Annotated in this window: 46 protein-coding genes and 1 pseudogene (2 of these 47 cut by a window edge); 28 read left to right on the forward strand and 19 right to left on the reverse strand. The window is 46.4% G+C overall.

Annotated elements, in window-relative coordinates:
• From QUB68_RS06330 to rfbF, 5 genes are all read right to left on the reverse strand, one after another.
• Window positions 1-271 carry the start of a metallophosphoesterase family protein gene (locus tag QUB68_RS06330; protein WP_332990456.1) on the reverse strand. Its footprint begins 500 nt before the window's first position, so the window shows 271 of its 771 coding nt (coding positions 1-271); it begins with the start codon at window positions 269-271; its stop codon lies off the left edge, out of view.
• Between the two features lie 207 nt (window positions 272-478).
• The gene (locus tag QUB68_RS06335; protein ID WP_332990459.1) at window positions 479-1,225 is read right to left on the reverse strand and encodes a DUF1995 family protein; all 747 of its coding nucleotides are present in this window, start codon (window positions 1,223-1,225) and stop codon (window positions 479-481) included.
• Window positions 1,226-1,403: 178 nt separating this feature from the next.
• Window positions 1,404-2,135: a cyclase family protein gene (locus QUB68_RS06340; RefSeq protein ID WP_332990463.1), complete on the reverse strand. Its 732-nt coding sequence runs from the start codon at window positions 2,133-2,135 to the stop codon at window positions 1,404-1,406.
• 197 nt (window positions 2,136-2,332) lie between these two features.
• Window positions 2,333-3,394, reverse strand: a complete 1,062-nt coding sequence (locus QUB68_RS06345) for an acyl-CoA dehydrogenase family protein (RefSeq protein ID WP_332990466.1) — start codon at window positions 3,392-3,394, stop codon at window positions 2,333-2,335.
• A 153-nt stretch (window positions 3,395-3,547) separates the two neighbouring features.
• On the reverse strand, window positions 3,548-4,324 hold the full coding sequence (gene rfbF / locus QUB68_RS06350) for a glucose-1-phosphate cytidylyltransferase (protein ID WP_332990467.1): 777 nt from the start codon (window positions 4,322-4,324) through the stop codon (window positions 3,548-3,550).
• A gap of 252 nt (window positions 4,325-4,576) precedes the next feature.
• Between rfbF and QUB68_RS06355 the strand changes: the two genes are divergently transcribed.
• Together QUB68_RS06355 and QUB68_RS06360 are read left to right on the forward strand one after the other, a co-directional pair.
• Window positions 4,577-5,116: an RNase A-like domain-containing protein gene (locus tag QUB68_RS06355; RefSeq protein ID WP_332990469.1), complete on the forward strand. Its 540-nt coding sequence runs from the start codon at window positions 4,577-4,579 to the stop codon at window positions 5,114-5,116.
• Entirely contained in the window at window positions 5,113-5,412 is a 300-nt protein-coding gene (locus QUB68_RS06360; protein WP_332990470.1) for a contact-dependent growth inhibition system immunity protein, read from the forward strand. The genes QUB68_RS06355 and QUB68_RS06360 overlap by 4 nt, the downstream gene beginning before the upstream one ends.
• 134 nt (window positions 5,413-5,546) lie before the next feature.
• Here QUB68_RS06360 and QUB68_RS06365 read toward each other — a convergent pair whose 3' ends face one another.
• Together QUB68_RS06365 and QUB68_RS06370 are read right to left on the reverse strand one after the other, a co-directional pair.
• Complete coding sequence (locus QUB68_RS06365; protein WP_332990472.1) at window positions 5,547-6,875, reverse strand: GH39 family glycosyl hydrolase; 1,329 nt, start codon at window positions 6,873-6,875, stop codon at window positions 5,547-5,549.
• A 137-nt stretch (window positions 6,876-7,012) separates the two neighbouring features.
• On the reverse strand, window positions 7,013-10,519 hold the full coding sequence (locus tag QUB68_RS06370; protein WP_332990474.1) for a glycosyltransferase: 3,507 nt from the start codon (window positions 10,517-10,519) through the stop codon (window positions 7,013-7,015).
• A gap of 310 nt (window positions 10,520-10,829) precedes the next feature.
• Here QUB68_RS06370 and QUB68_RS06375 point away from each other — a divergent pair, with 310 nt between their 5' ends.
• From QUB68_RS06375 to QUB68_RS06385, 3 genes are all read left to right on the forward strand, one after another.
• Window positions 10,830-13,148 carry a tetratricopeptide repeat protein gene (locus QUB68_RS06375; RefSeq protein ID WP_332990475.1) on the forward strand — a complete coding sequence of 773 codons (2,319 nt, stop codon included), beginning with the start codon at window positions 10,830-10,832 and terminating at the stop codon, window positions 13,146-13,148.
• Between the two features lie 432 nt (window positions 13,149-13,580).
• Window positions 13,581-14,873, forward strand: a complete 1,293-nt coding sequence (locus tag QUB68_RS06380; protein ID WP_332990477.1) for an ATP-binding protein — start codon at window positions 13,581-13,583, stop codon at window positions 14,871-14,873.
• Window positions 14,874-15,295: 422 nt separating this feature from the next.
• A complete protein-coding gene (locus tag QUB68_RS06385; protein WP_332990479.1) occupies window positions 15,296-20,491 on the forward strand; it encodes a PAS domain S-box protein in 5,196 nt (1,731 codons plus the stop codon).
• Window positions 20,492-20,605: 114 nt separating this feature from the next.
• Here QUB68_RS06385 and QUB68_RS06390 read toward each other — a convergent pair whose 3' ends face one another.
• Window positions 20,606-21,391 (reverse strand): GUN4 domain-containing protein, encoded by a 786-nt coding sequence (locus tag QUB68_RS06390; protein ID WP_332990480.1) that lies wholly within the window; start codon window positions 21,389-21,391, stop codon window positions 20,606-20,608.
• A 390-nt stretch (window positions 21,392-21,781) separates the two neighbouring features.
• Between QUB68_RS06390 and QUB68_RS06395 the strand changes: the two genes are divergently transcribed.
• A complete protein-coding gene (locus tag QUB68_RS06395; protein ID WP_332990481.1) occupies window positions 21,782-23,149 on the forward strand; it encodes a lipid-A-disaccharide synthase-related protein in 1,368 nt (455 codons plus the stop codon).
• Window positions 23,150-23,390: 241 nt separating this feature from the next.
• On the opposite strand, the gene QUB68_RS06400 is transcribed toward QUB68_RS06395, so the two are convergent.
• Entirely contained in the window at window positions 23,391-24,182 is a 792-nt protein-coding gene (locus tag QUB68_RS06400) for a 2-phosphosulfolactate phosphatase family protein (RefSeq protein WP_332990482.1), read from the reverse strand.
• A gap of 68 nt (window positions 24,183-24,250) precedes the next feature.
• Between QUB68_RS06400 and QUB68_RS06405 the strand changes: the two genes are divergently transcribed.
• On the forward strand, window positions 24,251-25,144 hold the full coding sequence (locus QUB68_RS06405; protein ID WP_332990484.1) for an EI24 domain-containing protein: 894 nt from the start codon (window positions 24,251-24,253) through the stop codon (window positions 25,142-25,144).
• 3 nt (window positions 25,145-25,147) lie between these two features.
• Here QUB68_RS06405 and QUB68_RS06410 read toward each other — a convergent pair whose 3' ends face one another.
• Entirely contained in the window at window positions 25,148-25,423 is a 276-nt protein-coding gene (locus QUB68_RS06410) for a hypothetical protein (RefSeq protein WP_332990485.1), read from the reverse strand.
• 392 nt (window positions 25,424-25,815) lie between these two features.
• Between QUB68_RS06410 and QUB68_RS06420 the strand changes: the two are divergent.
• Window positions 25,816-26,546: pseudogene (locus QUB68_RS06420) on the forward strand (DUF7873 family protein).
• Between the two features lie 462 nt (window positions 26,547-27,008).
• Window positions 27,009-27,926 carry a serine/threonine protein kinase gene (locus tag QUB68_RS06425; RefSeq protein ID WP_332990488.1) on the forward strand — a complete coding sequence of 306 codons (918 nt, stop codon included), beginning with the start codon at window positions 27,009-27,011 and terminating at the stop codon, window positions 27,924-27,926.
• Between the two features lie 59 nt (window positions 27,927-27,985).
• Here QUB68_RS06425 and QUB68_RS06430 read toward each other — a convergent pair whose 3' ends face one another.
• The 3 genes from QUB68_RS06430 to QUB68_RS06440 all read right to left on the reverse strand — a co-directional run bounded on the left by QUB68_RS06430 (window position 27,986) and on the right by QUB68_RS06440 (window position 30,240).
• Window positions 27,986-28,612: a J domain-containing protein gene (locus QUB68_RS06430; RefSeq protein WP_332990490.1), complete on the reverse strand. Its 627-nt coding sequence runs from the start codon at window positions 28,610-28,612 to the stop codon at window positions 27,986-27,988.
• Window positions 28,613-28,742: 130 nt separating this feature from the next.
• Window positions 28,743-29,336 carry an ATP-dependent Clp protease proteolytic subunit gene (locus QUB68_RS06435; RefSeq protein ID WP_332990493.1) on the reverse strand — a complete coding sequence of 198 codons (594 nt, stop codon included), beginning with the start codon at window positions 29,334-29,336 and terminating at the stop codon, window positions 28,743-28,745.
• A 244-nt stretch (window positions 29,337-29,580) separates the two neighbouring features.
• The gene (locus tag QUB68_RS06440) at window positions 29,581-30,240 is read right to left on the reverse strand and encodes an ATP-dependent Clp protease proteolytic subunit (protein WP_332990495.1); all 660 of its coding nucleotides are present in this window, start codon (window positions 30,238-30,240) and stop codon (window positions 29,581-29,583) included.
• Window positions 30,241-30,312: 72 nt separating this feature from the next.
• Between QUB68_RS06440 and QUB68_RS06445 the strand changes: the two genes are divergently transcribed.
• From QUB68_RS06445 to thrB, 4 genes are all read left to right on the forward strand, one after another.
• The gene (locus QUB68_RS06445; protein ID WP_332990497.1) at window positions 30,313-31,548 is read left to right on the forward strand and encodes a vWA domain-containing protein; all 1,236 of its coding nucleotides are present in this window, start codon (window positions 30,313-30,315) and stop codon (window positions 31,546-31,548) included.
• A 141-nt stretch (window positions 31,549-31,689) separates the two neighbouring features.
• A complete protein-coding gene (locus tag QUB68_RS06450) occupies window positions 31,690-32,256 on the forward strand; it encodes a Uma2 family endonuclease (RefSeq protein ID WP_332990499.1) in 567 nt (188 codons plus the stop codon).
• A 4-nt stretch (window positions 32,257-32,260) separates the two neighbouring features.
• Window positions 32,261-32,737: a tetratricopeptide repeat protein gene (locus QUB68_RS06455; protein ID WP_332990500.1), complete on the forward strand. Its 477-nt coding sequence runs from the start codon at window positions 32,261-32,263 to the stop codon at window positions 32,735-32,737.
• Between the two features lie 95 nt (window positions 32,738-32,832).
• A complete protein-coding gene (gene thrB, locus QUB68_RS06460; RefSeq protein WP_332990502.1) occupies window positions 32,833-33,840 on the forward strand; it encodes a homoserine kinase in 1,008 nt (335 codons plus the stop codon).
• On the opposite strand, the gene QUB68_RS06465 is transcribed toward thrB, so the two are convergent.
• Window positions 33,832-35,223: a serine/threonine protein kinase gene (locus tag QUB68_RS06465; RefSeq protein WP_332990504.1), complete on the reverse strand. Its 1,392-nt coding sequence runs from the start codon at window positions 35,221-35,223 to the stop codon at window positions 33,832-33,834. The genes thrB and QUB68_RS06465 overlap by 9 nt on opposite strands.
• 29 nt (window positions 35,224-35,252) lie before the next feature.
• Window positions 35,253-37,841: an ankyrin repeat domain-containing protein gene (locus QUB68_RS06470; protein ID WP_332990506.1), complete on the reverse strand. Its 2,589-nt coding sequence runs from the start codon at window positions 37,839-37,841 to the stop codon at window positions 35,253-35,255.
• 161 nt (window positions 37,842-38,002) lie between these two features.
• On the opposite strand from QUB68_RS06470, the gene QUB68_RS06475 reads away from it, so the two are divergent.
• The 14 genes from QUB68_RS06475 (at window position 38,003) to QUB68_RS06540 (ending at window position 52,249) form a co-directional block, all read left to right on the forward strand.
• On the forward strand, window positions 38,003-38,176 hold the full coding sequence (locus tag QUB68_RS06475) for a hypothetical protein (protein ID WP_332990508.1): 174 nt from the start codon (window positions 38,003-38,005) through the stop codon (window positions 38,174-38,176).
• A gap of 323 nt (window positions 38,177-38,499) precedes the next feature.
• The gene (fbp, locus tag QUB68_RS06480) at window positions 38,500-39,573 is read left to right on the forward strand and encodes a class 1 fructose-bisphosphatase (protein WP_332990510.1); all 1,074 of its coding nucleotides are present in this window, start codon (window positions 38,500-38,502) and stop codon (window positions 39,571-39,573) included.
• Between the two features lie 165 nt (window positions 39,574-39,738).
• Window positions 39,739-40,893 (forward strand): transaldolase, encoded by a 1,155-nt coding sequence (gene tal, locus QUB68_RS06485; protein ID WP_332990512.1) that lies wholly within the window; start codon window positions 39,739-39,741, stop codon window positions 40,891-40,893.
• A 510-nt stretch (window positions 40,894-41,403) separates the two neighbouring features.
• Window positions 41,404-42,213 (forward strand): hypothetical protein, encoded by an 810-nt coding sequence (locus QUB68_RS06490; RefSeq protein WP_332990513.1) that lies wholly within the window; start codon window positions 41,404-41,406, stop codon window positions 42,211-42,213.
• Entirely contained in the window at window positions 42,214-43,743 is a 1,530-nt protein-coding gene (gene zwf / locus QUB68_RS06495; protein ID WP_332990514.1) for a glucose-6-phosphate dehydrogenase, read from the forward strand.
• A gap of 216 nt (window positions 43,744-43,959) precedes the next feature.
• Complete coding sequence (gene opcA / locus QUB68_RS06500) at window positions 43,960-45,324, forward strand: glucose-6-phosphate dehydrogenase assembly protein OpcA (RefSeq protein WP_332990515.1); 1,365 nt, start codon at window positions 43,960-43,962, stop codon at window positions 45,322-45,324.
• Window positions 45,325-45,576: 252 nt separating this feature from the next.
• The gene (locus QUB68_RS06505) at window positions 45,577-47,067 is read left to right on the forward strand and encodes a cobyrinate a,c-diamide synthase (protein WP_332990517.1); all 1,491 of its coding nucleotides are present in this window, start codon (window positions 45,577-45,579) and stop codon (window positions 47,065-47,067) included.
• A gap of 257 nt (window positions 47,068-47,324) precedes the next feature.
• Complete coding sequence (locus QUB68_RS06510; RefSeq protein ID WP_332990518.1) at window positions 47,325-47,816, forward strand: ureidoglycolate lyase; 492 nt, start codon at window positions 47,325-47,327, stop codon at window positions 47,814-47,816.
• 68 nt (window positions 47,817-47,884) lie between these two features.
• Window positions 47,885-49,150 (forward strand): cytosine deaminase, encoded by a 1,266-nt coding sequence (codA, locus tag QUB68_RS06515; protein WP_332990520.1) that lies wholly within the window; start codon window positions 47,885-47,887, stop codon window positions 49,148-49,150.
• 26 nt (window positions 49,151-49,176) lie between these two features.
• Window positions 49,177-49,485, forward strand: coding sequence for a hypothetical protein (locus QUB68_RS06520; protein ID WP_332990521.1), 309 nt, complete (start codon window positions 49,177-49,179; stop codon window positions 49,483-49,485).
• A gap of 11 nt (window positions 49,486-49,496) precedes the next feature.
• Window positions 49,497-49,949 (forward strand): hypothetical protein, encoded by a 453-nt coding sequence (locus tag QUB68_RS06525; RefSeq protein ID WP_332990523.1) that lies wholly within the window; start codon window positions 49,497-49,499, stop codon window positions 49,947-49,949.
• A gap of 99 nt (window positions 49,950-50,048) precedes the next feature.
• A complete protein-coding gene (locus QUB68_RS06530) occupies window positions 50,049-50,513 on the forward strand; it encodes a KGK domain-containing protein (protein WP_332990526.1) in 465 nt (154 codons plus the stop codon).
• A 62-nt stretch (window positions 50,514-50,575) separates the two neighbouring features.
• Entirely contained in the window at window positions 50,576-50,752 is a 177-nt protein-coding gene (locus QUB68_RS06535) for a DUF4089 domain-containing protein (protein ID WP_332990528.1), read from the forward strand.
• Window positions 50,753-50,785: 33 nt separating this feature from the next.
• Window positions 50,786-52,249 (forward strand): AtzE family amidohydrolase, encoded by a 1,464-nt coding sequence (locus tag QUB68_RS06540; RefSeq protein ID WP_332990530.1) that lies wholly within the window; start codon window positions 50,786-50,788, stop codon window positions 52,247-52,249.
• 8 nt (window positions 52,250-52,257) lie between these two features.
• On the opposite strand, the gene rpsU is transcribed toward QUB68_RS06540, so the two are convergent.
• The 3 genes from rpsU to QUB68_RS06555 form a co-directional block, all read right to left on the reverse strand.
• On the reverse strand, window positions 52,258-52,452 hold the full coding sequence (gene rpsU, locus QUB68_RS06545; protein ID WP_006632476.1) for a 30S ribosomal protein S21: 195 nt from the start codon (window positions 52,450-52,452) through the stop codon (window positions 52,258-52,260).
• Between the two features lie 222 nt (window positions 52,453-52,674).
• Window positions 52,675-53,785 (reverse strand): peptide chain release factor 2 gene (gene prfB, locus QUB68_RS06550; protein ID WP_332990532.1). Its coding sequence is split into 2 segments (ribosomal slippage): window positions 52,675-53,712 and window positions 53,714-53,785, totalling 1,110 coding nucleotides; the frame shifts between segments, so codons are not numbered across the junction.
• A gap of 219 nt (window positions 53,786-54,004) precedes the next feature.
• A complete protein-coding gene (locus QUB68_RS06555; protein ID WP_332990534.1) occupies window positions 54,005-54,733 on the reverse strand; it encodes a Bax inhibitor-1/YccA family protein in 729 nt (242 codons plus the stop codon).
• A 441-nt stretch (window positions 54,734-55,174) separates the two neighbouring features.
• On the opposite strand from QUB68_RS06555, the gene QUB68_RS06560 reads away from it, so the two are divergent.
• Window positions 55,175-55,498: a PEP-CTERM sorting domain-containing protein gene (locus QUB68_RS06560; protein ID WP_332990536.1), complete on the forward strand. Its 324-nt coding sequence runs from the start codon at window positions 55,175-55,177 to the stop codon at window positions 55,496-55,498.
• Window positions 55,499-55,710: 212 nt separating this feature from the next.
• On the opposite strand, the gene bchD is transcribed toward QUB68_RS06560, so the two are convergent.
• Window positions 55,711-57,671, reverse strand: partial view of a magnesium chelatase ATPase subunit D gene (gene bchD, locus QUB68_RS06565; RefSeq protein ID WP_332990537.1) — the 3' portion only. It continues 193 nt past the right edge of the window; only the last 1,961 of its 2,154 coding nucleotides appear in the window; its start codon lies beyond the right edge, outside the window — the gene reads right to left on this strand; it ends in the stop codon at window positions 55,711-55,713.

Genomic DNA, 57,671 nt, shown 5'->3' on the forward strand with positions numbered 1-57,671 from the left:
CGCCGCTGTACAGCCAAGATTGCCACGCCCGCATATCCACCTGCGGCCCCGACAAAGCCTCTAACATCAGTTGTTCGTGGTTTCCCAGCAGGGTTTGGTAGGGGCTGTGCTGGACAAAATCTAATACCTGAGCGCTTTTCGGCCCGCGATCGATTAAATCTCCCAAAAAATAGACGCGATCGTCCGAACTGGGGGCAATTGCCTCTAGCAAGAGCATTAAACCATCGTAATGCCCGTGTACGTCCCCGATAACAATGCGCCGGTGATCCACTGTGTTTATCCGCTTCCCTGACTCAAAACTTGAATTACTCGCTTATAGCATCTGATTTCCCTGCTATTTCCTCCCTTCTTTTGCGGAGGAGGGGTGTCACCCATTATACTCCTTTGTATAATGATTCAGTAAAACTCGCCAGTATCTGTTTGCGCAGCTACTGATAGCAACACTGGCAAGCTGTTAATTGTGCTTTTGCAACTGCTATTACTGAGTCAAAGCTTTCAGGAAAGTCTGAAGTTCTGCCAAAAAACCTTTCTTTTTTAGCGGTTTTGCAGGTGCGGTGGAATTGGGATCGGCGGTTCCCATAGCCTTTGCTAAAATCCGCTCTAAATCGTCTCCCACAGGTTTTTGTGCAGTTTCCGAAATTAATTCGTATTCGTCGTTTGTTTCCAGCCAGACTTGCCAGGGTTGCGGGTAGCAGCGGAATAGGGCGGCACTGTCTAGGGGTCTGATGTAGTAACAGGATTCGATTTTGTTGAGGAAGCGATCGCGCAATTGACGGCCTGCATAGCCTATACCTATAGTAGCAACATCTTCGAGCCGCGGGTTAAGTAGAATTACAGGGCGATCGCCCGCAGCTATGTAAAGTTTTTCGACTTGTGCGACTTCTACAGCCGCCGGATTCACCAGCAAAAACAGTTCGTCTTCCGGTGCTATTTTATCTTCAACAGCCGTGCGGCTGCTGCCCAAATCAGTTATTTTAAAAGGTGTTTGTCCCCAGTCGCGGCGGGCGAGGGCGGCTGAACCAGCATCGGGAAAGAAGACTTTCACCCCTGCGTGGATGTCCTCAAATTCTGGGAGGAATTGTTGGGTGATAGACTGTGCTTGCAGGGCGATTTCGGGAAATACTAATTCGACTTGCAGCAGAGTTTTGCCATCCGAGAGGGCGGCGGCGGTTGCAATGCGCGATTGGGCGATCGCATCATTGAGATCTTTGGGCAGTTCTGTCATTAATCTTATTATTTTTACTCGACTTCTCTCAATCCAATTTTACCAGAAAGAATTGGTTTAAAGCCGGAACCCTTGTAGGGAGAAATTAAAAGAAGGCTATTCATTACTCCAATGCTCTTCCTTCTTTTGTCAAGTGCTGTCAACTGTCGAGCGGTCAACTGTCAACTGAATGAACGCATTAAGCCACAAAAGCTAACACCGATACGGGCGAGCCGGAACCTCCCAAAAGAGGTAATATTCCGATCGCTAAAGTGAAGTTAGCCGCAGGTAACAAGTGGAGATTTGCCAGATTTTCCAGCACTATTCGCTGCTGTTCCAATACCAGTTTATTAACAGCAAAACTTTCATCTTGTCCCGGATCGACTCCGTGGGTGTCAGTGCCAATTCCGGCAATCGAGCGCTCTTCTAGCAAAAATTGAGTTGCTGCTTTGCCAAATCCGGGAAAGTGGCAAACTCCGCCCTCGCCAGGATTAAAAAATGCTCGCTCGTCCTCCCATTTTGCTTGCCAGCCAGTATACAATAAAACTAGATTTCCCGGTTCTATAAATTTGTGTTTATGTTCCCAATTCAATATATCATCTATAGTTAAACTGTAGTCGGGATTAGCAAGACTTTGCTCACGAATGTCGATGGCAATTCCCGGCAAAACTAGCGACTGCGGCGCATAACTATCAACACTCGCGCCTGCTGGATCGAAGCTGTTGGGTGCGTTGATATGAGTGCCGCTGTGTTCTCCCATTGAGAATTTTCGCAGGAAATAGCCGTTTTTTTCTATTTGAGATACAGTTTCAAATTCGGGCGCTGGATCGCCCGGCCAGATGGGAATATTTGGATGAATTGTATGGCTTAAGTCTATAATGTCACGGTAGGCGATCGTTTTTAAATTGTTTGAGTTAAAGTTGTTTGTCATCTGCAAAAACGAAGTTTTGAATCGCACGAAATATCGTAGATCGGACGTACGGTTGAAACCGCGCCTATACAAACAATGTCCGAGCTCAGAGGGACTGAAGAAAATAACATAATTTTAACTGCCCGGTATTTCTTCAACCCTTGGCAATGCGCGTGAGAGTTTGTGTAGACGCGGTTTCAACCGCCCGGTCTTCAGAATCATCCTACAATGCGATCGAGCTCCGCGACCATCACATCCTTTGTTTGCCCGGAAACAGTATACACCAAAGCCTCTCGATAAACTCTCCCCGCCGGGTGCAGCGTACCGTTAGCCGCACCGCTGGAAACCACAACCGCAGCGTGCCCGCACCGCACCGCTAAATCAATAGCTTCGGCTCGGAGCGCTAATTGTTCTGCTTTTGAGCTATGTTGAGATTGTAGGAAATGCTGTTTGAGCCGATCGAGCTTCTGCTCCAATTTTCGGCAAGCCACCGCGATCACAGGCGAATCTTTAGCAGTCGCCGCTGTTGCAATTACATCCAATCCCGCTCGAATACAGCCCAAAGTCCCCGGAACAAAATTTAGGATATTTTTGCTGTCGTTTTCCGCAATCCACCCGACAGGTTTAACCGCAATTATTTCCGATTCGTGCAACAACCAATTATCGAGAGTTGCTGTCACAGTATTAGTCGAGTTCATAGCGATTAACTGCATGATTTCGCTCACAGCTATTTTACCATATTCACGGTCAATATTAGCAAAAGGTAGCACACCAAAAACCGCGCGATTGTCTGGAAGTACCGCAGCTACAATAAACTTTTGAAACAAGCCAAAACCCGTAATCCAAGGAACATTCCCCGATAGTAAATAGCCATTTGGTGCGGGAGTTGCGGTGACTGCCGGATTGCCCGATCGCCTTAAATGCGAAAACCCTACACCCAAGCGTAACTCTTTTTGGGCGATCGCCCGCAAGTATCTGCTTTTTAGCATTTGATTGTCGCTACTGGCAAGCATCGCAGTTGCACTGTGGTGCTGAGTTTGCAGAAAAGACAAAGCCCCGGAATATCGAGCCGTCAATTCCTGATATTGGTAAAAAATCCCCGGTGGAATGTCCGCGCCGCCCCATTTTTGGGGAACACGCAGCGCTAAGAGCGATCGATTTTCCAATCCTACAAGTGCTATTTTCAGCGCTTCCGAGTCGCTGTCGATAATTTCTGCGTGGGGTAAAATGCACTCTATCAGGTAAGTTTCTGTGCTGTTAAGAATATCTTGAAAATCCATTTTTTATAACTTATTTTTGATTACAATTATTGGCTTATAATCATTATGGGACGGCATCTTGCCCGCCCCACCACCAACTTATTCTCATTTTTGATTATAATTATTGACTTATAATGATTGTGGGACGGGCATCTTGCCCGCCCCAAAACCAACTTATTCCCAAACTTTCCAAGGAGCCTTCCCTTCATCCCAAAGCTCGTTTAAATACTTATATTCTCGATAAGTATCCATCGCAAAAAAGAAGCCATCGTGACGGTAAGCCATCAACTGTCCATCTGCTGCCAAACGCTGCATCGGCTCCTGTTCTAAAATACAATCATCTCCCCCCAAATACTCAAAAACCCGGCGATTAAATATCATATATCCAACACTAATCCAGCCATCTATTTGAGGTTTTTCAGCGAATTCTACTACGCGGCTATCCCTGTCTACATCCAAAATCCCAAAGCGCGAAATCGGGCGAAATGTAGTAACAGTTGCTAGCTTACCATGAGACTTGTGAAATTCCATCAATTTCTCAATATCGACATCAGCAACTCCATCGCCGTATGTCACCATAAAATTCTCGCTATCGATATATTTTTCGATCCGTTTTACCCGCCCTCCCGTCAAGCTTTCCGCGCCAGTTTCAGCCAGCGTTACATTAAAATCTTGTTCGCGATGTTCCTCCTGATAGGTAATGCTGTTTCTGCGTCCCAGACAGATAGTAAAGTCATTATTCATGGCTTCATAATTCAGGAAATATTCTTTAATCATGTTGCCGCGATAGCCCAAGCACACAATAAAGTTTTGAAAGCCGTAGTGGGCGTAGATTTTCATGATGTGCCAAATAATCGGACGCCCACCGACATCGACTAAAGGTTTGGGGCGAAATTCTGTTTCTTCTCTCAGACGAGTACCGAGACCACCAGCCAGGATAACTACTTGCATTGTTTCACCTTTTGAAAGCTCATCAATTAATCTATCATCAATCATCTGTGATTTTTTCAAAGAATTATTAACATTTTCTCACAGTGAAGCTTTGTCAACCACAGACCTCACGAACTATTCTAAATTATCCTAGGGTGCGCCGAAGAGCACCACCTACTTAAATGCTGCGCGCAATTCCTAACTCACCAATGGTAAAGTAGGAAACAGACAAACAACAGTAGACAACTATTATACTGAAGATCGGAAACCGCAATGAAAACTCAACTCGATCGCCTCAAACAGTTTTTAGGTATAATATGCGCGATTGCCTCAATAATTATCTTATTCCAATCAGCAATACCTAGTGTTTACGCCACGGTTTTGACACCGGGACTCTCAACTATACCACAAACCACCATAGCCTTTGTACCGAACATACCGGGCGGCGGATTAGACTTTCACGAAGCAGCAGGAGGACACACTTTAGAGAGGCACGTTGGTAAAACAGAAGCAGAACTAGGACAGCGACTCGCAGAGGACAAGAGAATTTCTGGTGCATCTTCCTTTACTTACCGTTCCGTCGCCGAAAGGGCGATTGCTGAAGCAATGGACAGAAATAAAAGTGCGATCGACTCCTGGATGAAAAAAAGAGGAAATAGTTATACAATCAAATACGACACCCACAGAATAATTGGCATTACTCTGCGCCGCCGCGCATCCAAAGCAACTTCAACATCTCGCTTGAGAATCGTCCTCCAGCGCAGCACCAAATTGTCTCCCGGATACTTTATTCTTACAGCTTATCCCGAATGATCAATCAATTTCCTAATTTAACCCAATTTTTCAGTTCCTACTTTCACCAAGACTGGCCGCTAGAAGCTGAAACTGCCAGCGATGTAGTGAACAACTACCTGAGCAGCGAACCGCCCGAAAGTATTGAAGCGACATCGGAAGAACTTAGCAAATTGCTCGAAATGCCGATCGCCCCAGCCGACTTAGAAACATTCATCCTCGATGAATTAGGCTGTTACTATGACCCAAAATCAGAAGATCAAACCATCAGAGAATGGTTGGAATCCGTGCAAAAATCTTTAAATAATCCCAGCTAAACTCTGTATGTTTTTAGGGATTTGAGAAATCTCGCTTTTCCCCGAGGCCAGATCCCCCTAAATCCCCCTTAAGAAGGGGGACTTTGAGAAGAAAGGCTCTTGTCCCCCCCTTTTTAAGGGGGGTTAGGGGGGATCTAGGGCCTAATAGTCAACAAATAACCTTCATGTACATTGAAGTTAGGAACAACATAACTCAAGTTATTTCCACCAACAGAAACACTTTCTTCTTTAACAGTGACCAGCTTTTGCACAGCGCCCTCTAGATTATTAGGAATCTTCTCTAATTTCAGACTAACTTTTTGACCGCTTTGAATACCTAGAGCTTGCAAATTCGCCAGATTCAAAGTAACAGTTGTGGCTGAGGAATAATTGCGATCGAAATAACCCAACAGCACCTGTGCTTTACCTTCAGGATTTGACTTGCTGGCCAAAGCGACAAGGCGATCGTTATCCGATCGGCTCAGCACCCGCGAATTCACTCCGTCAGCATAAGCTTTGTATGTCCACCAAGCAGCCCTCGGCTCAAAAGTATTCGGCACAACCATCCCACTCAGCGTATTGTTGAAGCAATTGCTAACTTTTTTACCTACTGTTGTATCCCAACAAGCTCTGCAAGCACCATCAGCTTTTGCATACTCTAAGTTATACAAATAACCTAAAATTTCCCCAGGCTGATACTGTGCCAATTCCCCAACAATCTCGTTGACATAAATCTTTTGCAATTTCAGTTCCTTATAAAAGGGACTTTGTTGAAAATTGCGCTTGGCATCGAATACGTGGTCGTCCACAAATAAAATTATGGTATCATTGAGTTCGTGCCAAGCTAGAAAATTTACTTCTAGTTTGTTCGCTTTGCAGTAATCCAAAAAAGCAGCGAGATATTCTTTGCTGTAAGTGCTGATACTCGGCCCGCCAATCATCGCTGACGGCCCCAATTCTTGCCGCAAGATTTTGTAAGCCCTTTTGTAAGTTTCAAAGAATTGTTCTCTGCTTCCCTTCCAAAACGGATTTGCTAAATCTGGTTCATTCCAGATATCCCAAATAATTTTTTTGCCCTTATTTTGCTGGGCTAACTGTCGGATGAAGGCTTCCCACGCCGGGTAGTTTTGATAGGGCCAGCCTTTGGGGTTGCTACCATAGCCCCACAAGTCGCTGACTAATAGTTGAAATTCGGCTCCGCTGGCGATTACTCGATCGTAAACATCGAGTCTTCCGGCGCGCCACAGCTTGGGCTGCAAGGGTTTGACCAAGCTGTCCGGGGGCTTGCTGGGGTCAATTCCGTGCAGGATGCCGCTCATGGACGTTATACCGGTGGCTGGCTGTCCAAAATCGACTGTGATGTTCGATCGCATTTGGGCGATCGCATTTTGCTGTCCAAAATACGCGATTAACAGGACAGTTACCACAGCTAAGCAAATTGGCAGCAGTTTATTAATAGGTTTGAACTTGAAGGTGAATTGCATATTGTATGTGGTGGCGAATAGAAAAGACTTCAATGTAATAAAGGTATGTAGTTGCGCTTGGGCGCTCTTTTATATATGAAAGAGCGCCCAAGTGAAACAACGTACCTCAAATTTTCAGGAATCAAACTCAAAAAGTTCTAACGAACAGACAAAGCAACTTCAAAACCCTGTACTAATTCCATCAATTCTTGCCAAGCTTCGGAATTAATTAGCGCACAAGTATCAAGTTGACCACCCTTTTCTGAAGATAAGGCAACAAAATTTGTGATCCAACTCAAGATAGTTTCGCTTGTCAACAATGGCGTGCATTTCCAAGCTGACTGCAACTTGTCAAGCATCCCAGACTGATCTCCGCGATCCCAAGCTTGCCATGCCTGCCATACTAGATAATAGTAATAGAGCATACTGTCAACTTTTTCGATCTGCTTTTGGACTTTGGGGGCGATCGCAAATTTATCTCGATTGCTGCTAGCAGACAAGACTTTGGCGACAACTTCTGCGTATTCTAAAACCATCCTTTCTTCCTTAAAAAGCTCTTCTGCCCGCAGCTTACAAGCTTGTCCTGCAAGCCTCCGCAATTCAGGATTTTGGGCCCAGAGTTCTACCGTTTCAGCTAACTCTTGCGCTGTTTGTTGCGGGTCAATTTTTGGATCGGCGATTAACTTTCCGGTATCTCCCAACTCTTCAGGAATCCCGCTGACTGCTGTGGCAATTACGGGCAATCCTTTCGCCATTGCTTCCATCACTGCTAGCGGCATTCCCTCTGCTTTGGATGATAGAATAAAGATATCGCTGGCATCTAACCAATCGGCAATATCCCACCGCTGGCCTAAGAATTTAACTTGTTGATAGACTCCTAATTCGTTGACAGTTGCTCTCAATTCCGGCTCCATATTATCGTGGGTGGTGGAACCTGGGCCGGCCCAAACGAAGTATAGCTGCGGCCAAATTGGGAGATTTTTCAGTTGGGCGATCGCCTGCAATTGATACTGATATCCTTTAATTGGAGTCAGTCTCGCCGCCGTGAAACAAACCACAGCCTCTTCGGGGATGCCTTGTTCTTGGCGCAGGCGTTGGCGAGTTGAGAGATTGGGCGGTTCAAAATAACTATTCGGCCTGCCGTAATAAATGACTTTTCCCTGTTCCAGAGGCATTTTAAACAAACTCTTGAACAAGTTTAAATTTTCGTGGGAAACAGCGATTGCGGCTTTGGCTAAATTGTACTGATATGCCACTGCATCGAAATAGGGAACTTGATCGCCGCGGTTGAAATGTTGATAAGTGCGATCGATATAACCGAGAGTAATTACATAAGGTATGTTTTGTTTGATCGCAACTTGTTTCGCCGCAAAATTTGCCATCGGCCAGCCATCGCTAAATATAATTAAATCCGGTTGAGCTTCCGCATAAATTCTTTCAGCATCCGTACAATTGTAGGCAATTCGCAAAAACTCCCTCATCGTATCGAACTCCAGCCAAATATGCTCGATACCTAGCTGCTGCTGTTGGGTAATTAAAGGATTAGAAGCTTTAGTTTGCACGCTAGTAACTCGGTAGCCGTCGGCTGCTAATTTGCAAAGCAGCGAGTGGTTGAACTGCGCCAAACCACCGATTCCGTGGTCTTCTGCGTACAGGAGTACGTGCGGTGCAAGTTTGCGGCCAATTGAACTAGGCGCTGATTTAAATTGATAGATATTGTTGACTGCCTCCACCACTATGTCTTGCCATTCTTGTAAATTGGTTAAGGCATAAGCATCAAAGTTGTTCGTGTATTTTTCCGAAGAAACTCTAAAAGTTTCCAACCATTTAAAAACTGTTTCTGTGCCATTATAAGGAGTATAGTACAGGGATTTTCTCAAGCACTCGACCATCTCTGGCAAATATCCGTCGTGGTACATCCGCCACGCTATCCACACTAAAGACTTGTAACGTTCTGCCTTTTTTAATTGGCGAATGCGATCGGGCAAATCGGGTCTGGTGAAGAATTGCTCCATCACAATTTCCATACTTTTCATCACTTTTTGCCCCCCGGACATGAGATTTTTATCATGCTGGCGGTAGCAGGTTAATATCTCTTTCAACCAAACACATTTGCACCCTTTTAAAGCCAAACGCAAAGCAAAATCTAAATCTTCTGTTGGCGGAAAGCGAGGGTCAAAACCGCCCAGACGTTCCCACCACTCGCGTCGCAGCATCATTGCGCTAGGACGCACACTTTTTTGCAGGACAAAGCTTTCTAAATCTAAGTTTGGTGAGTCTTCCCAAGGCATGGATGGGTAGATATCTTTTCCAGTTTCATCGACCATCAACCAGCCGTTTTGTACCATCCCTAAAGAAGGGTCAGCTTCAAAACAAGCAATTTGTTTGGCGAGTTTTTCGGGCAGAAAAAAGTCGTCGGCATCCAGAAAAGCTAAGAATTCGCCTTTAGCCCGTTCGCAAGCGCGATTTCGAGCTATTGCTGCTCCTTTATTTTCCTGATAGACATACTGAATTACATCGCCGTAAGGTTCTAAAACTTGGCGCGTGTTGTCTGTCGAACCGTCGTCTACGACAATAATTTCCAAGTTTTGGTAAGTTTGATGTACAGCACTTTCTACGGCTCTACTAATGTAGCGTTCGCAGTTGTATGCCGGGATGATTACGCTGACTCGCGGTGTTTTTGAGGTAGGTATGCTAGCCATTATTTTTTTCCATTCTGATAAGTTTCTTAATGATTGAAAGTCGATTGTCACTCCGTAACTTTGAGCGATAGCACTCAGACGTTTCTGCCAATCTGTGACTGTTGGCCTTAGAGGATAAGGACTGTAAGGGATAGATTTTTGGAAAAATTCAACCGCCTCTACTGGATAGCCACTATAGTACAATTGCCACGCCATCCAAGTCAATGCTTCGTAGAAAGCCGGATTTTCTAATTCGCGGATGTGCTGCGGCAAATCGGGTTTGGCGAAAAATTGCTGTTTTAAGGTAATAAAAAGATTTGCTTGTTTCAGGGCTTTTTTTATTGATACATTTTGGTCGTGCTGGCGGTAGGATACTGTGATTTGACGCAGCCAAGCTGCTTCGCAACCCAACACTGCTAAACGTAACACTAAATCTGAATCGTCTACTGAATCAAATTCTGAATTGAACCCGCCTGCATTTTCCAGCCACTGGCGCGAAAACATCATGGCGCTGGGAAGTACGGGCATTTGTACTATCCAAGTTTCTAAGTTTAATTTGGGGAAATACAGCCAAGGTGTGATTTCGGAAATCGCACCGCCTTGCTGGTTAACTAAACGCCAGCCGCTGTTAACAATTCCTAAGGATGGTTGCTGGCGAAACAGCGCTATTTGTGCTGCTAATTTATCTGGAAAAAAGAAGTCATCTTGATCTAAAAAAGCTATGAATTCGCCTTTTGCTTCCTGAATTCCTCGGTTGCGGGCGGCTGCTACTCCTCGATTTTCCTGATAAATGTAGCGAATTCTGTCAAAATAAGGCTGCAATACCTGATGTGTCTCATCCGTCGAGCCGTCGTCTACAACAATAATTTCCCAATCTGTAAAAGTTTGGAACAAGGCACTTTCTACGGCTTGCACAATGTAGCGAGATCCGTTGTATGCTGGTATAATTACACTGACTTGCGGTGTCTGAGTCGCTGCTGACATTACTTATCTCGCTGTTAATTAGAAGGAAGAAGGAAGAAGGAAGAAGGAAGAAGACATATACAGCAAACTTGAGCGCGAGCCGTATTTGGCGTTTTATTGGGGAAATTTACTTAACCTGTTGCTATCTTAGTTTAATCGAAATTGGTTTTCCCTTAACTTCTGTGCAAGTTAACTTGAATTTCGATCGCACAAATGTCATGCAGGTTATCCGGTATTTACAGGTAGGGAGATGTCTGTGCATGAGTTGGAAATTAGACAAGTTTTGCCCTACAATTATACAAGCAATTATTACTAAACAGGAACGCAAGCAGTGAATTCAGAAACAGCAGCGGTTGATTTACAGAAACAGGCCCAATTATATTTATCCGCCGGAAAGTTGGATGAGGCGATCGCCCTTGGCACCGATTTTTTGGCATCGCACCCCGATTCCGCCGAGACTTGCAAAACCCTAGGAAAGGCGCTGCAAGCTCAGGGTAAGCTAGAAGACGCTCGGTATTGGTATAAAGTTGCGATCGCCCATAAACCCGATTTTGCCGAAGCTTTTGCCAACCTCGGCACACTCTGCGCTACCCTGCAACAGTGGCAAGAGGCGATCGCCTGTTACCAAAAAGCGATCGCCCTGCAACCCGACTTTGCAGGATTTTACCGCAATTTGAGCCGAATATTTACAGAAGTCGGTCAAGCTGAGGAAGCAGCAGACTGTTGGTATCAAGCACTCATGATCGAACCGACAGAAATAGCCGAAGAATATCTCGACTTGGGAAATAATTTATTGGCGCAAAAAAAGCCAGACAAAGCGCTAGTTTGTTACCACCGCACGATTTATTTAAACTCCAGTTTTTGCGAAGCTTACTGCAAAATTGCAGAAGCTGCTACCGAGCTAAAACAGTGGGACGAAGCTATTATTAACTACCGCAAAGCTATCAAACTTCAGCCGGATATTTCCGAGTTTCATTACAAATTAGGCAATGTTTTACAAGCCAAGGGACTATGGAGCGAAGCTGAAACAGCCTACCGCGAAAGTATTGAATTGAATCCAAATTCTTTTTGGTCTTATTCCAATTTAGGCGCAGTTCTACTGAAGTTGGAGCAATGGCAAGAAGCTGTCATTATCTACCGCACGGCTGTAGAAATTAACCCAGACTTTTCGTGGTCTTATTACAGCCTCGGCGAAGCTTATGGCAAATTAGAAAAATGGTCGGAATCCGCCGCAGCATACCAGCGCGCTGTTGACTTAGACCCAAATTTTTCGGGTTCTTGTCACAAGTTTGGAGATGCGCTTTTTCAATTAGAAAAATGGTCGGAAGCTGCCGTAGCCTACCAGCGGGCGATCGCCCTTAATTCCGAATTCTTTTGGTCTCATTATAATTTAGCGTTAACTTTAGCTAAACTCCAGGATTGGTTGGCAGCAACCTTCGCCTACCAGCGGGCTATCGAACTCAATCCAGATTTTTCTTGGACTTACCACAATTTAGGAGAACCGCTGTTAAAAACCCAGCAGTGGAAAGCAGCAGCTACCGCTTATCAGCGTGCTATTGAACTCAACCCCCATCTTTCTTGGTCTTATTACAATTTAGGCGATGCTTTGATCCAGATGCACGAGTGGAACGAGGCTGTTTCTGCTTACCTTTGCGCCCTGCAAATCGAACCCGCTCTCCCGCAGATTTACGCCAAGTTAGGCGATGCTCTGATCAAAAGAACTCCGAGAGGTTTAGACGCCGCCACCAGTTACTATCACCACGAATTGCAGCCGCTGCACGCTCCTGAATTTTACTGCGAAATTGCCCAAAAGTTTGCTGAGTGCGATCGGCTGGATGAAGCGACTGTTTTGTACTTGATGGCGTTAGAAATTCGGCCAGAAGATGCAGCAATATCTGGGAAATTGGCGGAAGTTGTGGAGAAAAAGCACTTGTCGGGCGATCGCACTATACTATCAGAGTTCGAGACTGACGATATTCGCGATCGCTACATTGCCCGAGTCGTCAAAAATCACACTTTTGCAGAAGTCGGCGGCTTGTGGGGAACAGTCAACGAAAAAGTATCTGTAGCCAGCAAATACGGTGCAGTTTCTCTGACAATGATTGATGTCACGCCCGCATCCACACAGATTTGGCAAGATTTTCGCGATCGCATGGCAAGTTTAAATATTGCTAATTATAATTGTATCAGTCGAGATATAACTCAGATTCAGCTTGCAGAAATTGGCCAGCCTTACGATGTAGTTCATTGTGCAGGAGTTTTGTACCATCACCCCCATCCTTTGCAAATTTTAACCGGCTTGCGTCAAATAACTGGGGAGTATTTAATCTTAACTTCAGCTATTACCCAAGAACTTATAGAAAACGAGCGGGGACGCTACGAAATTCCAGCTTCTGGGGTAATCTTCCTTCCCGCTTTGAACGAAGCAGAACGAGCTATCTTAACAGCTTACTGGCAGCAGTACACCTACGGCACACCAATTCTGGGAGTAATTGAGAAAGCAGTTTTTGAGATCGACAACTTTGGGCCTTGGTGGTGGCTGCCTACAGCTTCTGCTTTAGAATCTATGTGCAAAGTAGCTGGATTTAAGGTTTTAGATAAAGGATTGACTTGGTACAATAACGCTCTGACTCTACTGCTGGGGGTTTAAGGATTGTTCATTCAGTTGACAGTTGACAGTTGACAGTTGACTGCTTGAGGGCGACCTCTACCTGGAAGGAAGAGCATTGGAGTAATGAATAGTCTTCTTTTAATTTATTCCTACAAGGGTTCCGGCTTGAAACCAATTCTTTATGGTAAACGAATAATAACAAAAGTTGTGGACAAACAAATGGTTACAAACCCTGTTTGTGAGCATATTTATAGTTCTATCTCCCCAATATTCCTACTATGAACCACCTCTTTTCTGTAATTCAGAAATAAAAGATAGCAACCGTATCAGACGGTTAGGAATTGCTTAATTACCGAAAACCTTGCTTTATTGCTTCTGACTTCTCTCCTAAATAACTAAGCCTTATTGCATCCGTTAAATCCCGTACATTGCTCGTTGCCGAACTTCCTTTATATTTGGGAAAATAATCTAATGAACAATCAACAACCAATGACACCATTAGGAAACATTTTAGTAGTAGACGATACGCCCGAAAACCTGCGCCTGTTATCTACGATGTTGACTCATCGGGGATACGCGCCGCGCTGCGTGATTAACGGGCAAATGGCTTTGAGAGCCTGCAATTCTAATCCGCCGGATTTGATTTTGCTCGACATCATGATGCCGGAAATGAACGGTTACGAGGTGTGTCAGCACCTGAAATCAGAACCTAAAACTCGCGAAATTCCGGTAATTTTTATCAGCGCTAAAGATGAAGTATTCGACAAAGTAAACGCCTTTGCTGTGGGAGCAGTTGACTACATCAGCAAACCATTTCAGTTTGAAGAAGTGCTCGCCCGCATCGAAAGTCACCTGACGCTGCGGAATTTACAAAAGCAGCTAAAAGAACAAAATGTGCTGCTTCAAGAAGAAATCATCAACCGCTTAGCCGTTGAAAAAACCCTTCAGGAAAAAAACCAAATCCTGCAAGAAGAAATCAGCACCCGCCGCGCCGTTGAAAAAGCCCTGCAAGAGCAAAATTTGCTCCTCCAACAAGAGATATCGAACCGCCAGCGCGCCGAATCTGCTCTCTTAAAATCTAACCAAGAATTGGCGCGTTCAAATGCAGAACTAGAACAATTTGCTTATGTGGCTTCTCACGATTTGCAAGCGCCTTTAGCAACCATTGCTAGCTACGCTCAACTTTTAGAAAAACGCTACAAAGACCAACTCGACAGCCAAGCTATTAAGTTTATTGGCAATATTGTTCAGGGCTGCACGAGAATGCAAATTTTAATTGACGATTTGCTCGAATATTCGCGAGTTGGTCGGAGTGGGAAACCTTTTCAAATGACAGATTGCAATCACGCAGTCCAGCAAGCAATCGTCAACCTGCAAGGGGCGATCCGCGACACTCAAGCAGTTGTTACTTACACCGAATTACCAGCGGTAATGGGGGATAGTTCTCAATTCGCACAGCTCTTTCAAAATTTAATCGGCAATGCAATTAAATATCGCCATGATGCACCGCCGCAGGTTCATATTACCGCTTGCCAACAGGAGGAAAACTGGTTATTTTCGGTTTCGGATAATGGCATTGGGATAGCTTCGCAGCATCAAGAACGCATCTTTCAAATTTTCCAGCGCTTGCACACTCAAAGAGAATATTCTGGGACTGGTATTGGTTTAGCAATTTGTCAAAAAATTGTGGAACGTCACGGCGGATCTATTTGGGTGGAGTCGGAACCGGGTCAAGGTTCAACTTTTCACTTTACTCTCCCTTAATCGAGACATCATGCAGGCACTTATAGCAGTTGACAGTTGACAGTGGACTGTTGACAGTTGCATAACCCGAATCAAACCATTGATGCAGTACGGTATCAGCTCTATTCATGAAGTTATTTATGTCCTCACCGATGTGGCGGTTGCTATATGTAGAAGCTAGAAGGCAGGGGAAGCTGAATTAAATCCTATACTTTCAGGCAGAAGCTAGAAGGTAGAAGTTAAATTGCCAGTTAGAATAAAAAATGTTTTGCGTTGACAGTCGAGTCAGAGCGTGATATAATTATAAGTCTTAAACACACTTTTTGTAGCGATCGCTCACACCGCAATCTGACCGCCGATGTGTAGGTGCAATTCAATAACTGCCCCGGCAATCAAAGATAAAATCCAAGTTAGCTTGACACAAGTTTTGATAAATAAATATTATGAAAGCAGTTTTTAACTTAGCTTTGCCTCCTACCTTCTTTAAAGTTCTGTTAGTAGAAGACAACCCTCAGGAAGCTGAGCTTATTGAAGATTTGCTGTCAGGAATTAGCGGGCAGCAGCGTATATTGCTGACGAAAGTAGAGCGCCTCAGCGAAGCACAGCAGCGATTGAATCAAGAAACTTTTGATATCATTTTATTAGACCTTTCACTGCCAGACAGTCTGGGCATCGAGACGGTGGCTCGGGTACAGGAGTATGGGGTAAATGTGCCGATCGTAGTTTTGACCGCCCAAAACGACGAAGAGCTTGCCCTGCGGTTGATTTCCGTCGGCGTACAAGATTATTTAGTCAAAAGAAAAATCGATGGCGAACTGTTAATTCGATCGCTCCGTTACGCCATAGAACGCCAGAACAGTCAAGATGCTTTGCGAAAAAGCGAAGAAAAATATCGCTCGGTGGTGGAAAATTCCCTGATCGGAATTGCCGTCGTCGCTCCAATTATTCACCCCGCAATTGCTGAAAATTGCAATTGGATAGAAGTAAACGATGCGCTGTGCAATTTGCTGGGCTACGAGCGCGACGAACTCGTACAAAAGCATTGGCTGGAGTTGACTCATCCAGAGGATTTTAGCACTAACATAGAAGAATTGTCTCAGATTTTAGCAGGTACGAGTGACGGTTACATCTCAGACAAAAGATGGTTCAGAAAAAACGGCGAAATAGTTCACACGCGAGTTTCACTGCGCTGCATCCGCGGCCGAGACGGGTCGATTGACCGGATAATTGAAGTAGTGCTGGACGTGAGCGATCGCTACCGCTACGAAGCCAAACTGAAAGCGTCAGAAGAATTTTTAAACCACACCATAAATGCCAATCCCGATCCAATTTTTGTCAAAGACGAGCAGCACCGCTGGATGATATTAAATGATGCTTTTTGTCAGTTGCTCGGCAAATCGCGGCAAGAACTAATCGGCAAATCAGATTATGACTTTTTCCCCAAATCAGAAGCTGATCTTTTTTGGACAAAAGATGAACAAGTATTTACCAGGGATATCTGCTTGGAAAACGAAGAAAAATTCACAGACACCGCCGGGAAAGAACGCATCATTTCTACCAAGAAAAGCGTCTTTCAAAAAGCCGACGGCAGTAAAGTAATAGTTGGCACAATTAGAGATTTTACCGAATATAGACGGCAGCAAAGAGCCCTGGAACAAAGCGAAGCTCGATTTCAAAAACTGGTGGCTAACCTGCCGGGAATAATTTATCAATTCCGCATCTCAGCAACTGGAAAAAGATCTTTCCCCTACGTCTCTTCAGGCAGTCGCGAACTTTACGAATTAGAGGCAGAAGCAATAGAGCAAAATCCCGAACTGATTTTCAACGACATTCACGCCGACGATCGTTTAGATTTTGAAGCATCTATAGAAGTTTCCGCCGCTACCCTGGAACCTTGGCAGCAGCAGTGGCGGCATATTGTGCCATCAGGAAAAGTTAAGTGGCTGCAAGGAGCGTCGAGACCGGAAAGGCTGAACGATCAAAGCAAATCTGGAAGCGAAGGCGATATTCTCTGGGACGGTTTAGTGATGGATATCACTGAGTTGAAGCAGGCACAAACAGAGCGCGATCGCTTTTTTACGATTTCCTTAGACTTGCTTTGCATTGTCGGTTTCGACGGCTATTTTAAACGTTTAAACCCGGCTTGGTCAACGGCCCTGGGCTACAGCAGCGCCGAACTTTTTGCCAAGCCGATGCTCGAATTTGTTCATCCAGACGATCGAGAAGCCACCGCAGCCGAAGGGGCAAAACTAATCGCCGGTATCTCCAGTATCTGCTTTGAAAACCGCTATATCTGCAAAGACGGTTCTTACAAATGCCTGCTGTGGACGGCATCGCCATTTAGCGAAGAAGGTTTAATCTACTCAGTCGGTCACGACATTACTTCTCGCAAACAAGCAGAGTCCAAACTTCAGCGGCAAGCAGTAGCAATGGCCGCTGCTTATGACGGCATCGCCATTTTTAACGCTAGTAAAGAATGTATTTATTCAAACGACGCTTATCTCAAAATGTACGGCTTGGCTAGCGCTATAGAACTGCACGGTCAGAAATGGAAAATGCTCTACAGCCCAGTAGAAATTCAATATTTTGAACTAGAAATAATGCCGCTGCTCCAGCAAAAAGGGTACTGCAATACAGAATCGATCGGTCAGCGCCACGATGGTACTAGGTTCCCTCAAGAATTGTCGCTGACAATGCTTGCAGGCGGCGAAATAATTTCGATCGTCCGCGATATCACCAAAAGAAAACAAGCAGAATCTGCACTGCAATTGAGTCAGCGCCGCTATCAAACTTTGGCAGAAGCATCGCCGGTTTGCATATTTCACAGCGATGCGTTTGGCAATTGCTTTTATGTGAATCAGCGGTGGAGCGAAATCACGGGATTAAACGCAGAATTAGCAGCAGAAACAGGCTGGCTGAATGCCATACATCCCGATGATGCGGATCGGGTAAAAAATGAATGGTATCGGGCAATTATTGAGAAAATTCCTTTTAAATCAGAATATCGCTTTCAGCGTCCAGACGGTCGGATAATTTGGGCGATCGGTCAGGCGATCGCCGAAATCGGAGACAAGCAGGAAATTAAAGGCTATATCGGCAGTATTACTGATATTAGCGATCGCAAACAAGCAGAATTAGATTTGCTGCGGGTGACTCAAGCCGTCGAAAGCACCAGCGACGCGATCGGCATTGCTGACTTGACAGGGCGATCGATCTACCACAATCAAGCGTTTATTCAGCGGTACGGCTACACAGCAGAAGAACTGAACGCAGCAGGCGGAGCAACGGCAATTTACCCGCAAACTCAAGTGCTGCTAGAAATGTTTAAAACCATCCGTAAAGGCAAATCTTGGCAAGGCGAACTTAAAATCCAAACTAAAAGCAACGAACTGGTAACAACCTTATTTCGCGCCGACTGCATTAAAGATGAAACTGGCAATTTAATCGGATTAGTGGGAGTAATTACTGACATTACCGATCGCAAACAAGCCGAGATGGCGCTGCTGCACCAATTAAGGCGAGAACGGCTGGTAGTTGCCATGCTCGATCGCATTCGCTCCTCCCTCAATTTAGAAGAAGTCCTGACAACTGCTGTCGAACAAGTGCGGCAATTTTTGCAAACAGACCGCACAGTTATTTACCGCTTTAATCCCGACTGGAGCGGCCAGGTAGTTGTGGAATCAGTGGCAAAAAATCGAAGTTCGCTGCGAAATTTTAACAATTTCGATCCCTGTTTTCAAGAGAAATTTGTGGAGATATACCAGCAAGGCTGTATTCGAGCTATCGAAGATATTTACTGTGAAGGGCTGAGCGAATGCTACATTAAATTTCTCGAACAATTAGAAGTTAAAGCTAACTTAGTAGTACCGATTTTAAAAGCACGAGAAAGTATTTCCCAGACCCAACCGCTCGCAGAAAGTCAGCTCTGGGGACTGCTGATCGCCCACGATTGCAGCGGCCCCCGTTCCTGGGATTCCTCAGAAATAGAATCCCTCCGACAATTGTGCGTCCAATTGGCGATCGCGATCCAGCAATCGACGCTATTTCAACAAGCACAAACCGAAATTGCCGATCGAAAACTTGCAGAAACCGCCCTCCAACAAGCCAAAGAAGTCGCAGAAACCGCCAACCGCGCCAAAAGCGAATTTCTCGCCAACATGAGCCACGAACTGCGCACGCCTTTAAACGGCGTTTTAGGCTACGCTCAAATCATCAAAACCGACAAATACTTAAGCTCAGATCACCAAGAAAGTCTCAGCAACATTCAACAGTGCGGTCAACACCTGCTGATGTTAATCGACGATGTTTTAGACCTTTCCAAAATCGAAGCTAGAAAAATGGAACTCTACCCAGAAGAGTTGAATTTTCTAAATTTCACAAAAAACATTGCCGACCTCTTTCAGATGCGGGCCTCTCAAAAAGGAATTTCCTTCAATTACGAACAAGTATCTCCCCTGCCAACCTGCGTCCATGTCGATCAAAAAAGATTGCGCCAAATCCTCATAAATTTACTCAGCAATGCCGTTAAATTTACTAACAGTGGCGGAGTAACTTTCAAAGTCGGTTATGTAGGCACAGGGGCCTGGAGTCGAGGACAAGGAGAAAATTATGAATTCGCGATTTTGAGTTCGGAACTAAAAGAAAATTATCTGCGCTTCGCCCACAATGCGAGCGCAGCCAAACACGCTTTGAAAATCCGCTTTCAAGTCGAGGATACCGGCACAGGAATAGATAAAAGCAAGTTAGAAGACATATTTTTGCCCTTCCACCAAGTAGGAGGCAATACATTTGTTGAAGGTACTGGTCTCGGACTCTCGATCAGCCAGAAATTAGCCAAATTGATGGGCAGCGAAATTCGCGTCAACAGCACTTTTGGAAAAGGCAGCACTTTCTGGCTGGATCTAGAATTGCCCGCAGCCAAACGGTACTTAGAGGTGTCTCCTTTGCGGGACAAACGCTGGCTTGTCGGTTTTGTCGGCAACAAGCGGAAAGTGCTAATCGTGGACGACAATCAACTAAATCGCGATTTGTTGTGCAGGCTGCTGGGGCGTTTGGGATTTGAAATTGCCGAGGCACAAAACGGTCAAGAATGCCTCTACAAAGCAGTTCAATTTTTACCGGATGTGATTTTAATGGACTTGCGGATGCCTGTAATGGATGGCTTAGAAACTGCAAGGAGACTGCGGCAGTTGCCGGAATTAAAAGATGTCGTGTTAATCGCTCTGTCAGCTAGCGTTTTCGAGGCTACGCAGCAAGAGAGTATCCTCGCAGGGTGCAACGATTTTCTTCCCAAGCCGATCGAAGTCAATCACTTTTTGGAACAGTTGCGCGTGCATTTAGGACTAGAATGGATTTACGAGGAATCTGCCGAAAGTAAAAACTGCAAAACTCCCAGTTTGTCACCTGCATCTAATTTGCCTGCTTATTCTGCTCTGTTACCTGCGGCTGCTGAGTCGGTAGCAAAAATTTTGAAACTTGCGGCTATGGGCGACATTGAAGAAATTTTTGAGGAGAGTGCTAAGCTGGAAAGTTTGGAACCAAAGTTAGTGCCGTTTGCTGCGAAGCTGCGCCAACTTGCTAAGAGATTTCAGCTCAAACAAATTCGGAATATTTTAAAACAATATATCGAGGGGAAGTAATATCTTGTTAGAAGAGGACGATCGTAATAAGATTGGTTTGTAGTGAGGACTTTAGTCCTTATATTCAGAGGACTAAAGTCCTCACTACAAGCCTGAATAAGTTATTTTAACCGCTCAGAATTTGCATCTTTTCAGCGCACCGTCTAGGGAAGAATCAAAGTTATAGCCTCGTTCAACTGTAGGGAAATGTCCGGCTGGAGGTTTGGTAAAGTTTGGTTCTTTTCCGGGTTTGTAATCCATGCGTTTGATTTGCGGGTTGTAAGTCCATTCGATCGCCCATTCGCCCGATCGACTTTGCCATCCCACCTCATCGTACATTTTGCGGTAATCCCCGAGAGCTCTGAGCACGCCCTGCTGAGCTGTAAAGCCAAATAAGCCGTTGCTGGCGCTACTCCACAGCCGATCGACCGTTTGCAAATCTTTACAAGGCAGCAAATCCATTTCTGCTTGAGGAGTCATCCCCACCGCTTGGGCTTTCGGCCCCGCTGCATCTAGCAAGCGTTCGTAGGTTTCGCGATCGGCCCCTCTCCAGTTTTTCTGGAGCAAATTCTCGCGCAGCTTCCGATAGTCTACACCGCGATCGCTCTCTAGCGGAACTTGATTTAATTGTTGCGCCACATCACCCGATTGCTGGGGTATTTCTGCACTTGGCGCACTGGCGGAAGAAACCGGCGCTACAGAAGCTGCTGGGTCATTTGATTGCATTTTCAGACCCAGCCAAACTACTGCTCCAGTCAGGCTAAATAGCCCCAAAACGACGAAGAAAGTTAGGATCAAAGCTGGTCTGTTATTCTTTGCCATATTTTTCAGTATTTCGTTATTTCGTTCCCATCCCTTATATAGCAATCCTAAATGATTTTCTGTAGGGACTAAGGCCAAGCCGTCTCCCGGACACGGCATCTTGAGTGTCCCTACAGATGGATTTTGGGGAAATCACATTTATGTTCGCGGTAAGGATAATGATTTAGGATTGCTATACCCGTCCTTTCTAACAGTATGTGCCGTTGCAACTCGCCTGATGAAACAATATTTTTTACGGGCAATCTCAATTTAGCACCGTCCAACTCGAAACCGCAGCGGATGTTGTAAATCTTTAACAATCACACCGCTAAGGCCGTTGCTAAATAGATTTTGATTAGCGTCTGCTCTGGGTCAATCTTAGCGTGTTTTGTACTATTTCAAACTAGAAATTTCTGGTAAACTAAAGCGTGAAGTAGCCTTTCACCCTAGACTGAAGTCCCAGGGTTTTCTGGTTATTTGTTGACAATAGAGTTTTTGAGAGATTTGGGATTGAAAATACTTTGCCTCAGTAACGGCCACGGAGAAGATGCGATCGCCCTTCGCATCTTGCGGGAACTGCAACAACACCCGCATCCCCCAGAATTAGCCGTGTTTCCGCTAGTCGGCGAAGGGCAAGCTTTCGCTCAACTAGAAAACGCCCGCATCATCGGCCCGGTGCAGCGGATGCCTTCGGGCGGCTTTATCTACATGGACGGAAGGGAGTTTTTGCGCGATGTCAAAGGCGGCCTGCTTCAGTTGACCGTAGCTCAGTTTAAAGCCATCCGCGCTTGGGTGCGATCGCAAAAAAAGTCTGGGAATCAAGACGGCGTTATCCTAGCCTGCGGCGATATCGTACCGCTGCTGTTTGCTTGGCTGAGCGGCGCGCCCTATGCCTTTGTCGGCACCGCCAAGTCCGAGTATTATTTGCGGGACGAGGAGGGGCCTCTGGCGAGCCAATCCAGCCCGTGGGGTTGGGGGAGTTGGTCGCGATCAGTTTATTTGCCTTGGGAGCGCTGGTTGATGACGAGAAAGCTCTGTAGAGCCGTTTTTGTCAGGGACACGCTGACCGCCGAGACTTTAGAAAAGCTGGGAATTCCCGCTTACAATCTCGGAAATCCGATGATGGACGGACTCGAACCGGAAAACCCCGCCAGTTTTTACGGCCCTGATGCAGAGTTTCGGGAAAGGTCGCGATCGCTCGTTATCACCTTACTGCCAGGTTCTAGAGCGCCGGAAGCCTATGCTAATTGGCAGCTAATAGTAGAGGCTGTCGCCGGAATTCTGTCGCTGTTTGCCGATCGCAAACTGTTATTTTTCGGAGCGATTTCTCCCGAATTAAACTTAGAATCTTTGCGACCTATTTTAGAATTTTTCGGCTGGCGCCAAGAAGGCGACACTAGAACGCAGCGGCGAGAAGGAAGTATTTTGCGACTTCCTGTTTCTAGCGCTCAAGAAATTCAAAAAGCATCTCCTAATTTGCTATTGCCATTGACCTTTGTGCAGAGAAACGCCACAATGATTTTAACCCAGCAAAGCTTTAACGATTGTTTGTCCGAAGCCGATTTAGCAGTAGCAATGGCCGGAACAGCTACAGAACAATTTGTCGGTTTAGGAAAACCCGCGATCGCCATTCCCGGAAACGGCCCCCAATTTACTCCCGCTTTTGCCGAAGCTCAAAGTCGCCTCTTAGGCCCGTCCTTAATTTTAGTCAAACATCCTGCCGAAGTTGCCGGCGCCGTGCAGTCTTTGCTCCGCGATCCCGACAGGTTGCAGCTAATCGCTGAAAATGGCTGGCGCCGCCTGGGACAAAGCGGTGCAGCAGCCAGAATAGCCGAGTGTTTAATTCAGCGGTTCGGCGGTGAATCCAGCAATTCTTAATTGTCTGCAATACATTAATGACGCAACAGTGTTGTGTTCCTACCCAATTATTTTAAATTCTGCTTTCTTTAAAAAAATTCTTGTTAGTTAACTACTAACTTTCGTTGTTTGATCGTTCGGACTTCAGTCCTCTGATTGGGAATGCGGACTGAAGTCCGAACGATCAAACCTATTTTATCCTGGTTGTTAGAGTAGGCTACTATAAAAGCGAACCTTACCAATACTGCACTTGCAGACAATTTTAAGTCGCCGTTTTTTCCGAGGATGGAACCCAGAAATTACCCTCAGGAATTTTAAAATCAGACTTCACCAAAACGCCCGGTTCTCGCTGCATAGGAAGCACATCTAAAGTATCCAATTGCGCGCAATATTTTAAATCTTCAATCACGCCCAAACCGAGGAGGCGCTGGCCGTGACTGGCTTTTTCCAACAATTCATGCAGCCGATCTTGCCAGTGCAAATAAAGAGCGATCGCCCCAAACACTTCATCGTTACCAGCAAAATCGATCGCCGGAATACCGCTTTCTGCTAACAGACTTTGGGCGATCGCACCAGCACACACCGTATCCTCCAACGAATAACTCCCTTCCCAACCAGAACCCACAATCCAAATACTTTCCGGCTTTTTGCTCAACAAAAACTGCACCACAGATTTGCGGTTAATCAAAGCAGCCGTCAACACAGTTGCAGCAGCTTGCACTCGCGCCAAAGCCCGAGTACCGTTAGTTGTGCTGATAAAAATTCGCTTCCCACTCACCTTTTCTGGCGCGCAGTCCAGCGGGGAATTCCCCATCTCAAAACCGTCAACTTTGGCGCCGCCGCGCTCTCCTGCCCGAATCCGCTTGTCTGCCGGCCATTTTTCGCTCTCGGCCATCAGCTTCTCTAAGTCGCTGAAAACTTGCACGGCTTCCGCCCCATTATTCAGGGCCGTCGCCATTGTCGTAGTCGCCCGCAGCACGTCAACTGCGATCGCGCAAGCCGGCATTTTGTCCGCTGGCGTAAGTTCCGGGGTATGGTAAATAAAAAGCTTCACTTTCCGCTGCTCCCTGCAATAAATCCTCATACGCAATAATAATAGAAAGTGACACTCTCACCCCTAATATGTCAAAACAGCTAAATTCAAATCCCGCCCGCGCCGCCATCACCGCACCAATTGGACTCCTAGCAGGTTTCACCTATCCTTTGCGAGCTTTCACGCTGATTTGGCAAACTCCCAAGCTGTGGACTTATGTATTAGTTCCCGTCGTGCTAAATTTTCTAATTGGCATCGGTCTTTATTTAAGCTTGCTATTTCCCAGTTTAGCAGGCATAGACGTTTTAGTAGCAGATTTGTCCGTGCGATTTAATGCTTTAATTGCGAGTTTTCCAGCTTGGCTGAGCTTTCTCGGCGGGTTGACAATTGCTTTCGGCTGGCTGCTGCGCGTACTTTTAGTCTCAGGACTTTTGCTAATAATCGGATTTTTGTTAGTGCAGTTTGGGGTGATTTTAGGTTCGCCCTGGTACGGCAAACTTTCCGAACAATTGGAACTTCTGCGGAACGGTCAATTGCCCGCAGAAGCACCAATGAACTTGGCGAGTAGTTTTCGGGATATTCAAATGGCGATCGCCTTTGAACTGCGAAAACTACAAATTTTGTTCAGCATCGGCTTACCGCTGCTGCTGCTAAATTTTCTCCCTGGCTTCGGCCCTATTCTGAGCAGTTTGGGTGGCGTTGCTTTAGGCGCGACTATTGTCTGTTTGGACTTTTTAAATGCACCTTTGGAGCGGCGGAAGCTGCCTTTTCAGGAGAAGTTTGAGCTAATTCGGGCGAGTTTGCCGGCCAGCGGGAGTTTTGGTTTAGTTTGTTTGGGTTTGGTGAGTATTCCCCTGTTGAATCTGTTGGCGATTCCGCTGTGTGTGACGGCGGGAACTTTGTTTTTTTGCGATCGCATTTGGCCGGCCCGCTTTGCACCACAAGAAACAAACAGCACTCCAGAAACTAACATTACAACTTAAAAACTAGGGAGATGCTTCTACTTTCTGCCGAATGCCTTCTACCTGCGGCTGACTCTGGGAGTTAAAACTCAGAAACGGGCTTAAAAACAGCCAACTAACGAAAAAGAATGAAGCTGTAAATAGCTGGACAATATCGATCGCGGACAAATATCCGTCAGACAATAGTGCAATGCTTCTATCTGTCAGCCCGAATATCCAAGAGAGAATCCCAAACAGCCAAATGCCTTTTTGAAGCATTGACAAAAATGTTGAAACTTCGGATTTTTGCTGATTGTTCATTGATTTTGCCCTTGTTGGCGAAGAATCTGATTAACCGGGGCACCCCAAGGGCTTAAGGATTTTTGGTGTCTCCTCGGATTCCCTTTGTTCTCTATATGTTAAGAAATATTTACTTATGTTGCCATTGTCGCAAGAGGTATTCTCGCATCTATCTAAAGAGGTAGTCTGAGCGTGAAAAATAAGTAAACTTTGCTACAATTTGCCCAGAAGGGCGATCTCTTGGCATAAGCCGCAGGCAAAAGCTTGTCATTTATTCTGAAGTATGCCATGCTACACAAAGTCGGTTTGTAGTGATGACTTCAGTCCAATGGCACTAAAAGCCGCACGACAAACAATTTGATGATCCGTATTAACCGGACTTAATATCAGTCCAGCATCAATAACATCAAACAATGGCACGCTTAAATCAGATTATCGCGATCGAGAAAGGCATCAAAAGCCGATCGATCCAAGAACTAGCAGAAGCCCAAAAAGCCCTCCAGAAGCCCGCCGTGCTTTCTGGAATCTCCCGCACTTACCGCCCCAAAGACGAAGAAGGCGAACAACTACCGCCAGAATCAAAAAAGTCGAAGTCAAAGCCGAAGAAATTATCCGCAAAACAACAGAAGTTTTGACCAAACTCTTCGACGTAACCGCAACCAAAGACTGGACAAATTGTACTGCCCGCGCCGACGTAACCGTAGACGGAAACGTGCTTTTGAGCCAAGTACCCGTCAGCTATTTGCTATTCATTGAAAAGCAATTAGCCGACTTGCAAGCATTCATCAAAAAACTTCCTGTCTTGGATGCTTCCGAGACTTGGAACTTCGATGCTTCCGCCGACTGTTGGGCCACAGAACCGGTGCAAACTCTCAAGACTTTTAAAACTCCGCGCAATCACGTTAAAACTGAAGCTACCGAACACCATCCGGCTCAAGTCGATGTTTATTACGAAGATATTACGATCGGCTACTGGCGCACTGTCAAGTTTTCTGGATCTTTGCCAGCGCGGCGGATTAACGAGTTGCTGCAAAGGGTGGAAATCTTGCAGCAAGCTGTGATGTTCGCCCGCGAAGAAGCTAACAATTCGCAAGTTGAGGAACAGAAAGTGGGAGAGCGAATTTTTCAATTTATTTTCCGCTAATTGCTTGCTTTTTTGAGAGTTATGGTTTAAGATATAAACAGAGTACAAGCTCAAACTAAAACTTCAACTTAAACCGTACAAATGTGACATTACAGGTTCGACTCCTGTCCCTTCTACCTAACCGAGAAGGGTAGCCCAATTTGGCAGAGGCAGCATTGCGTACAAATTCAATAGCAAGTTATCACTCTAAACTCAGCATTCTCCGCCGATCGCTAAAACGAATGTCAGGAACAATAACATCATCGAGGTTGCTGGCTCATATCCAGCCCCCTCAACCAACAATGAGGGGTAGCTCAATCGGTAGAGCGCGATGCTATTAATCTTAAATCCTTGACTTAAATGTGATAGCGTGCGCAAATGGGCGGTAAATAGAAACCCAGTAGTAAGGTCAGAACTACTGGGTTTTATGCTAATAATTGAATCAATTCGTTAAATCCGTCAGTCCATGACGCATTAAGACAGATGATTTACTGCATTAATCCTCAATGCGAACAACGCGAAAACCTTGCTGCTGCTCAAAATTGTCAGGCTTGCGGCACGGCTTTACTAATTGCCGATCGCTACCGCATCCTTAAACCAGTGCGATCGCCCAATCCCGCACGCCCCACAGACATCTTGGAAGTCGAAGATTTGGGAACCGGGGAAAACGAATGGGGAACTGTCAAAGTTTTAAAAGTCTTGAAACACAGCCACAATCCCGATTTACTTCGTTTGTTCCAGCAAGAAGCGCGAGTGTTAATTTGGCTAGCGGGAAAAGCCAGAGTTCCCCAAGTCGAACCAGACGGTTATTTCCAGGTTAAACTCGCCAATAACTCCCAGAAATTGTGTTGTTTGGTGATGGAAAAAATTAGCGGAGAAAACTTGACCGAATTCTTAACTAAAAACCAGCAAGTTTCTCAAACACTAGCTGTTGATTGGCTGCAACAAATGCTCCATATTTTGCAGGAAATCCACAAATATCATCTAGTACATCGGGATATTAAGCCATCCAACCTGATGCTTGCAGCCGATGGCCGATTGCGATTAATTGACTTTGGGGCCGCAACAGAAGCAGGGATTGATACAACGCCCGTAGGTTCTGCGGGATATTGCGCGCCGGAACAAGTTGCAGGTAAAGCTGAAGTGCGATCGGACTTTTTCGCCCTGGGGCGTACTTTTGTACATTTATTGACAGGCATTGCGCCGATCGACTTTCCCGTCAATCCCACAACTGGTAAGATTAACTGGAGGAACCAGGCTTTAGATGTTGACCAGTCCTTCGTAGAGTCGATCGACGAATTGATGGAACCGCTACCGGAAAACAGACCGAAAAACACCCAAGTCATTTTAGAAAAACTCAAAAATATAGACCTTTTGATTACCTCCACAGAATCGAACTAATAATTTCCAATCCTCAATGCCCAATGCCCAATGCCCAATGCCCAATGCCCAATGCCCAATCAATAAATCTGTTCCAACCTGCGAAAATCCCGCTCAACTTCCGCCCACAAAGCCCGATTGTGAGGGTCAGTTTTCACAGCCTTTTTCAAATAAATTCTCGCCTTATCAACCTGCTTTTCCCCGATTAAATGCCGTCCCCAGCGCTGATAGGCGATCGCCTGCCACTGGCGCACCTCCTGATCTTCGGGAACCCGCTGGGCCAAACCCTCAATTAGGGCGATCGCCCGGGGAAACCTTTGATATTTCAGTAACTGTTGTAGTTCAAAATAAGCATCTTGTTTTAACTTTTTTTCCGCCGCCGACAGCTCCGGGCTATCCGTCGTGGCTTGCTGTTTCCGAGTCACCTTAACTGTCTGCGGTTGAGCTTTCACCGCCTGCGCTGGCGGTGTCGAAGTAGGCGCCACAGTCGAATTAGCAACTTTCGACTCCGCAACATCCGGGCGGGCAGTGTTCACCAGGAACTTATAAGCCTCAGTAATAGCAATAAACTTATTCTTAGCCTGTTCGTTTCCCGGATTCACATCGGGGTGATACTGTCTGGCTAACTGCCGGTAAGAAGCCTTAACTTGCGATAAACTCGCACCAGACCTTAGTCCTAACTGTCGGTAATAATCTGCAATATCCATTTAGCATGAATGAGCGTGGATAATACCATTAAATATGGCAGAATCCTTAAATGCAAAGATTCTGCCAAAATTTACTGCAAACTAGGTTGTAGTGCGAGGGTTGGCCGCACTACTGAATCGAAAAAATCACTTACGGACGATCTTCGACCACTCTGTCGATCAAGCCGTATTCTTTGGCTTCCTCGGCGGACATGAAATAGTCGCGATCCATGTCTTTTTCGATTTTCTCGATCGGCTTCCCAGTATTTTTAGCATAGATACCGTTGAGTTGGTGGCGTAGGCGCAGAATCTCCTTCGCCTCAATCTGAATATCCGTTGCTTGTCCCCGCGCGCCCCCAGAAGGCTGGTGAATCATGATCCGCGAGTGAGGCAAAGCTAAGCGTTTGCCCTTCGTACCGGCAGCCAGCAGGAAAGAACCCATCGAAGCAGCCAAGCCCACACAAATCGTCACCACGTCCGATTTAATGTGCTGCATGGTATCAAAAATAGCCATGCCTGCCGACACCATCCCACCAGGGGAATTGATGTACAAAATGATATCCTTGCCTGAATCTTCCGAATCCAGATACAGCATCACAGCGATGATTTGATTGGCAATTTCATCGTCAATATCTTTACCCAAGAAAATAATCCGTTCCCGGTAAAGGCGATCGTAGATATTAATCCACTGAGTATCATAACCCCCCGGCATTTTGTAGGGAACTTTTGGCACACCTATAGGCATAATTCGGAACTCCTTTTAGTTGGTAATTGGTGATCGGGCATTGGGCATCGGGCATTGGGCATCGGGCATTGGGCATCGGGCATTGGTAATTGGGAATCGGGGATTGGTAATTGTTAGTCATAAAAAGACTATTGAATAACTAATCAGGGTAGAAACTACTAGCCATTAACCCTTAAATTACGACTCATCTTCATTGCCCTATGCCCTATGCCCAATGCCCTATGCCCTATGACCCATTCGCAAATTAGATAGCTGCCGCAGGAAGGGCTTTCGCCAATTCTTCCGAACTTTCAAGAACGCGATCGATCAAACCGTATTCTTTAGCTTCCTGGGGAGTCATGTACAGCAACCGATCCATATCTTTAGTAATTTTGTCGATCGGTTGGCCAGTACAGCTTGCAAAAATATCAAGCATCGTCGCTTTATTTGCCAGCACTTCCTTAGCCCGAATTTGAATGTCGCTGGCTTGACCCCGCGTGTAAGCCTTGGGTTGGTGCAACACAATCGAAGCGTGGGGTAAACTCGCCCGAAAGCCCTTTGTACCAGCCGCTAACAGCATCGCAGCCATGCCCATTGCCGAACCGAGGCAAATAGTGTGCACGGGCGGCTTAATGTACCGAATCGTGTCGCAAATAGCGAAGGCTTCCGTTTCAAAGCCAACGGGTTCGCCACTATAACCAGAAGTGCCTGTCGAGTTGATATAGATTTTGATGGGCTTATCCGGGTCTTCGTACTGCAAGAACAACAGTTCAGCGATAATCAGTTCTGTTACCGCAGGTACCAGAGGCATACCCAGATAAACGATCCGCTCCTTCAGCAACAGGGATGGCAAATCGGGAGGCGGCGTCCGAGAGTTGCCTTCCCCGTAGTATTGCGATTGCACAGCTTTTATTGGTGTGTTCATAAACCGAAATGTTGCCTGAACTGATGGAGCTATTCTTATAAGAAATAGTAACGCAATCTTTAGGTATCCCGCATGAAAGTTAGTTTGCTCCCGGTGTTAAACGATCCCAACCTTGACGCTGCCGCGCCCTCGACGCAGCGCCAGCTAGCGATTTCAGTCTCTGCGACGGCAAGTGCGATCGACTCCAGCGTACCTTTAAACCTGTGCCTGATTCTCGACCACAGCGGCTCGATGGGCGGGCGCCCCTTGGAAACCGTCAAACAAGCCGCCGGACAGTTGCTGGACAGGTTGAAGCCCGGGGATCGCTTTTGCGCTGTGGCTTTCGATCATAAAGCCAAAGTCCTCGTCCCAAATCAAGTTGTGGGAGACCCCGCTAGCATTAAACGGCAAATTGAGCAATTGCGTCCAGCCGGCGGTACAGCAATTGATGAGGGCATTAAGTTAGGTATTGAAGAGTTGGGGAAAGGCAAAAAAGAAGCTATATCTCAGGCGTTTCTGCTGACTGACGGCGAAAACGAACATGGCGACAACAATCGCTGTTTAAAGTTGGCGAAACTGGCCGCCGATTATAACATGACTTTAAATTCTCTGGGATTTGGCGATAACTGGAACCAGGATATTTTGGAAAAAATTGCTGATGCGGGCGGCGGTGCTCTGGCTCATATTCAGCGTCCTGAAGATGCGGTTGATGAGTTTGGCAAGCTGTTTACTCGCATCCAAGGTGTAGGTTTGACTAATGCTTATTTGCTATTTTCGCTGATGCCAAAAGTGCGGTTAGCCGAACTCAAACCGATCGCGCAAGTTGCCCCAGACACGATCGAATTACCGGTGCAGCAGGAGGGCGATCGCTTTATGGTGCGCTTGGGAGATTTAATGAAGGATGTAGAGCGTGTAGTTTTGGCTAATATTTATATTGGACAGTTACCAGAAGGTACACAGGCGATCGGGCAATTGCAAATTCGCTATGACGATCCGAGTGTCGGTGAAGGTTTGCTTTCCGATCCCGTTGCAATTTCTGCTAATGTCCTGAAAGTTTATCAGCCGGCACTTAACCCGATGGTGCAGCAGCACATTTTAGCTTTGGCTAAGTACCGCCAAACTCAACTCGCAGAAACTAGGTTACAACAGGGCGATCGCGCCGGTGCAGCTACGATGCTACAAACGGCGGCTAAAACTGCTCTGCAAATGGGTGATAAAAGTGCCGCAACTGTGCTGCAAACCTCTGCTACTCGTTTGCAGTCTGGTGAACAATTGAGTGAAGCCGATCGCAAGAAAACTCGCATTGCTTCTAAAACTGTTCTTAAGTAGTGTGATGTGCGGCTAATTGCGATCGGCAGCCTTGTTCGTAGTAAGGACTTTAGTCCTAATTGACTAAAAACCTTAGAGAGGACTGAAGTCCTTACTACAAACCAGTTTATAATGTTTGTACCACCTATCAAGAGTGCTTGTATGAGCCAGACAATATCTGATAAAGTACGCTGGACTACCGCTGATTTAGAACTATTGCCTGATAACGGCGATCGTTATGAAATTATTGATGGAGAGTTATTTGTGACTAGAGCACCGCATTGGGGTCATCAACAGACTTGTGGCAGATTTTTCTCTGTGCTTGATACTTGGTCGATGTCTTCAGGTTTAGGACGAGCTGCAATCAATCCAGGGCTGATTTTCACAGATGCCGATAACGTCATTCCTGATGTAGTTTGGGCCAGCAATGAACGCTTGGCCCTCTTGCTAGACGAAGCCGGCCATTTAACCGCCGCCCCTGAGTTAGTGGTTGAAGTATTATCTGCTGGTACAGACAATGAAAGACGGGATAGAGATTTGAAAGTCAGACTCTATTCAGTGCGGGGAGTACAGGAATACTGGATCGTGAATTGGCGGTTGCAGCAAATTGAGGTTTATCGCAGGGAAGAAGCAAGTTTAAGGCTCGTTGCTACGCTGTTGAGTAATGATGAATTGACCTCGCCTTTGTTACCTGGTTTTAGTTGCTCTGTCGCTCGGATTTTTGCTTAGATTTATGAAACTTTTCTACAGGGCGATCGCCCCGCTCGGAATTTTTACAACTTGGGGCGGAATATCCACTGCTATTCTAGCAGAGCCAGCGCCAATACTAATAGTTCAAAATTCTGCTGAAGACTTATTCAATAGCGGTTTAGCCAAGTCAGAGGCTGGAGACATCCCAGGGGCGATCGCAGATTACACCGCAGCCATTCGCATCAACCCCAACTACGCCAAAGCCTACAACAAACGCGGCATCATTCACGGCCGAAATCTCAAAGACTATCGGGCCGCCAAAGCCGACTTCGATCGAGCAATTGAAATTAATCCGAACTACGGCGATGCCTACTACAACCGCGCCAAAGTCCGCTATTTCTTAGAAGACAAAGCAGGCGCGATTGCCGATTACCAAAAAGCTGCGGAACTTTATCAAAAAGAGGGCAAGACAGAAGATTATCAAGATGCCATGAAACACCTGCAAAGACTGCAAAAATAAGTGCTTAAAAAAACATGGTATAATAACCCAAAAATTCATCTGCGTTCATCTGCGTCCATCAGCGGTTGAACACTCCAAATTAACCCCGTCAAAAAATGCCTGCAACCTCCACCGTCACCGTCACCGTACCCGCCACAACCGCCAATCTCGGCCCCGGATTCGACTGCCTCGGCGCCGCTTTAAGCCTCTACAATCATTTCCAATTCTCCCTCCTCGAACCGTCAACAACCGAGAAACTAAAAATTACCGTTACGGGCGCGGAAGCTGCCAAAGTCAAGACAGACGACAGCAATCTCGCTTACCAAGCCTTTGTCAAGTTATACGAATACCTCCGTCAATCGCCGCCCCCAGTGACAATACATATAGATATGCAAGTGCCGTTAGCGAGGGGTTTGGGGAGTTCCGCTACAGCTATTGTCGGCGGGTTGGTGGCGGCGAATTGTTTAGCCGGCAAGCCTTTGAGTCAGGTGGATGTGATGCAGTTGGCGATCGAACTTGAAGGACATCCCGACAACGTTGTCCCCGCTTTATTGGGAGGCTGTCGCCTCGCTGCTAGCAATACACCCCCCCAACCCCCCCTTAGTAAGGGGGGGCTAAGAGAATCACCCCCCCTTACTAAGGGGGGGCAGGGGGGGGGTTCCTGGCAAATTTGCGATATTCCGTGGCATCCTGATATTGTGCCGGTGGTAGCGATTCCCGATTTTGAACTTTCTACAGCCGAAGCGCGCAAGGTTTTGCCAGCAGATTACAGCAGGGCTGACGCGATTTTCAATGCCGCACACCTGGGTTTGTTGGTGCGGGCTTTGGCTGCGGGCGATCGAGATTGGCTGCGCTGCGCCCTCCAAGACAAAATTCACCAGCCTTACCGCCAATCGCTGATTCGGGGATATGAAGCGGTGCAAGAAGCAGCCGTGAATGCAGGGGCTTGTGGGATGGTAATTAGCGGTGCAGGCCCGACGCTTTTAGCTTTAACGGATGTTACTAATGTTGATGTGGTTGTGAGGGAAATGGCGGCTGCTTGGGGGGAATTTGGGGTGAAGGCTGATGTCAGGGCGATCGGGCTTGATACTCAAGGAGCACAAGTTTCGACTAAATTAAGTTAGTTTACTTAAAAAATCATTCAATTCCCCTACCAACCATTCTTTCTCAGCTTGCGGCAAAAATAAGCCAAAACAATAGTTACGCGACTTGGCGCGAATTAGGCAAAAAGTCATCGATTTTTTGAGCAATGGCAGATGAATTCTGCTCAACTTTACCCACTGGATATCTTGAGGAGCGATCTGAATTTGTCTGCTCAATAAACAATAAGAAATCAAACACAAGTACATCAAACCATAAAACACGATAAATATTATTAGAGCTGGGATCGATCTAAATACAAATAGCTGAAATAATTCACCTAACCAGTCGGCTAAAGTGTATTTAAACAAGCTCAATGTAAATGTCGAGTCCATCGGTACGGCTATGGCATTTAGTATTAAGTGGAAAGGTTGAAGGAGCAAAAAGCTGGGAAGTAAAACTTTACAAGTCCTATCGATAAACTGCAAAAACCCTTTGAGTTTGCTAGGTAAACGAGCGGGGTATATATTAATGAACAACCGCCGTTTAGCGTCAATTAAAGTAATTCGGGATTGGGGCGATCGCTTAAACATTTTGTCGGGATTAATCCCGCTTGGCTGTTCCCCTCGCAATGCTGATAAAGCATCTTTTGCTGAGTGAAATCTATCTTCAATTGCGGGTTCAATTATCTTCTCTAACCAGTCGGAAAACTCTGTAGAAATAGAGACGCGATCGCGGAATTTTACCTTCAGCTTTTGTCTGGGTAAATCAGATGGAAATTGCTGGGTTAACAAGAAAAGCAGCGTTGTTCCTAATCCATACAAATCTGTTGATAATACAGCTTTTCCTCTGAATTGTTCTGGTGCCATGTAACCGTAGGTTCCGACAACGGTACTGCCTCCAGTAACGGTATGATGGTAAGTATTTTGAACTGCGCCAAAATCCACTAGAAAGACTCGCCCATTTTTTTGCAGAATAATATTTTGAGGTTTAATATCTCGGTGGATCGCAGGAGGTAACAGCGATTGCAGATAAGCTAGAATTTCTAGCAATTGATAGGCGATATAACGAACTTGCGATTCCTTTGGTTTCCAGCCATTTTCTATCAACTGTGCGAGAGATTTTCCCGGTGCAAGTTGTTGGGCGATATAAAAACAACGATCTTGGGAAGTATCAACTTGAAAGTAGTCAATGTAGCGAGGAATTCCCGGATGATTCAATCCCGATAAAGTTTTTGCTTCTCGTTCAAATAACTCGATTTTCTTCCATTCAGTAGTCAGGCGCAGGGATAAAGCTTTGAGTGCAACTTTTTGATTGCTGTTTAAATCTACAGCAGCATAGGTGATTCCAACTCCACCCTGTCCTAATTTGCCGAGAATGCGATATCTTTCAGCAATGATTTTTTCCGATTGTTGTAGTGTTTCCATATTTTTATGCTTGGGTTGATTTTGGATAATTAGTGGGTTGCGCCGCGATATCTGAGTATTTGGGCGGCTGCTTCTCGGTCGGGGTTAGAGTTGGTTTCTGCTATCTTTAGTGGCGTGTCCCCATAGCAGTTTGTAGTGTCAATTTTTGCACCTTTAGCAATCAGCAATTTTAAAATTTCTACAGTGCCATAATGTGCTGCTTTGTGGAGTGGAGTTGTGTCACACATATCTCTATTATTAACATCTGCACCGTTTTTAATTAGCAGTGCAGCAATATCATTGTGTCCGATCGCGATCGCTTGATACAACGGAGTTTGACCATTCGCCTTTCTAACGTCAACCCTTGCACCTTTAGCAATTAGCAGTTCAGTGATATCTTGAGATCCTTGAGCAACAGCAAGATGCAGGGGAGTTTGAAGCAAGTTATTTTTGGCATGAACGAATGCACCTTTGGCAATGAGTTGTTTGGCTACATCCTTAAGTTTGAAAATCACAGCGATATGCAGTAAAGTTCTGCCCTCTTTGTCTTCACTATTAACATCTGGGTGTTTACTAATCAGCAGCGCCACTGTATCGCGGAGGTTCATTTCTAGCGCGATATCCCGTGAAGTTTTTCTGTGATTATCCTGGATCTTAATTTCTGCACCAGGCTCTAACGGCGGCAGTTGATTGATATTCTGTATATTCTTGAAGACAGCAATATCTAGAGGAGTCAATCCATAATTGTTTTCAACATTGACTTTCGCGCCGTTATCAATTAAAAAATATCCGATTTCTGGGCGATTATCTTGAACAGCTATGTGTAACGGAGTCTGTCCTTCACTATTTTTAACATTGACTTTCGCGCCATGAACAATTAAAAAATAGACAATTTCTGGGCGATTATCTTGAACAGCTATGTGTAACGGAGTATTTCCAGATTTGTCCCTAGCGTTGATATTGAGCATGAGCAAAGCAGCAACTTCTTTTGTAGTTGCATAGTGCAGTGGAGTTCTTTTATCACGATCGCGGATCGCAACATTTGCGCCGTCTTTAATTAGCTGCTGTACCAACTCCTTAAAGCCTATTTTGGCTGCGTTATGTAATAAAGCTGTACTCTTGCCATTTCGGGCATTTTCTTCTTTGATGTTAATTTTTGTGCCCGCAGCGAGTAGTATCTTTGCTATTGCCTTTGATTGCGTTATATGTAGAGAAGTCATGCCATTTTTGTTTTTGATATTGACGTTTGCGCCTTTGGCAATCAGAAAATTGACCATTTTAGGCGATCGCGCAAAAAACAGAGGAGTTGTATCCATACTGCTATCAGGGAAAGGCATTTCCAATCTAGGACTCCATAAAACAGTCCACGGCTTGAAATGAATTTTTCTTTGTCTCTGGGCGTTAATATCTGCACCTTTAGCAATTAGCGTCTGTGCCACTTCTATGCGATCGAATCTAGCAGCGAAGTGTAATGGGGTAAAGCCAAACACATCGCTAGCTTTGACATCTGCACCCTTGGCAATTAACAATTCTGCCACCTTTTTTGAGGCAGCAAAGTGTAATAAATACCGGTTATTTACCCTAGTATTAGCACTAATACCAAGATCCATATAATGCCTAACAGTTTTAGTATCTCCCTGTTTAACAGCATTGACAACTGCCTCGGGGGTAAATCCAATCCGGTTTAGGATGGGATATTTAAAGTGATTGAAAACAGCAACAGTGGCAACAGTAGCAACAGCAGCAATTCCTATTTTGAGGCGTTTTTTCCATTGCGTCGATCGATTGGATTTAACGCTTAATATTCGAGGATTGCGAAGCAATTCAAGCGCTTCTTTTGCCGATTGAAAGCGGCTTTCTAAATCTGACGCTATCATTTTTTCTAACCAATCGGCAAATGCTGAAGAAATCTGAATTTGAGATCGAAAATCTATCTCTAGTATATTTGTTGGTAATTCGGCGGGGGAACGGTGGGTTAGTAAATACAACAATGTCGATCCTAAACCATATAAATCTGTTGCCGGTACGGCTTGTCCGAGAAATTGCTCTGGAGCCATATAACCATAGGTTCCAACTACGGTACTTCCTCGCATTAAAGTATTGTAATAAGTGTTTTGCACTGCGCCAAAATCTACTAAGCAGACTGCCAAGTCTTTTTGTTTTTTGGAATTGATGGGCGATTTTAAAACAATATTTGCTGGTTTAATATCCCGGTGGATAACAGGTGGTGTCTGTGAATGGAGATAAACTAAAATCTCCAAAATTTGTGTGGCAATGCGTCGAATTTCGGGTTCGCGAGCGTGCCAGCCATTTTCGACTAAACTTGCTAGAGATTGCCCTTCTGCCAGTTCTTGTACTATATAAAAAGAACGGTTATCGGGAGTATCGACATAAAAATAATCCAAATAACGCGGAATTCCCGGATGATTCAATTTTGATAAAACATTGGCTTCTCGTTCAAATAGTTCCAGGACTTTCCAGTCATTCATTTTTTGTAAAGACAAAGCTTTGAGTGCGACTCGCTGGTTTTTTTTGAGGTCAATGGCTTCGTAAGTTGTGCTACTACCGCCTTCTCCAAGTAGCTTTTTAATCTGATAGTGTTTGACTAAGTTATGGGGAATTTGTTGAACAATATCCATAGCATTATCCTGGGTTGATGAGCACCAACAAACATTTTCTATTTGGGTTTTTACAACCCAGATTTTGAGAATTTATTCAAGGCGAATCGATCGTTTGAGGAAATTTCAAACAAGTCAATAGAAAGGTCAATGAGTGACTCTGTATATTTGCTTAAATTTCAATGACCGTATTCCTATGGATAGCTTACCCAGAATTTTGGAGTGTCATATCACCTTTAAAGTACGATCGCTCGTCTGATACAATCTTGACCGATCGCACTCATAACGAATCTAAAATCCTCAAGCCCTGCCCCTGGTGGGCTAAGTCAATCGTAAATCTAAAATCCTTAGACTGACCTTCGTTAAATCCGTGGAGCGAATCCGTTGCCGAACTTCCGAATGCTATACAGCAAACCTACATCCCGAAGCCAACACTTTCTCCTTCTGCGCCCTCTGCGGTAAATCAAAAATTTAGTTATTTTGAATACAATTCCCGACTAAATAGTCGATCGCACTCCTCAATTTTCCGTGGGGATCTAAAATTCACCTAAAGTTCCATGCCCGATCGCAAAACCCTCCCTAAGATAGAAGTTGCAGGACTATCGGTCTAATCGCCGATTCAGGAACACCTGAAAAATCCCAAACTAGCGAGCCACAAGACAGGGAGGACATCAAAATCATGGTAAACGCGCCGACAGGGGAAGCCCGCCTGGGCCCGATCGATCAGGTGCAATCCTTAGACCGCGATTGCACGACTCTATCCCGTCACGTACTCCAGCAACTCCACAGCTTTTCAGCAGATGCTCAGGATCTCAGCGCTCTGATGAATCGCATCGGATTAGCTGCCAAGCTGATCGCGAGGAGGCTCAGCAGGGCCGGGTTAATGGAAGATGCTTTAGGGTTTACAGGGGGTGTAAACGTGCAGGGAGAATCCGTCAAAAAGATGGATATCTATGCCAATGAAGTGTTTATCTCGGTATTCCAGCAAAGCGGACTTGTCTGCCGCTTGGCTTCGGAGGAAATGGAAAAACCCTACTACATTCCCGAAAATTGTCCGATCGGACGCTACAGTCTGCTCTACGACCCCATAGACGGTTCTTCCAATCTTGACATCAATCTCAATGTCGGCTCAATATTCAGCATCCGCAAGCAAGAGGGGGACGATGAAGACGGTTCGGCTTCCGACTTGCTGCAACATGGACACAAACAAATCGCGGCCGGCTACGTGCTCTACGGCCCTAGTACCATGCTGGTTTATTCGATCGGGCAGGGCGTTCATTCCTTTACCCTCGATCCCAGTTTGGGCGAGTTTATTCTATCAACCGAAAACATCAAGGTTCCAGACAGTGGCCCGATTTACAGTGTCAATGAAGGTAGCTTTTGGCAGTGGGACGAACCTTTTCGGGATTACATTCGCTATGTACACCGCAGCGAAGGCTATACCGCCCGGTACGGAGGGGCTTTGGTGGGAGATTTCCACCGGATTTTATCTCAGGGAGGCGTGTTTTTGTACCCCGGAACAGTGAAAAACCCCGATGGCAAATTGCGCTTACTCTACGAGTCGGCTCCTTTGGCGTTTTTGATGGAACAAGCTGGCGGGCGCGCTAGTACGGGTATTCAAGACATTTTGGACGTTGTGCCGACTAAAATTCACGAGCGCACGCCTTTGATTATTGGCAGCAAAGAAAATGTAGCGCTGGTTGAGTCTTTTGTTCAAGATCGAGCTCGTAATTCTCGCACAGTCGGAGAGTGAAGGAAGTTCGGCAACGGATTGTGTAACGGATGTAACGGATGAATGGATGGAAGAATGTTTTAATTCCCAATTACCGATTACCAATTACCAATTGCCAATTATCAATTTCTAATTTCTAATTGCCAATTCCCAATTAACAGCTATCAAATTGTAGGAGCGAAAGTAATGACGGAAACGACAACGAATCACCTGTTAGAAATCAAAGAAATTGGCCAAAGTATCTGGATGGACAATTTGACTCGCAATCTGATCGAGTCCGGCGAACTCAAGCAGATGATTGAAAGTCGGGGACTGCGCGGGATTACATCTAATCCGGCGATTTTCGAGAAGGCGATCGCTGGTAATGTGATTTATGACGCGGATATCGAAGCAGGCATTCGGGCGGGCAAATCTGTGATGGAGATTTACGAATCTCTGGTATTTGAAGATATCCGCAACGCTTGCGACATCTTCGCCCCGGTTTACGCAGAGTCGAAGGGTTTGGACGGTTACATCAGTATCGAAGTGCCTCCGACGATCGCCAATGACACAAAAAGTACGATTAGCGAAGCCCTGCGCTATTACAAAGCCCTCGGCAAAGAAAACGTGATGATTAAGATTCCGGGAACCGCTGAAGGTTTGCCCGCAGTCGAGCGAGTCATCAGTGAAGGGATTAACGTTAACGTGACTTTGCTATTCTCCGTTGACAGCTACGTCGAAACCTTCTGGGCTTACATTCGCGGTTTGGAAGCGCGGGTGGCTAAAGGTTTGGATGTGAGCAATATTGCTTCTGTCGCCAGTTTCTTCTTGAGCCGGATCGACATCAATATCGATGGCAAGATTGACGAGAAACTCAAAGGCGTTACAGATATTTCCACCAAAGCCAAACTGGAAGCGGTGAAGGGGAAAATTGCGATCGCCAATGCCAAAGTAGCTTACCAGAAGTATAAAGAGATCGTCGCGAGCGATCGCTGGCAAGCTTTAGCCGCCAAAGGAGCGAAAGTCCAGCGCTTGCTGTGGGCTTCCACCAGCACCAAAAACCCCAACTACAGCGATGTGATGTATGTGGATGAGCTAATCGGCCCCGACACGGTTAACACTTTGCCGCCGAACACCGTTGAAGCTTGTTTCGATCACTGCGATGTCGCACCGCGGATTGAGAATAACGTTGCAGAAGCTTACAGCCTGATCCAAAGTCTCAAAGATCCCGACATCGACATCAACTTGGACAAAGTGATGGAAGACTTGCTCCTCGACGGGATCGAGAAATTCGTCAGCCCCTTCCAATCCCTGATGGATTCCTTGGAAGAGAAAGTTAAGAGGCTCGCACCCGTGTCGTGAGCAGGTTTGTATCCTTAAGGGCAGAAACTCTCAGGAGTCTGAATACATAATCATTTTCCCTCCTGAATACTGAGTTTTAAATTCTCTCTCGAAAAAATGAGCGCAATTGCGCTCATTTTTCCCCGAAATAAAAATCTCTTCTGTCCTTTAGCAGGAATTTAGCCAGAAATACAACTCGAATTGTCCATCTCCAACCTCTGAGGTATGACTGTGAGGGGAGCGCAAAATTTGTCAGCCAACTCCAATCCTGATGGATTTTTTGGAAGAGAAGGTGCAAAAATTGTCACCCGTCCCCTAGAGACATATCTGTATCCTGAAAGGCAGAAGCATTTAGGAGTCTGAATACATAATCATTTTGCCTCCTGAATACTGAGTTTTAAATTCTCTCCCGAAAAAATGAGCGCAATTGCGCTCATTTTTCCCCGAAATAAAAATCTCTTCTGTCCTCTAGCAGGAATTTAGCCAGAGATACAACTCGAATTCTTCATCTCCAACCGCTGAGGCATGACTATGCAGATTACCAATACCCTAGTAGAGAGCGAGTATGCAACAGACCAGCTTGATGTTGCAGAACGGGCGCGGCTTCAAGAACTGGAATCCATTGTAGAAAATGGACTTCAGATATTTTACGAAGTGGGCAAAGCCCTTGACGAGATTCGCGAACAGAAACTCTACAGGGAAACCCACAAAAGTTTTGAGGCTTATTGCCGGGAAAGGTGGGCGATAGCCAGACGGACAGCGGATCAGTTTATTGCTGCTGCTCGGGTTATGGAAAATTTGAGCGCAATTGCGCTCAAAATTCCTACAAAAGAAAATCAAGTCCGTCCTCTAGCAGGACTTTCGCCAGAGCTACAACTGGAAATTTGGCAAGAGGCTCTGGAGTTATCGCCTAACGGGATGCCTACTGGCGCAGCAGTTCAGCGTTTGGTTGAACAGCGATTTCCATCGCCCTTAAGCGGGCGAACTCAGAAGGATAGTGATTCTGAATTAGAGAAATTGCGATCGGACAATCAGCGCCTCAGACAGCAAATCCGAGATCAAAACAAAGAAAGGGATCGCCGTTCTGCTGCGGTGGCTTTGGAGTTGGAGCATTTGAGAGCCGAAAACAGGCAGCTAAAAGCTGAATTGCGACAACGCGATCGAGATTGGGAAGTTCGACTGGCTGCTGAGAGAATAAAAATCCGGGCGGAAGTTAGAGAGGAAATGAAAGCCGAATATGAAGGACAGATCAACTCTCTCACCCAGCAATTAGCAGAAATGACCGCCAACTATCATGCGGTATTGGCAAGACTAACAGCACTAGAAGCAAAAGGAAAATAAATGGTAACGCTACTAGAAAATCCACTGCGGGTCGGTTTACGAAAGGAACGGATGCCGGAACCGCAAATTCTGGTGATCTTCGGAGCTTCCGGCGACCTCACCCAGCGCAAACTGGTACCAGCAATTTATCAGATGAGGCGCGATCGGCGTTTGCCACCAGAAGTTACAGTGGTAGGTGTGGCCCGCCGTCCCTGGAGTCACGATTACTTCCGAGAGCAAATGCGGGAAGGGATCGAAGAATTTGGCGGCGGTATTGGCAATGAAGAATTGTGGCAAGATTTCGCTAAAGGTTTGTACTACTGTCCGGGCGACATTGACAACCCCGAAAGCTATCAAAAACTCAAAGCTTTCTTAGCCGAACTCGACGAAGAAAGGAGAACTCGCGGCAATCACATATTTTATCTGTCGGTTTCCCCGAACTTTTTCCCAGAAGCAATTCGGCAACTGGGCTCCGCTCAAATGCTGGCAGATCCAGTAAAACACCGCTTGGTAATTGAAAAACCCTTCGGCCGCGACTTGAGCTCGGCAAAAGCTCTCAACCGTGTCGTGCAGCAGGTTTGCCAAGAACAGCAAGTTTACCGGATCGACCACTATTTGGGTAAAGAAACTGTTCAAAATTTGATGGTGTTCCGGTTTGCTAACGCGATTTTTGAACCGCTGTGGAACAGGCAATTTGTCGATCACGTACAAATTACGGTTGCGGAAACTGTGGGCGTAGAAGACCGGGCTGGTTACTACGAATCGTCTGGGGCGTTGCGGGATATGCTGCAAAACCACTTGATGCAGATTTTCTGTCTGACGGCGATGGAACCGCCAAACTCCCTTGATGCTGACAGCATCCGCACGGAAAAGATGAAAGTTCTCCAAGCAACTCGCTTGGCGGATTTGAATAACTTGGAGTTCTCCGCGATTCGTGGTCAATATTCCGCAGGGTGGATGAAGGGCAAACCTGTGCCGGGGTATCACGATGAAGCGGGGGTTGCTCCCAACTCGACCACACCGACTTTTGTGGCGATGAAGTTTATGATTGACAACTGGCGTTGGCAGGGAGTGCCTTTCTACCTGCGAACTGGCAAGCGGTTGCCGAAAAAAGTTAGCGAAATTGCGATTCAGTTTCGGGAAGTGCCGCTGTTAATTTTTCAGTCGGCGGCGCAACAAACTACTCCTAACGTTTTGACGATGCGCGTGCATCCCAACGAGGGGATTTCACTGAGGTTTGAGGCGAAAATGCCGGGGCCGGATTTGCGGACGCGGACGGTGGATATGGATTTCAGTTACGGTTCTTCCTTTGGGGTGACATCTTCGGATGCTTACGATCGCCTGTTGATTGATTGTATGCTGGGCGACCAAACTTTGTTTACCCGTTCTGATGAAGTGGAAGAAGCTTGGCGGGTGGTAACTCCGGCGCTGATGGCTTGGGAATCGTCGAACGAACAGGAGTTGGTTCCTAAATATGAAGCTGGTACTTGGGAACCTGCCGAAGCAGAACTGCTGATTAACAGAGATGGCCGCAAGTGGCGCAGACTTTAAGAGTTAGTTGTCAGTTGTCAGTTGACAGTTGTCAGTTGACAGTTGTCAGTTGTCAGTTGACAGTTGTCAGTTGACAGTTGTCAGTTGTGATTAGCTAAGAGTTGCTAACTAAGAATCAATGACTAATGACCAATGACCGATGACTAATAACTAAGAATCAATGACTAATGACCAATGACCGATGACTAATAACTAATCACAAAGGAGAAAAAACCGATGACGATGACACCGATGAAAGCTCCGCCTTTGGTTTCGCTGCAAAGTCCTAAAGATGTGTCGATCGACCAGATAGAGGCAGAACTGAGTAAAATCTGGGAAAGTTACAGAGAATCCGGGTCAAAGGGCGATTTTCCGATCGCGACTAGGGCAACAACTTTTACTTTTGTAGTGTACGAACCGGAAGAAACTCAGCAGTTATTGGCGGATCTGGGGTTTTACTCCGGGCCGATCGACGGTATTAGCGGGCCGACGACAGCATCTAGCATTAGGGCGGCTCAAAAAGCTTACGGAATGCCGAGAACTGGCAAAGCTAGCGCTGAATTGCTGGCGACTTTGCGGGAAGAAGTAGCTCGCAAAAATTCCAGTGGCGAGGTTTTGGGCCCGACGGGCTTGGGTTCCGGGGGAGCGGGGGTGGCTGACGCGATCGTAGCTGCCAACCCCTGCCGGATTATTGCTCTGTGCCCGACGGCGGGGGAAGATACGGGCGTGCAGGCTCAAGTCGCTGCTTATTGTCCGGTGCACAAGCGCAGCAGCGGCAATCTGATCTGCTGCGAGTACATTACGCTCCGGGGTACGGAAGCTGCTCTGGAACGGGTGAGCGCGATTGTGACGGCGCTGACGATCTCGGATTTGCCGACGCTGCTGTGGTGGAAGGCGAATCCAGATGCCGATCGAGATTTGTTCCAGCGGCTGGCGGCAACTAGCAGTTCTGTGATTGTTGACTCTAGCAGCTTTACGGAGTCTGAAGCTGAATTGCTGTTGATGCAAAGTCTGATTCTTGAGGGAATTCCGATCGCAGATTTGAATTGGCGCAGGTTGGCTGCGTGGCAGGAGTTGGCTGCTGAGGCCTTCGACCCCCCGGAACGTCGGGTGGCAATTCGGGAGATCGATCGAGTGACGATCGATTATGAACAGGGCAATTCTACTCAAGCGCTGATGTATTTGGGCTGGCTGGCGAGCCGACTTCAGTGGCGGCCTATTGCTTTCAAACAGGAGGAGGGCGATTACCAAATCAAGCGAATTAAATTCGCGGGTGCGGACGAACGGGTTGTCGAAGCCGAGTTGGCTGCAATTCCTACCGCTGATACAGGCGATGTCCCCGGCGATTTGATTGCTCTGCGTCTGAATTCTACGAACGAAAAGGCTGACTGCGGTACGGTTCTGTGTTCCGAAGCGGGCGGCTGTATGCGGATGGAAACAAAAGGTGGTGCTCAGACCGATCGGTTTAACCAGGTGACTCCTCTGTTCGATCAGGTGACGGAACAGTTGCTCGGCCAGCACTTGCAGAGTTGGGGCAGAGATATGCTTTACGAGGAAAGTTTGGCGGTGACGGCTCAACTGCTGAAGTTGGCTAAGCGGTAAAGAGAAGTTCGGCAGCGGATTGTGTAGCGGATGTAACGGATGTAACGGATGGATGGAATAAGGAGAAAGGAGAAAGGAATAAGGAATTGAGTTAATATTAAGTGGGGTAGGCAATGTCTGCCCTACTTTTTTGATAGAGCCGGTCAACCGCAGATCCAAGACAGATTAACGGAGATTAACGCAGATAATTTCAATAATTGAGAGGGAATACTTGCAGTTAAATTCTATTATTTATTGTAACTAACTAGAACTATGACTTTAGTAATTGCTGGTGAACGCAGCGGTGCGGGAAAGACTACTGTAACGATCGCCATTTTAGCTTATTTAATCCGCCGCGGCTTGAATGTGCAATCTTTTAAGGTGGGCCCGGATTACATTGACCCGATGTTTCATGCTTTTGTCACGGGCCGCCCTTGTCGGAATTTAGACCCGGTATTAACGTCTGAATCTTATGTGAAAAAGTGTTTTGATCGTCATATTCAAGATGTCGATTGTGCCTTGGTTGAAGGGGTAATGGGTTTATTTGATGGAGTTTCTCGGAAGCAGGGTTCGGCAACGGATTTTGTAGCGGATGTAACGGATGTTAAGAAGGTAGAAGGAAAAGAACATTATTCTATTTCGTTTGCTTCTACGGCTCATGTTGCTTATTTGCTGAATTTGCCGGTATTGTTTGTGATAGATTGCAGCCGGCTTTCTGGTTCTGTGGCTGCGATCGCCCACGGTTTTCGTTCTTTTAACCCTGACCTGAAATTCGCTGGTTTGGTGCTGAATCGGGTGGCGAGCGATCGACATTTGGAGTTGCTTACGGATGCTCTCAAACCGCTTAATTTACCGATTTTAGGCGTTTTGCGTAGGGATGAGGCTGTGACTATTCCCGATCGGCATTTGGGTTTGATTCCGGCTGAGGAGTTGCCGCATCTTCACAGTGCGATCGATAAATTGGCTGATTTGGCTGCCGTTAGTTTTGACTGGGAGCAACTTTTGCCCTTGTTGGCTGCGACTCCCAATGGGGGGGGTGAGGGGTCTGAGCAACTTTTGGGTAGGCACTGTCTCCCTTCGGGAATTATAACTCAAAAAGATGATGTTGTCAACTGTTTGGGCAGAAAGTTTTCGGTGCGAGTTGCAGTTGCGCGCGATCGGGCTTTTAATTTTTATTATCAGGACAATCTTGATTTGTTGGAAGAGTTGGGTGCCGAGTTGGTGTTTTGGAGTCCCCTGGATGACTCGGTGTTTCCTGACAATGTGCAAGGGTTGTATTTTGGTGGTGGTTTTCCCGAAGTGTTTGCTGAGGAATTGAGCGGTAATGTTTTAATTCGGGATGCTGTCAGAAGTGCGATTGTTTCGGGAATGCCGACTTACGCGGAGTGTGGCGGTTTGATGTACTTGTGCGATTCGATTGTAGACTTTGATGGGAATTCTTGGCAAGGGGTGGGTGTGTTGCCGGCTTCGGCTGCGATGGGAAAGCGCTTGACTTTGGGATACCGCGAGGCTGTGGCGGTGAGGGATAGTTCGGTGTTAATTGCGGGGGATGGGGTTTGGGGACATGAGTTTCATCGATCGCATTTAACGATCGAACCGACTAATCCAGTTTATCACAGTTGGAGGTATGGGAAGCGGGGGGAAGTTGAGGCGGTTGCTGAAGGTTGGGGGGTTTGTCGGGTACACGCTGCTTATTTGCATTTGCACTGGGGTGCTCGCCCTGATATTCCGGCTCGTTTTTTGCAGCAGTGTGCTGATGCGTGATTGTAAGGGTGTTTTGGGCGATATGGCTCAAATAATATAATTTTAACGAACCGCGAAGGCGCGAAGTTAGCGAAGGAAGAGAAAGAAGGGAAGAGGAAGATAGATGATTTTTGTGGTGATTTGGCAGTAAATTAATTAAGTTTCTTGGGGGATAAGTCGCCTGGTCTGTTTTGGGATGAGATTGAGGTCTAAATAATATGATCTTACTATTTATATTAGAATATTTCTGACAGAGAAAGCTAGGGATGTTGGGATTTATGAGCGAATCAATTTCGACTAAGCGGTTGTTTGCGCAATCGGTGACTAGGGATAATTTTCGGAGTTACGGTCAAGTTATTTCTGCGAGTGTTGATGGTAAGTCTTTTGATGATGAGGATGCTCGGTTAAATTTGCAAAATGGTATTCCTAGATTTTACATTATGCGGCTGCATGAGAAAGGTCGCAAGTTTGGTAAGATTACGCGGCACGTTGAATGTACTCAGTGTTTGGGTTCTCTGGATGGGAAGGATTGGTTGATGGCGGTTGCGCCTCCTGGAGATAGGGATAAACCGAGTTTGGAGGATATTGTTGCTTTTCGGATTCCGGGTAGTTGTTTTATTAAGTTAGATGTGGGAACTTGGCACGCTGGGCCTTATTTTGATGCTGATTTTGTGGATTTTTATAATCTGGAATTGAGTGATACTAATGTGGTTGACCATTTTAGCTTTGATTTGGTGAAAAGCTACAATCTGGAATTTGAGATTGTCTGACAAAACTTACATACTCAGATTTAAGATAGGACGGTCGTCCTTACTACGAACAATTGAGTAAACAGGCCATGTCTGAACAAAAGTATAGCATAGTTCTGCGGGAATGTCGTTTGTTGGGAGCGGGCGATCGCGCAACGGTAGATATTGCGATCGATGATGATACAATAGTTGCGGTGTCGCCCCGCATTTCAGGATTGGGCGAACGCGAAATCAACATTGAAGGCAATTTAGTTAGTCCTCCGTTTGTGGAGTCGCACATTCATCTCGATTCTGCCTTGACTGCGGGGGAACCGCGATGGAATCAAAGCGGCACTTTGTTCGAGGGAATTCAAATTTGGGGGGAACGAAAGCAAGGTTTAACTCTGGATGATGTCAAAAAACGGGCGATTGAAACTTTAAAGCTGCAAGCGTCGCAAGGGATTTTGTTTGTCAGGAGTCATGCTGATGTTAGCGAACCAACGCTGACAGCTTTGCAAGGACTTTTGGAAGTGCGGGAACAAGTCAAAGATTGGATGACTTTGCAAGTTGTAGCTTTTCCCCAAGACGGAATTTATGGGAGTTCGGGAAATGACCAACTTTTAGAGAAAGCTCTCGATATGGGTGCGGATGCTGTGGGCGGAATTCCGCATTATGAGTTGACGCGGGAGGATGGGGTGCAGTCTGTTGAGAGAATTTTTGAACTTGCGGAAAAATACAATAAGTTAATTGATATTCACTGCGATGAAATAGATGATGAACAATCGAGGTTTTTGGAGGTAGTGGCAGCTTATGCGATTAGAACAGGTGCGGGTTCGCGGGTGACGGCGAGTCACACGACTGCCTTCGGTTCTTACAACAATGCTTATGCCTTTAAGCTGATGGGAATCTTGCAAAAATCGCGCATCAATTTCATCGCTAATCCTTTAATTAATATCACCCTGCAAGGCCGCGCGGATACCTATCCAAAACGTCGCGGGGTGACGCGGGTTAAGGAGTTGTGGCAGCATGGATTGAATGTGAGTTTGGGGCATGACTGCGTGCAAGATCCGTGGTACAGTTTGGGTACTGGGAATATGTTGGATGTCGCTCACATGGCGGTTCATGTTTGTCAGATGACGGGGATGTCTGAGATTGAAGCTTGTTTTAATATGGTGACTGCAAGCGGTGCTAAAACTTTAAATTTGGGAGATAAAAGTTACGGAATCGATGTGGGGAAGCCGGCTAATTTAATTGTGTTGGATGCTGATAGCTGTTACGATGCAATTAGGAGGCGGCCGGCGGTTCGGTATGTGATTTCGCGGGGGAAGTTGCTGGCGGAAACTGTACCCGGAAAAAATTGTTTTCATGGTGTTTGACAAATAACATCTAAAACTGTTAAATTATGAATCAAGGTGCTATTCCCGATGAGAGTCCGAGAAATTTGCCAGAGCAACTGCTTCTGCAAGATGCTAAGGCTGGTAATTGCATAGTAATTCATTGCGGTACAGATAGATTATTGGGGGATGCGCCGAGACTTATTGCTATTTATGGCGGAAATCCTGAAGATTGGGATAAAATGACAAGCATTGAGGCTTTTGAAATTAATGGAGCTTCTGTACAAGTCCATTGGTTGCAAAACAGTCAGAATCTTCAAAAGGTGGAGTTTAAGTTCAAGCGACAGTATCCCAAAACAGCACCTAAAAATCTGTAGGTAATCAAGTTATGAAAATTCGTTGCATTGCTAAGACGGGTGAATGTCTTCCTGAAAATTATATAGATCCGCCACGCGGTTACACTCGAAAAGTCGAGTTACCACTAACAATAGACAAGGAATATGTTGTTTATGCTATCCGAGAATGGAAAGGAACTGTTTGGTATTATATCTGTGATGATAATTATAGCTATTATCCCATCCATAATCCTGCACCGATGTTTGAAGTGGTTGATGACAGAGTTTCTAAATATTGGCGGTTTGAACTTTCGCCTAATGGATTGTTAATGATAGCGTTTGAACAGTGGTTTACTGATCCTTATTTTTATGATAAACTGACAGACCAGGAGGATGCGGAGGTTGAGATTTTTGAGAAGGTGAAGGAATTAATGGATGCTGAGGATTTTGATTTGCTGACTCTGGATGTCGCCGGGGAGAAGTTGCGGGAAACTGTCAATGTTTGAGTTGAAAAAGTGCGAGAGTTAATTTATTTTGTTGACCACCTTGACTCACATACCTTGAAATGGTATTAAATAGGAACAGCCAGAATTTTGTAAAATAAAATGGACGAAAAAGTTGAAATCAATAGAAGCTATGAGAGACTAGACGGCAATGATGATGTTTTGTTATTGGGCAAAGCTACTTTTACGGTGCGTCGGTTGAAAGAGCTAGCCGCTAGCAAGTTGAGTGAGATACTTCGGATTGATCGTATACAATCGACTAAACATTGCTCGGGTATAACAATAATAAATTGGATGAACGAGCTGCGGCTTAACGAAGAAACAATAATTCCTGGAGGGGATATAAACTGGAACTCCCCTAAAGAAGGAATCGATTGTCAAGTCCTCAAAATTGGTTCTAAGGGTTGGAAAAAAGGAAAGGTTCAAATCGAAGTTAATAAAAATTTAAAGTCTGGGGAAACGCAGACATCTATAAAGTTTTGTCCTGATGAACCACTAGAGCCCAAATCTCCTTTAGATGATATCAGAGAATCCGAGGAATACAAAAAACTGAGCAATAACAACTGACAGCCCGATCGCACTTACAATACAATAATCGATCGCACTCCCATACTAACAACGAAAAATAAATGATAAATATAGAAGAATATGTCGATCGCACTTCCGAACTAATCAACCTACCGCTCAACCCCGAACATCGTCCCGGCGTTGTGGTAAACTTCGAGAGGATAGCTGCGATCGCCCAACTCGTTACCGAATTCCCCCTGCCACCGGAAATCGAAGCTGCACCAGTGTTTGAACCTTGATTGTTAACCGCAGATGTAGGCAGATGAACACAGATGAACGCAGATAAAGGCAAATTTTTAGCAGGAGCGGATGCAGTCGCCACAGCATCGGCGGTTAAAAGTGGTAAAATTACAGCGACAGCAGTTGTTACCGCTGCTTTAGAACGAATTGCCGATCGAGATAAAACACTCAATTGCTTTACAGCCATCACCGCAGAAAGTGCGATCGCAGCAGCCGAAAAGATAGATAATGCGATCGCACGTAACGAAAATCCAGGCCCACTAGCAGGCGTTCCCTTCGCAGTCAAAAACCTGTTCGATGTCAGCGGAATTACCACCCTAGCCGGGTCAAAAATCAACGCTGACAATCCTCCCGCTACCCAGGACGCGGCGGCGGTCGCCCGACTCAAACAAGCTGGTGCAATCCTCATAGGCACTGTCAACATGGATGAGTACGCCTACGGTTTCGTCACGGAAAACAGCCACTACGGCCCAACTCGAAATCCCCGCGATACTGCGCGCATCGCCGGCGGTTCGAGTGGGGGTTCGGCGGCTGCGGTGGCTGCGGGTTTAGTACCCATCACCCTCGGTTCCGATACTAACGGTTCCATCCGCGTGCCCGCTGCTTTGTGCGGTGTGTTTGGGTTTAAGCCTACTTACGGCCGTTTGTCAAGGGCTGGCGCTTATTTATTTTCGAGTAGTTTGGATTGTGTGGGGCCGTTTGGGCGATCGATCCGAGACATGGCGCTGCTGTATGATATCCTACAAGGCCCGGACGATCGCGATCCAGTTTGCACTCAACGCCCGCCGGAACTTTGTTCGCCACAGTTAAATCAAGGTATCGCAGGATTGCGAATTGCTGTTGCTGACGGGTATTTCGCCACAGGGGCCGAACCGGAAGCAATGGCTGCTGTAGAAATAGTTGCCAATGCCTTGACAAATGTCTTGAATTGTGGTATTGAGATAGGAAAAATAACAACAAACCCCCCAATAATCGGGGGGCTTGAAACTGTCAGTATACCGGAATCCGATCGCGCGAGGGCGGCGGCATTTATAATTACGGCTTGCGAGGGGGGAAACTTGCATTTGGAAAATTTGCGGACGCGCCCTCAAGACTTCGATCCCGCCACGCGCGATCGTTTTTTGGCTGGAACCCTGATTCCTGCGACTTGGTACGTGCAAGCGCAGAGATTTAGACAGTGGTATCGCGATCGAATTCGCGAAATATTCCAACATACAGATATCATTCTCGCACCCGCAACCCCGATCGCGGCTCCTGAAATTGGCGTCGAGAAAATGGTCATCGCCGGACAAGAAATATTAGTGCGTCCCAATCTGGGACTGTTCACCCAACCCCTATCATTTATAGGCTTACCCGTTCTTTGCGTGCCCGTACAGCGGCCCGGCGCTTTGCCCTTGGGAGTACAAATTATCGGTGCTCCCTACAGCGAAGCGGTGATTCTCCGAGTCGCTGCGGTACTAGAATCGCAAGGCATTATATGTGCCGAATCAATTTAGTGCTAATTCTAGGGTTTGTTGTTGCGGTGGAAGCGTCTCTTAGTCCTTCTGGCAATAGCTTTGCGCTTCTGCTTTTCCAAGGGGGTTTCAAAGTGGCGGTGCTTTCTCATGTCGGGGAAAATACCCGCTTTGGAAACTTGTCGCTTAAACCGTCGTAGGGCTGACTCAATCCCTTCATTTTCGCCGATTACAACTTGGGTCATTCTTTCTCCTGTGGTTCGTTAGATCAAGTTTTATCATATCAAGGTTTTGACGGCGCGACCTGTTGGATGTCGGACGATCGACCAAAACCCCAAAATCATACCAGAAAATAGGTTCGTAGTGAGGACTTTAGTCCTGCTTTTTTGCGGACTGAAGTCCTCACAGTTGACAACTGACAACTGTCAACTGTCAACTGACAACTGTCAACTGACAACTGTCAACTGTCAACTGACCAACTGGTTTTCTTGCCGCAAATAAGCTTGAATGAACGGTTCTAATTCGCCATTCATCACATCTAGGATGGCAGTTGTTTCCACTCCAGTCCGCAAATCCTTGACCATTTGATAGGGATGAAACACGTAATTCCGAATTTGCTGGCCCCAAGCAGCCTCTACCATTTCGCCCCGAATTTCGGCAATTTCCGAAGCCCGCTGTTCCTTCGCAATCACCAACAGGCGCGCTTTCAGCAGTGCGAGAGCTTTTTCTTTATTTTGTAACTGACTGCGTTCTTCGGTGCAGCGGACAGCCAAACCAGTAGGAAGGTGAACGATGCGGACGGCCGTTTCTACCTTGTTAACGTTTTGTCCGCCCTTGCCGCCTGCGCGGGAAGTAGTGACTTCCAAATCTTTTTCTGGAATATCCAGCTTAACAGATCGATCGAGTACCGGCATCACTTCAACGCCCGCAAAACTGGTTTGACGCTTGTCATTAGCGTTAAAAGGCGAAATTCTGACCAAGCGGTGAGTGCCTTTTTCCGACCTCATGTAGCCGTAAGCGTAGCGGCCGACAATTTCCAAAGAGGCAGATTTCACACCTGCTTCCTCTCCTTCGGAAATTTCTGTTAAATGTACTTTGTAACCTTGACTTTCGCCCCAGCGGGTGTACATCCGCAGCAGCATTTCGGCCCAATCTTGAGCATCTGTACCGCCCGCCCCGGCGTTAATTGTCAAAACGGCGCCGCCTTCATCGTAGGGCCCCGATAGTAATTGTTGCAGTTCCCACAAGTCGAGTTCGCGGGTTAACAGAGAAAGACTCGATGAGGCTTCTTGGAATAGGGACTCGTCTGCGTCTAACTCCAGCAGTTCTAAAATAGCTCTAGCGTCTTCTAAGCTAGTCTGCCAGCCGCGGTATTGGTCTAAATGAGATTTGAAGTCATTCAGTTCTTGGAGGGTTTCTTGAGCTCTATCTTGGTCGTCCCAGAATGCTGGTTGGGCGCAGATTTGCTCTAAGTCTTGGATTTTGGCTGTGAGTGCGGGGATGTCAAAGATAGTCCTGGGTGGTACCCAGTCGATCGGACAATGTTTGGATATTGTGTTTGATGTCTAGAACTTCCACTGTTACTTTTCCTAGTTGTGGGTGGCGATCTTAATCTTAGCTTGCTGCTGACTTGTTCTTGTATAAATACTAAGAAAGATTTTTTGACCGCAGATGACGGCAGATGAACGGGGATGAACGCGGATGAAGGCAGATTTGAGCGGGAATTGTCAAGGCAATAAAAAACCGCAGCCGGATGTCGATCGCGCTGCGGTTTTTTTTAAGCTAAACTTGCAATGATTAATCGCGGCCGTTGAGAGCAATCATCAGGCGCAGAATAAAGATGAACAAGTTGATGTAGGTCAAGTACATCGACAAAGCGGCGGGCAAATATTGGTCGTCGCGGTAGCTGCGGGGCAGAATGTAAAAGTCTACAATCGCAGCGCCAGCAAAGATAAACACGCCGATGCCAGAAATGCCTATTTCCAACCAGGTTGGGGTGTAGACGCCGAAAAGCGACAGCAGAAATTGACCGCCAACGACGACTAACAAAGCAATCACGCCTAAACTGATAGTTTTGGTGAGGGCCATGCCGTCTGTTTCCGACAAGTTGGAGCCAATTTGGCGGGCGGCGATGAAAGTAATGCCGCAGCCGAGGGCTGCAAAACCGATGCCGGCAATGCCGACTCCTTGGTTTCTGAGGGCTACAGACACCAATCCGCTGAGGGTGTAGCCGGAAAGCAGGCTGTAGGTTGCCAGCAGGGGCAAGGCGGTGTTTTTGTTGCCTTGTTCAGCGGCACCGCGAGCGACGAAGAACAAAATTAATTCTAGGACGATCGCGCCAATAAACGTAGGAAAGAAGATCCCGGGATAGTTGCGAATCACTCCGAGGCCACCGTAGGTGCCGACAGCAGTTAAGACAAGTCCCCCGCCCACGAAGGGCAGGGCGTTGGAGATGACGTTGGGGCCTACCAGCGCGTGGTTTTTGGCCTCGCGCACGGCTTCGCGGAAGTTGCTGGTGTTACTCACGAGGATTTACCTAATTTTGGCTGAGAGTTGCTACCTCTATTTTGACAGCTTTACACTCTGTTGACAAAACCTGAAGTAGTTTAAAGATTTGATAAAGAATGGGGATGAGATCACTTCAAAGCAGGGAATGATTGTTTATGATTGACTGCGTACAAGTCTGTGGGGTGTCGCTGTTGTCTCGGAAGGAAATCGCCCTATTGCATCGTTACAAATCGTGGTAGAGTCGTAATTGAGGACGATATGCTTGAGGCTGGGGCAACGGTTGATTTGAGGTTTTTGATTTGGGACTTAGTGGAAACTAGGGACAGCAAACCTCAATAATCATCTAAAATATTAAATCGGTTGGGTTGGTTGCAAAAGTGGTCTAGACAAGGTATCTAAAGAAAATTAATCGTGAAATTATTTAGATCGATCGACAAAATGCTAAACAGGTAATCTCTAATGCCCACCTTTTTTGCTCGCAAATTTTCCCCATCAGTAGCCGGAATTTTCTTGGTTGCCGCCGCCGTTATTTCCGGTGGCAAAGCTGCCACTGCATCTGATTTTCACGCAGTTTCGATAGCTCCCAAATCATCGGGTTTAGAAAATTTGTTTTTGGCTCAAGTTGGCGGGCCGAACCCAGGTAGAAGTTCGCCAAGTCCGAATCCGGGAAGGGTAATTCCGGTTTCGAGTCCTGTCAAAATTCCTGAGCCTTCAATGCTAGGTGGGTTGGGTTTGGTTGTGGGTTCGCTGGTGGTGACTCGCCGGAAAGTCAGTCGATTTTAGATTTTAGATTGAAGAATTTTAGATTGAAGAATTTTAAATTAACTCCATAGATGAATCTGGGAGCTTGAACTTTGGTCTAAAATTGGGGGCTGGTAACCGTTTGTGGGCGGGTTGAGAGTTAAAAATTAGAGTTTTGATTGTTGACCGTAGAGGGAACACAGGCGGGATGCCCGTGTCCTCAAAAATGCCGATGGAATCTCGATTTAAGAATTTTAGCCGATCGCGTCACGTAGAGCATTTTTAGTCATAGCTGCGATCGACTGTTCGGAAGCTTTCGGCAAATGATAGTATTTCCCGCCAGAAGTCTTGGCCAACTCCTTCGCAAAACCGGTCGAAATAAATTTACTCTCAGTATCAATCACCAGCAACTGCATTCCCAAGCCGCGAATTTTGGCAGCAATTTCCAACAATTCCTTTTTAATATCCGGCTTTTCGCCATCTAAAATCGGTTCGCCCAAAGAACGAGCCAAAGGAATATTACCGCGTCCGTCGGTAATGGCAACAATCGCCACTTGACCAATATCTCCAGACTGCCGCGCGTTAACTCCCACGCGAACCGCTTGCGTCAAACCGTGGGCGAGGGGGGAACCGCCGCCGCAGGGCAACCGTTCCAAACGCTTGCGGGCCAAGGCTATCGAGCGAGTCGGCGGCAGTAATACTTCTGCTTGTTCTCCGCGAAAGGGAATCAGCGCAACTTGGTCACGACTTTGATAAGCTTCCGTAAGTAGCTGCATCACCGCACCTTTCGCCGACTGCATCCGATTGAGGGCCATCGAACCGGAAGCATCCACGACAAAGACGACTAGAGCTCCAGCTTTTCTGGCCAAGCGCTTCGCCCGAATATCTCCCTGTTCCACAAATACGCGCTTTTCTCGATTTGGGCTAGAACTCGCCGTGGGTTCCTGGTCTGAATTCTTTTGGCGGCGGGCTTTTTGGTAGGGTGCGGCGGCGCGGAGAGTCGCGTCAACGGCGATGCGGCGGACGGGGCCTTTGGGCAACATTGGCTTGACATAACGGCCTCTATCTTCGGAGAAAATGGTGGTTCTGCTGCCCGATTTGCCTTGGCGGTTGGCGGATTGGGCGAAGAATAGCACGTCGGGGTCGAGAATTACGCCTTCGGGGTCGAACAGAAATTCTTCGGGAATGGTATCTTTTTCTGGTTCTTCTTCAGGTTCCGGTTTGTCTTCATCCTCTTGGTCTTCTTCGTCTTCTTGTTCGTTTTCGGGTTCGTCTTGTTCTTGTTCTGACTGCTGTTTTTGTGGCGGTGGTGGCGGGGGAGGAGGAGGTGAGTTTTCGTCTGGGGGAGTTTGGATGACGGTGGCGCGGGGTACGATGACTAATTCTACGGCGCGGCGCAAATCTTCGGCGTTAACTGCTGTGCGTCCCTCAATGGCGGCGCAGGCTTTGGCGACTCGGACTGCGAATATTTCGGCGCGGTGTCCCTGAACTACGCCGCGGATGGCTTCTTCTACTAAGTAGGCAATTTGTTCGCGGCTGATGGTGACATCTTTGAGCCATTCTCTGGCGAGGATGATTTGGGTTTTGAGGTTGTCGGTGTCTTCGGCGTATTGACTGAGGAATTGTTGGGGGGAGCTGGAGTAGGATAAAGCTTGTTCTACTGCATAGACTCTTTCTTGTAGTTCGAGTGCTGCGTCGGCGGAAAGGACGATCGCGATGCGATCGAGCAAATGTTCTCTGAGCGGCCCTTCTTCGGGGTTGTAGGTGGCGATGAATAGAGGTTTGCAAGGGTGTTGGAAGCTGATGCCTTCGCGTTCTATTTGGTTGCGACCTTCGGTTAATACTGTGAGTAATTGGTTGGAAATATTGTCATCGAGGAGGTTAATTTCGTCTACATAAAGTACGCCTCGATTTGCTTGGGCTAAGAGTCCTGCTTGAAATACAGTTTGACCGAATCTTACTGATTGTTCGACATCGACGGAACCTAAGAGTCTGTCTTCGGTGACACCCAAGGGAATTTGAATAAATGGTGTGGCAATTATTTCTGTATTTGGGGAATTAGTATCGGTGGCGTGGGCATCTTGCCCGCTTGCTTCTGCTAACTCTTGCCCGCTTGCTTCTGCTAACTCTTGCCCGCTTTCTTCTAATAAAGAAGAGGCATTTTCTACAAGAATTTCATCAGGTTCGGCGTTGCAGAAAGAGTCTTTGACAATTT

Origin of the sequence: Microcoleus sp. A006_D1 (assembly GCF_036702805.1) — a bacterium.
Lineage (GTDB): Bacteria > Cyanobacteriota > Cyanobacteriia > Cyanobacteriales > Microcoleaceae > Microcoleus.

Bases quoted from the DNA above. Each gene is read 5' to 3' on its own strand.
- QUB68_RS06475 (WP_332990508.1), top strand. From the start codon at position 38,003: ATGACCGTATTCCTATGGATAGCTTACCCAGAATTTTGGAGTGTCATA.
- QUB68_RS06465 (WP_332990504.1), bottom strand. From the start codon at position 35,223: ATGGAAACACTACAACAATCGGAAAAAATCATTGCTGAAAGATATCGC.
- rpsU (WP_006632476.1), bottom strand. From the start codon at position 52,452: ATGACCCAAGTTGTAATCGGCGAAAATGAAGGGATTGAGTCAGCCCTA.
- QUB68_RS06345 (WP_332990466.1), bottom strand. From the start codon at position 3,394: ATGGATTTTCAAGATATTCTTAACAGCACAGAAACTTACCTGATAGAG.
- QUB68_RS06445 (WP_332990497.1), top strand. From the start codon at position 30,313: ATGAAAGTTAGTTTGCTCCCGGTGTTAAACGATCCCAACCTTGACGCT.
- QUB68_RS06335 (WP_332990459.1), bottom strand. From the start codon at position 1,225: ATGACAGAACTGCCCAAAGATCTCAATGATGCGATCGCCCAATCGCGC.
- QUB68_RS06425 (WP_332990488.1), top strand. From the start codon at position 27,009: ATGATTTACTGCATTAATCCTCAATGCGAACAACGCGAAAACCTTGCT.
- codA (WP_332990520.1), top strand. From the start codon at position 47,885: ATGTCTGAACAAAAGTATAGCATAGTTCTGCGGGAATGTCGTTTGTTG.
- QUB68_RS06560 (WP_332990536.1), top strand. From the start codon at position 55,175: ATGCCCACCTTTTTTGCTCGCAAATTTTCCCCATCAGTAGCCGGAATT.
- QUB68_RS06470 (WP_332990506.1), bottom strand. From the start codon at position 37,841: ATGGATATTGTTCAACAAATTCCCCATAACTTAGTCAAACACTATCAG.
- thrB (WP_332990502.1), top strand. From the start codon at position 32,833: ATGCCTGCAACCTCCACCGTCACCGTCACCGTACCCGCCACAACCGCC.
- QUB68_RS06530 (WP_332990526.1), top strand. From the start codon at position 50,049: ATGGACGAAAAAGTTGAAATCAATAGAAGCTATGAGAGACTAGACGGC.
- QUB68_RS06540 (WP_332990530.1), top strand. From the start codon at position 50,786: ATGAACGCAGATAAAGGCAAATTTTTAGCAGGAGCGGATGCAGTCGCC.
- QUB68_RS06430 (WP_332990490.1), bottom strand. From the start codon at position 28,612: ATGGATATTGCAGATTATTACCGACAGTTAGGACTAAGGTCTGGTGCG.
- QUB68_RS06535 (WP_332990528.1), top strand. From the start codon at position 50,576: ATGATAAATATAGAAGAATATGTCGATCGCACTTCCGAACTAATCAAC.
- QUB68_RS06510 (WP_332990518.1), top strand. From the start codon at position 47,325: ATGAGCGAATCAATTTCGACTAAGCGGTTGTTTGCGCAATCGGTGACT.
- QUB68_RS06340 (WP_332990463.1), bottom strand. From the start codon at position 2,135: ATGACAAACAACTTTAACTCAAACAATTTAAAAACGATCGCCTACCGT.
- QUB68_RS06355 (WP_332990469.1), top strand. From the start codon at position 4,577: ATGAAAACTCAACTCGATCGCCTCAAACAGTTTTTAGGTATAATATGC.
- QUB68_RS06365 (WP_332990472.1), bottom strand. From the start codon at position 6,875: ATGCAATTCACCTTCAAGTTCAAACCTATTAATAAACTGCTGCCAATT.
- QUB68_RS06385 (WP_332990479.1), top strand. From the start codon at position 15,296: ATGAAAGCAGTTTTTAACTTAGCTTTGCCTCCTACCTTCTTTAAAGTT.
- QUB68_RS06520 (WP_332990521.1), top strand. From the start codon at position 49,177: ATGAATCAAGGTGCTATTCCCGATGAGAGTCCGAGAAATTTGCCAGAG.
- QUB68_RS06455 (WP_332990500.1), top strand. From the start codon at position 32,261: ATGAAACTTTTCTACAGGGCGATCGCCCCGCTCGGAATTTTTACAACT.
- tal (WP_332990512.1), top strand. From the start codon at position 39,739: ATGACGGAAACGACAACGAATCACCTGTTAGAAATCAAAGAAATTGGC.
- opcA (WP_332990515.1), top strand. From the start codon at position 43,960: ATGACGATGACACCGATGAAAGCTCCGCCTTTGGTTTCGCTGCAAAGT.
- QUB68_RS06370 (WP_332990474.1), bottom strand. From the start codon at position 10,519: ATGTCAGCAGCGACTCAGACACCGCAAGTCAGTGTAATTATACCAGCA.
- QUB68_RS06405 (WP_332990484.1), top strand. From the start codon at position 24,251: ATGTCAAAACAGCTAAATTCAAATCCCGCCCGCGCCGCCATCACCGCA.
- fbp (WP_332990510.1), top strand. From the start codon at position 38,500: ATGGTAAACGCGCCGACAGGGGAAGCCCGCCTGGGCCCGATCGATCAG.
- zwf (WP_332990514.1), top strand. From the start codon at position 42,214: ATGGTAACGCTACTAGAAAATCCACTGCGGGTCGGTTTACGAAAGGAA.
- QUB68_RS06410 (WP_332990485.1), bottom strand. From the start codon at position 25,423: ATGAACAATCAGCAAAAATCCGAAGTTTCAACATTTTTGTCAATGCTT.
- QUB68_RS06505 (WP_332990517.1), top strand. From the start codon at position 45,577: ATGACTTTAGTAATTGCTGGTGAACGCAGCGGTGCGGGAAAGACTACT.
- QUB68_RS06380 (WP_332990477.1), top strand. From the start codon at position 13,581: ATGAACAATCAACAACCAATGACACCATTAGGAAACATTTTAGTAGTA.
- QUB68_RS06525 (WP_332990523.1), top strand. From the start codon at position 49,497: ATGAAAATTCGTTGCATTGCTAAGACGGGTGAATGTCTTCCTGAAAAT.
- QUB68_RS06360 (WP_332990470.1), top strand. From the start codon at position 5,113: ATGATCAATCAATTTCCTAATTTAACCCAATTTTTCAGTTCCTACTTT.
- QUB68_RS06390 (WP_332990480.1), bottom strand. From the start codon at position 21,391: ATGCCGTGTCCGGGAGACGGCTTGGCCTTAGTCCCTACAGAAAATCAT.
- QUB68_RS06440 (WP_332990495.1), bottom strand. From the start codon at position 30,240: ATGAACACACCAATAAAAGCTGTGCAATCGCAATACTACGGGGAAGGC.
- rfbF (WP_332990467.1), bottom strand. From the start codon at position 4,324: ATGCAAGTAGTTATCCTGGCTGGTGGTCTCGGTACTCGTCTGAGAGAA.
- QUB68_RS06450 (WP_332990499.1), top strand. From the start codon at position 31,690: ATGAGCCAGACAATATCTGATAAAGTACGCTGGACTACCGCTGATTTA.
- QUB68_RS06490 (WP_332990513.1), top strand. From the start codon at position 41,404: ATGCAGATTACCAATACCCTAGTAGAGAGCGAGTATGCAACAGACCAG.
- QUB68_RS06435 (WP_332990493.1), bottom strand. From the start codon at position 29,336: ATGCCTATAGGTGTGCCAAAAGTTCCCTACAAAATGCCGGGGGGTTAT.